General features: G+C 65.3%; 54 protein-coding genes and 1 pseudogene. 41 read left to right on the top strand and 14 right to left on the bottom strand.

Going from position 1 to position 49,823, the window contains the following annotated elements:
• Positions 1-79 precede the first annotated feature (79 nt).
• From C2847_RS03385 to C2847_RS03300, 18 genes are all read left to right on the top strand, one after another.
• The gene (locus C2847_RS03385; protein WP_105317074.1) at positions 80-727 is read left to right on the top strand and encodes a Rad52/Rad22 family DNA repair protein; all 648 of its coding nucleotides are present in this window, start codon (positions 80-82) and stop codon (positions 725-727) included.
• Positions 724-1,473 (top strand): metallophosphoesterase, encoded by a 750-nt coding sequence (locus C2847_RS03380; protein WP_105317073.1) that lies wholly within the window; start codon positions 724-726, stop codon positions 1,471-1,473. The genes C2847_RS03385 and C2847_RS03380 overlap by 4 nt, the downstream gene beginning before the upstream one ends.
• On the top strand, positions 1,463-2,281 hold the full coding sequence (rsmA, locus tag C2847_RS03375) for a 16S rRNA (adenine(1518)-N(6)/adenine(1519)-N(6))-dimethyltransferase RsmA (RefSeq protein ID WP_105317072.1): 819 nt from the start codon (positions 1,463-1,465) through the stop codon (positions 2,279-2,281). The genes C2847_RS03380 and rsmA overlap by 11 nt, the downstream gene beginning before the upstream one ends.
• Before the next feature lie 166 nt (positions 2,282-2,447).
• The gene (locus C2847_RS03370) at positions 2,448-2,807 is read left to right on the top strand and encodes an NADH-quinone oxidoreductase subunit A (protein WP_028494350.1); all 360 of its coding nucleotides are present in this window, start codon (positions 2,448-2,450) and stop codon (positions 2,805-2,807) included.
• A complete protein-coding gene (locus C2847_RS03365; protein ID WP_105317071.1) occupies positions 2,798-3,343 on the top strand; it encodes a NuoB/complex I 20 kDa subunit family protein in 546 nt (181 codons plus the stop codon). Before C2847_RS03370 ends, C2847_RS03365 begins: the two co-directional genes overlap by 10 nt.
• Positions 3,344-3,346: 3 nt before the next feature.
• Positions 3,347-3,982 (top strand): NADH-quinone oxidoreductase subunit C, encoded by a 636-nt coding sequence (locus tag C2847_RS03360; protein WP_105317070.1) that lies wholly within the window; start codon positions 3,347-3,349, stop codon positions 3,980-3,982.
• 18 nt (positions 3,983-4,000) lie between these two features.
• Positions 4,001-5,221 carry an NADH dehydrogenase (quinone) subunit D gene (gene nuoD / locus C2847_RS03355; RefSeq protein ID WP_105317069.1) on the top strand — a complete coding sequence of 407 codons (1,221 nt, stop codon included), beginning with the start codon at positions 4,001-4,003 and terminating at the stop codon, positions 5,219-5,221.
• A 13-nt stretch (positions 5,222-5,234) separates the two neighbouring features.
• The gene (gene nuoE / locus C2847_RS03350; RefSeq protein ID WP_105317068.1) at positions 5,235-5,780 is read left to right on the top strand and encodes an NADH-quinone oxidoreductase subunit NuoE; all 546 of its coding nucleotides are present in this window, start codon (positions 5,235-5,237) and stop codon (positions 5,778-5,780) included.
• Positions 5,777-7,090, top strand: coding sequence for an NADH-quinone oxidoreductase subunit NuoF (nuoF, locus tag C2847_RS03345; protein ID WP_105317067.1), 1,314 nt, complete (start codon positions 5,777-5,779; stop codon positions 7,088-7,090). The genes nuoE and nuoF overlap by 4 nt, the downstream gene beginning before the upstream one ends.
• A gap of 2 nt (positions 7,091-7,092) precedes the next feature.
• Positions 7,093-9,441 carry an NADH-quinone oxidoreductase subunit NuoG gene (nuoG, locus tag C2847_RS03340; RefSeq protein WP_105317078.1) on the top strand — a complete coding sequence of 783 codons (2,349 nt, stop codon included), beginning with the start codon at positions 7,093-7,095 and terminating at the stop codon, positions 9,439-9,441.
• On the top strand, positions 9,438-10,532 hold the full coding sequence (gene nuoH / locus C2847_RS03335) for an NADH-quinone oxidoreductase subunit NuoH (protein ID WP_105317066.1): 1,095 nt from the start codon (positions 9,438-9,440) through the stop codon (positions 10,530-10,532). Before nuoG ends, nuoH begins: the two co-directional genes overlap by 4 nt.
• Entirely contained in the window at positions 10,529-11,077 is a 549-nt protein-coding gene (nuoI, locus tag C2847_RS03330; RefSeq protein ID WP_105317065.1) for an NADH-quinone oxidoreductase subunit NuoI, read from the top strand. The genes nuoH and nuoI overlap by 4 nt, the downstream gene beginning before the upstream one ends.
• Complete coding sequence (locus C2847_RS03325; RefSeq protein ID WP_105317064.1) at positions 11,074-11,613, top strand: NADH-quinone oxidoreductase subunit J family protein; 540 nt, start codon at positions 11,074-11,076, stop codon at positions 11,611-11,613. Before nuoI ends, C2847_RS03325 begins: the two co-directional genes overlap by 4 nt.
• Positions 11,610-11,897 (top strand): NADH-quinone oxidoreductase subunit NuoK, encoded by a 288-nt coding sequence (nuoK, locus tag C2847_RS03320; RefSeq protein ID WP_105317063.1) that lies wholly within the window; start codon positions 11,610-11,612, stop codon positions 11,895-11,897. Before C2847_RS03325 ends, nuoK begins: the two co-directional genes overlap by 4 nt.
• Positions 11,898-11,899: 2 nt before the next feature.
• The gene (gene nuoL / locus C2847_RS03315; protein WP_105317062.1) at positions 11,900-13,720 is read left to right on the top strand and encodes an NADH-quinone oxidoreductase subunit L; all 1,821 of its coding nucleotides are present in this window, start codon (positions 11,900-11,902) and stop codon (positions 13,718-13,720) included.
• Positions 13,714-15,123 (top strand): complex I subunit 4 family protein, encoded by a 1,410-nt coding sequence (locus C2847_RS03310; protein WP_105317061.1) that lies wholly within the window; start codon positions 13,714-13,716, stop codon positions 15,121-15,123. The genes nuoL and C2847_RS03310 overlap by 7 nt, the downstream gene beginning before the upstream one ends.
• Positions 15,120-16,403 (top strand): NADH-quinone oxidoreductase subunit N, encoded by a 1,284-nt coding sequence (locus C2847_RS03305; protein ID WP_105317060.1) that lies wholly within the window; start codon positions 15,120-15,122, stop codon positions 16,401-16,403. The genes C2847_RS03310 and C2847_RS03305 overlap by 4 nt, the downstream gene beginning before the upstream one ends.
• Before the next feature lie 78 nt (positions 16,404-16,481).
• Positions 16,482-16,862: a hypothetical protein gene (locus tag C2847_RS03300; RefSeq protein ID WP_105317059.1), complete on the top strand. Its 381-nt coding sequence runs from the start codon at positions 16,482-16,484 to the stop codon at positions 16,860-16,862.
• 3 nt (positions 16,863-16,865) lie between these two features.
• Here C2847_RS03300 and C2847_RS03295 read toward each other — a convergent pair whose 3' ends face one another.
• The gene (locus tag C2847_RS03295; protein WP_279627865.1) at positions 16,866-17,306 is read right to left on the bottom strand and encodes a DUF2939 domain-containing protein; all 441 of its coding nucleotides are present in this window, start codon (positions 17,304-17,306) and stop codon (positions 16,866-16,868) included.
• A 119-nt stretch (positions 17,307-17,425) separates the two neighbouring features.
• Entirely contained in the window at positions 17,426-18,316 is an 891-nt protein-coding gene (rocF, locus tag C2847_RS03290; RefSeq protein WP_208619927.1) for an arginase, read from the bottom strand.
• A gap of 84 nt (positions 18,317-18,400) precedes the next feature.
• Between rocF and C2847_RS03285 the strand changes: the two genes are divergently transcribed.
• The 9 genes from C2847_RS03285 (at position 18,401) to lysN (ending at position 25,843) form a co-directional block, all read left to right on the top strand.
• Complete coding sequence (locus C2847_RS03285; protein WP_105317057.1) at positions 18,401-18,937, top strand: DUF177 domain-containing protein; 537 nt, start codon at positions 18,401-18,403, stop codon at positions 18,935-18,937.
• A gap of 58 nt (positions 18,938-18,995) precedes the next feature.
• On the top strand, positions 18,996-19,178 hold the full coding sequence (gene rpmF, locus C2847_RS03280) for a 50S ribosomal protein L32 (RefSeq protein ID WP_105317056.1): 183 nt from the start codon (positions 18,996-18,998) through the stop codon (positions 19,176-19,178).
• Between the two features lie 90 nt (positions 19,179-19,268).
• A complete protein-coding gene (locus tag C2847_RS03275) occupies positions 19,269-20,237 on the top strand; it encodes a beta-ketoacyl-ACP synthase III (RefSeq protein ID WP_105317055.1) in 969 nt (322 codons plus the stop codon).
• A complete protein-coding gene (fabD, locus tag C2847_RS03270; RefSeq protein ID WP_105317054.1) occupies positions 20,237-21,154 on the top strand; it encodes an ACP S-malonyltransferase in 918 nt (305 codons plus the stop codon). The genes C2847_RS03275 and fabD overlap by 1 nt, the downstream gene beginning before the upstream one ends.
• A complete protein-coding gene (gene fabG / locus C2847_RS03265; protein WP_105317053.1) occupies positions 21,147-21,884 on the top strand; it encodes a 3-oxoacyl-[acyl-carrier-protein] reductase in 738 nt (245 codons plus the stop codon). The genes fabD and fabG overlap by 8 nt, the downstream gene beginning before the upstream one ends.
• A 53-nt stretch (positions 21,885-21,937) precedes the next feature.
• Positions 21,938-22,180 carry an acyl carrier protein gene (gene acpP / locus C2847_RS03260; RefSeq protein ID WP_105317052.1) on the top strand — a complete coding sequence of 81 codons (243 nt, stop codon included), beginning with the start codon at positions 21,938-21,940 and terminating at the stop codon, positions 22,178-22,180.
• An 83-nt stretch (positions 22,181-22,263) separates the two neighbouring features.
• Positions 22,264-23,490, top strand: coding sequence for a beta-ketoacyl-ACP synthase II (fabF, locus tag C2847_RS03255; RefSeq protein WP_105317051.1), 1,227 nt, complete (start codon positions 22,264-22,266; stop codon positions 23,488-23,490).
• Positions 23,491-23,493: 3 nt separating this feature from the next.
• Complete coding sequence (locus C2847_RS03250) at positions 23,494-24,624, top strand: deoxyguanosinetriphosphate triphosphohydrolase (protein WP_105317050.1); 1,131 nt, start codon at positions 23,494-23,496, stop codon at positions 24,622-24,624.
• 25 nt (positions 24,625-24,649) lie between these two features.
• Positions 24,650-25,843 carry a 2-aminoadipate transaminase gene (gene lysN, locus C2847_RS03245; protein WP_105317049.1) on the top strand — a complete coding sequence of 398 codons (1,194 nt, stop codon included), beginning with the start codon at positions 24,650-24,652 and terminating at the stop codon, positions 25,841-25,843.
• A gap of 30 nt (positions 25,844-25,873) precedes the next feature.
• Here the strand turns inward: lysN and C2847_RS03240 are convergent, their stop codons facing one another.
• From C2847_RS03240 to C2847_RS03210, 7 genes are read right to left on the bottom strand one after another with little or no spacing between them, the layout of a single operon-like run.
• Complete coding sequence (locus C2847_RS03240) at positions 25,874-26,815, bottom strand: RluA family pseudouridine synthase (protein WP_164835624.1); 942 nt, start codon at positions 26,813-26,815, stop codon at positions 25,874-25,876.
• 48 nt (positions 26,816-26,863) lie between these two features.
• Positions 26,864-27,694 (bottom strand): ABC transporter ATP-binding protein, encoded by an 831-nt coding sequence (locus tag C2847_RS03235; protein WP_105317048.1) that lies wholly within the window; start codon positions 27,692-27,694, stop codon positions 26,864-26,866.
• 42 nt (positions 27,695-27,736) lie between these two features.
• Positions 27,737-28,939, bottom strand: coding sequence for an ABC transporter substrate-binding protein (locus C2847_RS03230; protein ID WP_105317047.1), 1,203 nt, complete (start codon positions 28,937-28,939; stop codon positions 27,737-27,739).
• A gap of 40 nt (positions 28,940-28,979) precedes the next feature.
• A complete protein-coding gene (locus tag C2847_RS03225; RefSeq protein ID WP_105317046.1) occupies positions 28,980-30,047 on the bottom strand; it encodes a branched-chain amino acid ABC transporter permease in 1,068 nt (355 codons plus the stop codon).
• The gene (locus C2847_RS03220) at positions 30,044-30,937 is read right to left on the bottom strand and encodes a branched-chain amino acid ABC transporter permease (RefSeq protein ID WP_105317045.1); all 894 of its coding nucleotides are present in this window, start codon (positions 30,935-30,937) and stop codon (positions 30,044-30,046) included. Before C2847_RS03220 ends, C2847_RS03225 begins: the two co-directional genes overlap by 4 nt.
• Positions 30,934-32,868 carry a long-chain fatty acid--CoA ligase gene (locus C2847_RS03215; protein ID WP_105317044.1) on the bottom strand — a complete coding sequence of 645 codons (1,935 nt, stop codon included), beginning with the start codon at positions 32,866-32,868 and terminating at the stop codon, positions 30,934-30,936. Before C2847_RS03215 ends, C2847_RS03220 begins: the two co-directional genes overlap by 4 nt.
• Complete coding sequence (locus tag C2847_RS03210; protein WP_105317043.1) at positions 32,865-33,626, bottom strand: ABC transporter ATP-binding protein; 762 nt, start codon at positions 33,624-33,626, stop codon at positions 32,865-32,867. The genes C2847_RS03215 and C2847_RS03210 overlap by 4 nt, the downstream gene beginning before the upstream one ends.
• A 163-nt stretch (positions 33,627-33,789) precedes the next feature.
• Here C2847_RS03210 and rpmH point away from each other — a divergent pair, with 163 nt between their 5' ends.
• The 6 genes from rpmH to prmC all read left to right on the top strand — a co-directional run bounded on the left by rpmH (position 33,790) and on the right by prmC (position 37,249).
• Positions 33,790-33,936: a 50S ribosomal protein L34 gene (gene rpmH / locus C2847_RS03205; protein WP_015716485.1), complete on the top strand. Its 147-nt coding sequence runs from the start codon at positions 33,790-33,792 to the stop codon at positions 33,934-33,936.
• Positions 33,937-34,016: 80 nt separating this feature from the next.
• Positions 34,017-34,274 (top strand): ribonuclease P protein component, encoded by a 258-nt coding sequence (gene rnpA, locus C2847_RS03200; protein ID WP_239726212.1) that lies wholly within the window; start codon positions 34,017-34,019, stop codon positions 34,272-34,274.
• Between the two features lie 5 nt (positions 34,275-34,279).
• The gene (yidD, locus tag C2847_RS03195) at positions 34,280-34,537 is read left to right on the top strand and encodes a membrane protein insertion efficiency factor YidD (RefSeq protein WP_105317042.1); all 258 of its coding nucleotides are present in this window, start codon (positions 34,280-34,282) and stop codon (positions 34,535-34,537) included.
• Positions 34,534-35,829, top strand: a complete 1,296-nt coding sequence (locus tag C2847_RS03190) for a YidC/Oxa1 family membrane protein insertase (RefSeq protein ID WP_105317041.1) — start codon at positions 34,534-34,536, stop codon at positions 35,827-35,829. Before yidD ends, C2847_RS03190 begins: the two co-directional genes overlap by 4 nt.
• Positions 35,830-35,838: 9 nt before the next feature.
• Positions 35,839-36,429: a Jag family protein gene (locus tag C2847_RS03185; protein WP_105317040.1), complete on the top strand. Its 591-nt coding sequence runs from the start codon at positions 35,839-35,841 to the stop codon at positions 36,427-36,429.
• Positions 36,392-37,249 (top strand): peptide chain release factor N(5)-glutamine methyltransferase, encoded by an 858-nt coding sequence (gene prmC / locus C2847_RS03180; RefSeq protein ID WP_105317039.1) that lies wholly within the window; start codon positions 36,392-36,394, stop codon positions 37,247-37,249. Before C2847_RS03185 ends, prmC begins: the two co-directional genes overlap by 38 nt.
• On the opposite strand, the gene C2847_RS03175 is transcribed toward prmC, so the two are convergent.
• Both C2847_RS03175 and lptB read right to left on the bottom strand, forming a co-directional pair.
• Entirely contained in the window at positions 37,157-38,563 is a 1,407-nt protein-coding gene (locus tag C2847_RS03175) for a DUF3084 domain-containing protein (protein ID WP_105317038.1), read from the bottom strand. The two genes, prmC and C2847_RS03175, sit on opposite strands and share 93 nt — an antisense overlap.
• Before the next feature lie 3 nt (positions 38,564-38,566).
• A complete protein-coding gene (gene lptB, locus C2847_RS03170; protein ID WP_015716479.1) occupies positions 38,567-39,295 on the bottom strand; it encodes an LPS export ABC transporter ATP-binding protein in 729 nt (242 codons plus the stop codon).
• 54 nt (positions 39,296-39,349) lie between these two features.
• Here lptB and gltX point away from each other — a divergent pair, with 54 nt between their 5' ends.
• From gltX to ftsY, 3 genes are read left to right on the top strand one after another with little or no spacing between them, the layout of a single operon-like run.
• Entirely contained in the window at positions 39,350-40,768 is a 1,419-nt protein-coding gene (gltX, locus tag C2847_RS03165; protein WP_105317037.1) for a glutamate--tRNA ligase, read from the top strand.
• Positions 40,769-40,799: 31 nt separating this feature from the next.
• A complete protein-coding gene (locus C2847_RS03160; RefSeq protein ID WP_105317036.1) occupies positions 40,800-41,240 on the top strand; it encodes a hypothetical protein in 441 nt (146 codons plus the stop codon).
• 30 nt (positions 41,241-41,270) lie between these two features.
• A complete protein-coding gene (ftsY, locus tag C2847_RS03155) occupies positions 41,271-42,185 on the top strand; it encodes a signal recognition particle-docking protein FtsY (RefSeq protein ID WP_105317035.1) in 915 nt (304 codons plus the stop codon).
• Here ftsY and C2847_RS12250 read toward each other — a convergent pair.
• A complete protein-coding gene (locus C2847_RS12250) occupies positions 42,182-42,331 on the bottom strand; it encodes a C1orf53 family protein (protein WP_164835623.1) in 150 nt (49 codons plus the stop codon). The genes ftsY and C2847_RS12250 overlap by 4 nt on opposite strands.
• Positions 42,332-42,361: 30 nt before the next feature.
• On the opposite strand from C2847_RS12250, the gene C2847_RS03150 reads away from it, so the two are divergent.
• Positions 42,362-42,772, top strand: a complete 411-nt coding sequence (locus C2847_RS03150) for a disulfide bond formation protein B (RefSeq protein ID WP_105317034.1) — start codon at positions 42,362-42,364, stop codon at positions 42,770-42,772.
• On the opposite strand, the gene C2847_RS03145 is transcribed toward C2847_RS03150, so the two are convergent.
• Complete coding sequence (locus tag C2847_RS03145) at positions 42,760-43,494, bottom strand: hypothetical protein (protein WP_105317033.1); 735 nt, start codon at positions 43,492-43,494, stop codon at positions 42,760-42,762. The genes C2847_RS03150 and C2847_RS03145 overlap by 13 nt on opposite strands.
• A gap of 4 nt (positions 43,495-43,498) precedes the next feature.
• Positions 43,499-45,631 carry an ATP-dependent helicase gene (locus C2847_RS03140; RefSeq protein WP_105317032.1) on the bottom strand — a complete coding sequence of 711 codons (2,133 nt, stop codon included), beginning with the start codon at positions 45,629-45,631 and terminating at the stop codon, positions 43,499-43,501.
• A 67-nt stretch (positions 45,632-45,698) separates the two neighbouring features.
• Between C2847_RS03140 and C2847_RS03135 the strand changes: the two are divergent.
• The 4 genes and pseudogenes from C2847_RS03135 to C2847_RS03120 all read left to right on the top strand — a co-directional run.
• Positions 45,699-46,243: pseudogene (locus C2847_RS03135) on the top strand (phosphohexomutase domain-containing protein); the annotation flags it as partial.
• A gap of 284 nt (positions 46,244-46,527) precedes the next feature.
• A complete protein-coding gene (locus tag C2847_RS03130; protein WP_105317031.1) occupies positions 46,528-47,481 on the top strand; it encodes an MBL fold metallo-hydrolase in 954 nt (317 codons plus the stop codon).
• 57 nt (positions 47,482-47,538) lie between these two features.
• A complete protein-coding gene (locus tag C2847_RS03125; RefSeq protein ID WP_105317030.1) occupies positions 47,539-49,185 on the top strand; it encodes a long-chain-fatty-acid--CoA ligase in 1,647 nt (548 codons plus the stop codon).
• Between the two features lie 119 nt (positions 49,186-49,304).
• Positions 49,305-49,742: a DUF2267 domain-containing protein gene (locus tag C2847_RS03120; protein ID WP_105317029.1), complete on the top strand. Its 438-nt coding sequence runs from the start codon at positions 49,305-49,307 to the stop codon at positions 49,740-49,742.
• Positions 49,743-49,823 lie beyond the last annotated feature (81 nt).

Below are 49,823 nucleotides of genomic sequence, written 5' to 3'. Positions count from 1 at the left end.
CCGGTCCAAACGGCAAGCTCCTCATACAGCCCCATTTTGTCTGAACTCAAAGGGGGAGCTCAGAAAGTAGACTTGAGGTATGGAGGAAGTTTGGCAAAAGCTCGCCGAACCCTTCCCCCCCGGCGAGGTGCAGTGGCGCATAGAGGCCCTTAGCCGGGACAAACGGAAGGCCCTGGTGGTGCCCTACGTGGACGCCCGCACCGTCTTGGACCGCCTGGACCGCGCGGTGGGCCCCAAGGGCTGGCAGGATACCTACGAGGTGCTGGCCGATGCCGAACGTACCGTGAAGGACGAGCGGGGCGAGCGGCGGGAGCGGCTGGTGGAGGTGAAGTGCCGCCTCACGGTCCTGGGGGTCAGCAAAGAGGACGTGGGGGAAGGGGATTCCCTGAAAGCGGCCTTTTCCGACGCCCTGAAAAGGGCCGCCGTAAAGTTCGGGGTGGGCCGGTACCTCTACCGCTTGGAGAAACAGTGGGTGGACTACGACCCGGAAAAGGGCCGCTTCACCCCGCCCAAGCTCCCCGAGGGGGAGGGCCTTGGGGAAGCTGCCCCTCCGGAAGAGGAAAAGCCCGAGGCCTACCGCCTCATCGACCAGCTGCTGGAGCGCCTTAGGGAAAAGGGCCTGGGCAAGGAAGCCGCCAAGATCGTCACCAAGTACGGGGGGTACGGCAAAACCCCGGAGGAGACCAAGCGCCTTTACGGGGAGCTCAGGGCCCTGCTTAAGGGATGAGAATCGTCGCCGTCGGGGACCTTCACGCCAACTTCCCCGCCCTTTGGCGGATCCTGAAGGCAGAGGGCCTGGCGGACGCCGGGCTTAAGCCCACCGAGGAGCTCCTTTCGGGGAAGACCTATCTGGTCCTCCTGGGAGACTTGGTTCACCCCAAGACCCCCAGGGACTACGAACGCCTGACGGGGCTTAGCCCCTTCGACCCCTTGGACCCAAACCACCTGCGCCTGGCGGCAGGGGCCCAGATCCGGGAACTCTACCGGATCAAGGCCTTCCAGGAAGCCGCCCAGGGACGGGTGACCATCCTCCTGGGCAACCACGACGAGGCGGTGCTCAAAGGAGAGCCCATCCTGGGAAACCAGCACCTTAAGCACCTGGAGTTCCACCCCGAGCACGGAGGGCGCCCCCTTCCCGAGGCCCTCAGGGCCTGGATAGCGGGCTTCCCCCGGGAGGTGGTCTTCCATGGGGTGCACTTCGCCCACGTGGGACCTGTGCCCTGGCTCCAGGAGTACGACGAGCTCTTCTATGCCCAAAGCGAACCCAAAACCTGGTGGTTCCGCACCCCCGACTACGTGGAGCGGATGGGCTACCGCTACGGCGTGTACGGCCATGTGCCCATGAAGGAGGGCATCCTGCTAAAGGAGCACTTCGCCCTCATCGACGCCCTGGACCTAGGGGAGTACCTGGAACTTTTCCCGGAGGAAGAGCCCTTGCACCCCGTGGTCAAGCGCCTGAGCCATGCTCAATAACCTCACCTCCCCCAAAGGAATACGGGAACTCCTGAAGCGCCACGGGCTTTTTGCCGACAAGCGCCTGGGGCAAAACTTTCTGGTTTCAGAGGCTCACCTAAGGCGCATCGTGGAGGCGGCCAAGCCCTTCACCGGGCCCGTCTACGAGGTGGGGCCTGGCCTTGGGGTCCTCACCCGGGCCCTGGCGGAGGCGGGGGCCCAGGTTACGGCCATCGAAAAGGACCTGCGGCTCAAGCCCGTGCTGGAGGAAACCCTGAGGGGCCTTCCCGTCCGTTTGGTCTTCGCCGATGCCCTCACCTACCCCTGGGAGGAGGTGCCGGAAAATAGCCTTCTGGTGGCCAATCTCCCCTACAACATCGCCACCCCCTTGGTCACCCGCCTCCTCAGGACCGGGCGGTTTGCCCGCCTGGTCTTTCTGGTGCAGAAGGAGGTGGCCGAACGCATGGTGGCCCGGCCCAATACCCCTTCCTACGGCCTCCTCTCCCTACGGGTGGCCTACCACGCTCAGGCGGAGAAGCTCTTCGACCTGCCCCCCGGAGCCTTCTTTCCCCCTCCCAAGGTGGTGAGCAGCCTAGTGCGCCTCACACCCCAAAAGGTACCCGACGACCCCGGGCTTTTCCGGCTTCTGGAGGCCGCCTTCGCTAAGCGGCGCAAGACCCTGAAAAACGCCCTCACCGCCGCTAGCTACCCCAAGAAGGAGGTGGAGGAGGCCCTTAGGAGCCTGGGTCTTCCCCCGGATGTTCGGGCGGAGGCCTTGGACCTATCCCACTTCCAGAGGCTCAAGGACCTCCTCTACACCAGGGTGTAATGTCTTAGCTGCCGATAATCAAATGGCTTACACCGATTAGCCTCCCCTTCGGTGTAACCCACCCCTATTGTCCCGCACCTGGGGTGATAAGATGGGCGGGAAATGAGGAGGGGCTTGGGGATTTTGGGCTTCCTCCTCGTGACAAGAGGCACGAAAGGAGGGGACCTTGGCGCCGATTGCAGAGTACGTGAGCATCCTGATCTATCTGGGGGTGGCCCTTTTCATCGGGGTGGCGGCCCTGGTGGTGGGGGCCCTCCTGGGTCCCAAGAAACCGGGGAAGGCCAAGCTGATGCCCTACGAGTCGGGGAATGACCCCGCGGGAGAGGTCAAGCGCTTTCCCGTGCACTTCTACGTGGTGGCCATGCTCTTCATCCTCTTTGACGTGGAGGTGGCCTTCCTCTGGCCCTATGCGGTGAGCGCAGGCACGCTCGGCCTGTACGGTTTCCTGGGCGTGGCGGGCTTCACCCTGCTCCTCTTCGTGGGCTTCCTCTACGAGTGGTGGAAGGGGGTGATGCGGTGGCACTGAAGGACCTCTTTGAGCGGGACGTGCAGGAGCTGGAGCGGGAAGGCATCCTCTTTACCACCCTGGAGAAGCTGGTGGCCTGGGGAAGGTCCAACTCCCTATGGCCCGCCACCTTTGGTCTGGCCTGCTGCGCCATCGAGATGATGGCCTCCACCGATGCCCGAAACGACCTAGCCCGCTTCGGGAGCGAGGTCTTCCGGGCAAGCCCCCGCCAGGCGGACGTGATGATCGTGGCGGGCCGGCTTTCCAAGAAGATGGCCCCGGTGATGCGGCGGGTCTGGGAGCAGATGCCCGACCCCAAGTGGGTGATCTCCATGGGGGCCTGCGCCAGCTCGGGGGGGATGTTCAACAACTATGCCATCGTACAGAACGTGGACTCGGTGGTGCCGGTGGACGTGTACGTGCCCGGTTGCCCTCCGCGCCCCGAGGCCCTCATCTATGCGGTAATGCAGCTACAGAAAAAGGTGCGGGGCCAGGCGGTGAACGAAAGGGGCGAGAAACTGCCCCCTGTGGCCGCCTGGAAGCGCGCCAGGGGGTGAGGTATGCGGCTCAATAGGGTGCTGGAAGAAGCCCGGGCCAAGGGCTATACCCTAGAGGACAACGGCCTCGGCAACCTCTGGGTGGTGATGCCCCGGGAAGCCTTCAAGGAGGAGATGGTCCGCTACAAGGCCCTGGGCTTTAACTACCTGGCGGACATCGTGGGCCTGGACTACCTGGAATACCCCGACCCTCGCCCGGAGCGCTTCGCCGTGGTCTACGAGCTGGTCTCCCTTCCCGGGTGGCAGGACGGGGACGGGAGCCGGTTCTTCGTCCGGGTCTACGTGCCGGAAAAGGACCCCAGGCTTCCCACCGTCACCGACCTCTGGGGAAGCGCAAACTTTTTGGAGAGGGAGGTTTACGACCTCTTTGGGATCGTCTTTGAAGGCCACCCGGATTTGCGCAAGATCCTGACCCCGGAGGACCTCGAGGGCCACCCCCTGCGCAAGGACTTCCCCCTGGGGGAAACCCCCACCCTCTTCCGCGAGGGGCGCTTCATCGTGCCCAGCGAGTTCCGGGCCGCCCTGACCGGGAAGAACCCCGGCCTCACCCTATACCGGGGCGGTAGCCGCAAGGGGTACCGGGCCCTTTGGGCCGATCTCACCAAGGCCAAGGGAGAAAAGGGCCCCAGTAGGGGCTAGGTTGGCTAGGGAGGTCAAATGAAGGACTACCTGGATCTAGACCCGCAGGTGGCGGAGGAGCCCAAGGAGCTCCGCACCGAGGTGATGACCCTCAACGTGGGCCCGCAGCACCCTTCCACCCACGGGGTTTTGCGGGTGGTGGTCACCCTCTCGGGCGAGGAGGTCTTGGACCTCGTGCCCCACATCGGCTACCTCCACACCGGCTTTGAGAAGAACATGGAAAACCGGACGTATACGCAGGTCATCACGTATACGCCCCGGATGGATTACCTCCACTCCTTCGCCCACGACCTGGCCTACGCCCTGGCGGTGGAGAAGCTGGTGGGGGCTGTGGTGCCGCCTCGAGCCCAGACCATTCGTATCATCCTGAACGAGCTCTCCCGCCTGGCCAGCCACCTGGTCTTCCTGGGGACCGGGCTTTTGGACCTAGGAGCCCTTACCCCCTTCTTCTACGCCTTCCGGGAGCGGGAGGCCATCCTGGACCTCTTTGAGTGGGTTACGGGCCAGCGTTTCCACCACAACTACATCCGCATCGGCGGGGTCAAGGAGGACCTCCCCGAGGAGTTCGTGCCCGAGCTTAAAAAGCTTTTGCAGGTCCTGCCCCACCGCATCGACGAGTACGAGGCCCTCTTTGCGGAAAGCCCCATCTTCTACGAGCGGGCCCGGGGCGTGGGGGTCATCCCCCCCGAGGTGGCCATCAACCTGGGCCTCACGGGCGGCTCCCTAAGGGCCAGCGGGGTAAACTACGACGTGCGCAAGGCCTACCCCTATGCGGGCTACGACACCTACCAGTTTGACGTGCCCTTGGGGGAGCATGGGGACGTGTTCGACCGCATGATCATCCGCATCCGGGAGATGCGGGAGTCGGTGAAGATCATCCAGCAGGCCCTGGAGAGGCTGGAGCCAGGGCCGGTGCGGGACCCGAACCCCCAGATCACCCCGCCTCCCAGGCACCTTTTGGAAACCTCCATGGAGGCGGTCATCTACCACTTCAAGCACTACACCGAGGGTTTCCATCCCCCCAAGGGGGAGGTGTACGTGCCCACGGAGTCCGCCAGGGGGGAACTGGGGTACTACATCGTTTCTGACGGGGGCAGCATGCCTTACCGGGTCAAGGTCCGAGCCCCCAGCTTCGTGAACCTGCAAAGCCTCCCCTACGCCTGCAAGGGGGAGCAGGTGCCCGACATGGTGGCCATCATCGCCAGCCTGGATCCCGTCATGGGCGACGTGGACCGATAGGAGGGAAGGGAAGATGGGGTTTTTTGACGACAAGCGAGACTTCCTGGAGGAAACCTTCGCCAAGTATCCACCGGAGGGGCGACGCTCCGCCATCATGCCCCTCTTAAGGCGGGTGCAGCAGGAGGAGGGCTGGATCCGCCCGGAGCGGATAGAGGAGATCGCCCAGCTGGTGGGCACCACGGCCACGGAGGTAATGGGGGTAGCGAGCTTCTACTCCTACTACCAGTTCGTGCCCACGGGCAAGTACCACCTCCAGGTCTGCTCCACCCTCTCCTGCAAGCTGGCTGGGGCCGACGAGCTTTGGGACTACCTCACGGAAACCCTGGGCATCGGCCCGGGGGAGGTGACCCCGGATGGCCTTTTCAGCGTGCAGAAGGTGGAGTGCCTGGGAAGCTGCCACACGGCCCCCGTGGTGCAGATGAACGACGAACCCTATGTGGAATGCGTGACCCGGGCGAGGCTTGAGGCGCTCCTGGAGGGCCTTAGGGCTGGAAAGCGGCTGGAGGAGATCGAGCTTCCCGGCAACTGCGGGCACCACGTGCATGAGGTGGAGGTATGACCGGGCCCATCGTTTCCGGACGCGACCCCCGCTTTGAAAAAACCCTCTACGCCCACGTGGGCCAGGAAGGAAGCTGGACCCTGGACTACTACCTGAAACACGGGGGATACGAGACCGCCAAGCGGGTTCTAAAGGAGAAAACCCCGGAGGAGGTCATCGAGGAGGTGAAGCGCTCGGGGCTCAGGGGCCGGGGCGGGGCGGGCTTCCCCACAGGGGTGAAGTGGAGCTTTATGCCCAAGGATGGGAAGCAGCACTACCTGATCTGCAACGCCGACGAGTCCGAGCCGGGTAGCTTCAAGGACCGGTACATCATGGAGGACGTCCCCCACCTGCTCCTCGAGGGCATGATCCTGGCGGGGTACGCCATAAGGGCCACGGTGGGGTACATCTACGTGCGGGGGGAGTACCGCAAGGCGGCGGACCGGCTGGAAGCGGCCATCCGGGAAGCCCGCGCCCGAGGTTACCTGGGGGAGAACCTCTTCGGTAGCGGCTTCTCCTTCAACGTGCACGTGCACCGGGGGGCTGGGGCCTACATCTGCGGGGAGGAAACCGCCCTCATGAACTCTCTGGAGGGCTTAAGGGCCAACCCCCGCCTGAAGCCTCCCTTCCCCGCCCAGTCCGGCCTCTGGGGCAAGCCCACCACCATCAACAACGTGGAAACCCTGGCCTCGGTGGTGCCCATCCTGGAACGGGGGGCCGACTGGTTTGCCAGCATGGGCACCGAGCAGTCCAAGGGGATGAAGCTTTACCAGGTCTCCGGCCCGGTTAGGCGGCCCGGGGTTTATGAGCTTCCCATGGGCACCACCTTCCGGGAACTCATCTACGACTGGGCGGGAGGGCCCCTGGAGCCCATCCAGGCCCTCATCCCAGGTGGCTCCTCCACCCCGCCCTTGCCCTTTACCGATGAGGTCCTGGACACCCCCATGAGCTATGAGCACCTGCAGGCTAAGGACTCCATGCTGGGCACCGGGGGCGTGATCCTCATCCCGGAGAGGGTCAGCATGGTGGACGCCATGTGGAACGTGACCCGCTTCTACGCCCACGAGTCCTGCGGCAAGTGCACCCCCTGCCGGGAAGGGGTGGCGGGCTTCATGGTGAACCTCTTCGCCAAGATCGGCTCCGGGGAGGGGGAGGAGAAGGACGTGGAGAACCTGGAGGCCCTTCTGCCCCTCATCGAGGGGCGGAGCTTCTGCCCCTTGGCAGACGCCGCCGTCTGGCCGGTGAAAGGCTCGCTGAAGCACTTCAAGGACCAGTACCTGGCCCTGGTGCGGGAGAAGAAGCCCGTGCCCAGGGTGAGCCTTTGGAGGTGAAGGTGGTCAGGGTCAAGGTGAACGACCGGATCGTGGAAGTACCCCCGGGGACCAGCGTCATGGACGCGGTCTTCCATGCGGGGTATGACGTGCCCCTTTTCTGCTCGGAAAAGCACCTCTCCCCCATCGGGGCCTGCCGCATGTGCCTGGTGCGCATTGGCCTCCCCAAGCGGGGCCCGGATGGGAAGCCCGTGCTGAACGAACAGGGTGAGCCCGAGATCGCCTGGCAGCCCAAGCTGGCGGCCAGTTGCGTCACCGCCGTAGCGGACGGCATGGTGGTGGACACCCTCTCGGAAGTGGTGCGGGAGGCCCAGGCGGGGATGGTGGAGTTCACCCTCCTCAACCACCCCCTGGACTGCCCCACCTGCGACAAGGGCGGGGCCTGTGAGCTTCAAGACCGCACGGTGGAGTACGGGCTTTACGAAAAGTACTACCAAAAGGAGCCCTTGGCCCCCCCCGTCTACACCCGCTTTGAGTTCACCCGCCGCCACGTGGACAAGCACCATCCCCTTTCCCCCTTCGTGGTCTTGGACCGGGAGCGGTGCATCCACTGCAAGCGCTGCGTGCGCTACTTTGAGGAGGTCCCCGGGGACGAGGTCCTGGACTTCATCGAGCGGGGAGGGCACACCTTCATCGGCACCATGGACTTCGGGCTTCCCTCGGGGTTTTCCGGGAACATCACCGACATCTGCCCGGTGGGAGCCCTTCTGGACCTCACCGCCCGCTTCCGGGCCCGCAACTGGGAGATGGAGGAAACCCCCACCACCTGCGCCCTCTGTCCGGTGGGGTGCGGCATCACCGCGGACACCCGTAGCGGCAAACTTTTGAGGATCCGGGGCCGGGAAGTCCCCGAGGTGAACGAGATCTGGCTTTGCGACGCGGGCCGCTTCGGGCATGAGTGGGCGGACCAGGAACGCCTCACCACCCCCCTGGTGCGCAAGAACGGGAAGCTCCAGCAGGCCACCTGGGAGGAGGCTTTCGCCGCCATCCGTGAGGGCCTTGCCAGCGCCCGGAAGGAGGAGGTGGGGATTTACCTGGCTCACGACGCCACCCTCGAGGAGGGCCTCATGGCGGCAGAGCTGGCCCGGGTGCTAGGCACCCCCCACCTGGACTTCCAGGGCCGCACCGCCGCCCCAGCGAGCCTCTACACACCCGCCACCCTTGAGGACCTCCTTAGGGCCGACTTCGCCCTGGTCCTGGGGGATCCCACGGAGGAGGTCCCCATCCTGCACCTTCGCCTCAGCGAGTTCGTGCGGGACCTCAAGCCCGCCCCCAGGTTCGCCCACGGCACCCCCTTCGCCGACCTCTCCATCAAGGAACGGATGCCGCGGCGCGCCGACAAGATGGCCCTCTTCGCCCCCTACCGCGCCCCCTTGATGAGGTGGGCCAGCCTCGCAGAAGTCCACGCCCCCGGGGAGGAGCGGGAGATCCTCCTGGCCCTTCTTGGGGAGAAGGAGGGAGGGGAAGTGGTGGCAAAGGCCAAGGAAGCCTGGGAGAAAGCCCAAAACCCCATCCTCATCCTGGGGGCCGGGGTCCTGCAGGACGCGGTGGCGGCGGAAAGGGCAAGGCTCCTGGCCGAGCGGAAGGGAGCCAAGGTCTTGGCCATGACCCCGGCGGCGAATGCCCGGGGCCTCGAGGCCATGGGGGTCTGGCCCGGGGAGAAAGGGGCAGCCTGGGACGAACCCGGAAGCCCCTACGCCTACTACGGCTACGTGCCCCCGGAAGGGGCCCTAAAGGGCAAGCGCTTCCTGGTCATGCACCTAAGCCACCTCCACCCCCTGGCGGAGCGGTATGCGGATGTGGTCCTCCCCGCCCCCACCTTCTACGAGAAGCGGGGACAGGTGGTGAACCTGGAGGGGCGGGTCCTTCCCCTAAACCCCGCCCCCATAGAAAACGGCGAGGCGGAAGGAGCCTTGCAGGCCCTGGCCCTTCTGGCCGAGGCCCTGGGGGTGCGGCCGCCCTTTAGGCTTAGCCTCGAGGCGGAAAAAGCCCTCAAGGGCAAGGTACCCCCTCCTTTGGGCCTCCTTTCCCATCGCACCAAGGAACTCCGGCCCAAGGCCCAGGAGGGAAGGCTCTACCTTAGGCCCACCATGTGGAGGGCCTGGCAGCTTACGGGCAAGGTGGCCCAGACCGTCCGCCCCGAGCTTTGGGTCCACCCGGAAACCGCCAAGGCCGAGGCTCTCTTGGAGGGAGCCCGGGTGGAGGTGGAAGGCCCCTTGGGCCCGGTCCTGGCCCAGGTGGTCCACCGGGAAGACCTGCCCAAGGGCTTCCTCTACCTCTCCGCCCTCGGTCCCTTTGCGGGCAGAAGGATGGAGGCCAAGGTGTTGGTTCCCACGGGAGGTGAGGCATGAACCCCTATCCCTTGGATCCCTACTGGATGGTGGCCTTGAAGGCCCTTCTGGTGGTGGTAGGCCTCCTCACCGCCTTCGCCTTCATGACCCTGATTGAGCGCCGCCTCCTCGCCCGCTTCCAGATCCGCCTGGGGCCGAATAGGGTAGGCCCTTTGGGCCTCTTCCAGCCCATTGCCGACGCCATCAAGAGCATCTTCAAGGAGGACCTGGTGGTGGAGCGGGCGGACAAGGTGCTCTTTGTCCTGGCTCCCTTGATCGGCGTGGTCTTCGCCCTCCTGGCCTTCGGGGCCATCCCCTTCGGCCCCCCGGGGAGCTTCTTCGGCTACCAGCCCTGGGTCTTGAACCTGGACCTGGGCCTCCTCTACCTCTTCGCCGTGAGCGAGATGGCCATCTACGGCATCTTCCTGGCGGGCTGGGCCTCCGGGAGCAAGTACAGCCTCCTGGGCTCCCTGCGCTCCTCGGCAAGCCTCATCTCCTACGAGCTGGGGCTGGGTATGGCCCTCCTCTCCCCCGTCCTTCTGGTGGGGAGCTTGAACCTGAACGACCTCGTGAACTGGCAGAAGGAACACGGCTGGCTCATCCTTTACGCCTTCCCCGCCTTCCTCCTTTACGCCATCGCCGCCCTGGCGGAGGCCGCCCGCACCCCCTTTGACCTGCCCGAGGCGGAGCAGGAGCTGGTCGGGGGGTACCACACCGAGTACAGCTCCATCAAGTGGGCCCTATTCCAGATGACCGAGTACATCCACTTCATCACCGCCAGCGCCCTCATCCCCACCCTTTTCCTGGGGGGCTGGACCATGCCCTTCCTGGAGGTTCCCTACCTCTGGATGTTCCTCAAGATCGCCTTCTTCCTCTTCCTCTTCATCTGGATCCGGGCCACCTGGTTCCGGTTGCGCTACGACCAGCTTTTGCGCTTCGGCTGGGGCTTCCTCTTCCCGGTGGCCCTGGTCTGGTTCCTGGTGACCGCCCTGGTGGTGGCCTTAGACCTTCCCCGCTCCTACCTCCTCTACCTCTCCTTGGCCGCCTTCTTGGCCCTCCTGGGAGCGATGATGTATAGCCCCAAACCCGCCCGAAAAGGAGGTGGCGCATGACCCTAAAGGCCCTGGCCCAAAGCCTCGGCATCACCCTCAAGTACCTCTTCTCCAAGCCGGTGACCATCCCCTACCCCGATGCCCCCGTGGCCCTCAAGCCCCGCTTCCACGGCCGGCACGTGCTCACCCGCCACCCCAACGGCCTGGAAAAGTGCATCGGCTGCTCCTTGTGCGCAGCCGCCTGCCCCGCCTACGCCATCTACGTGGAGCCCGCGGAAAACGACCCGGAGAACCCGGTTTCAGCGGGAGAGCGCTACGCCAAGGTCTACGAGATCAACATGCTCCGGTGCATCTTCTGCGGGCTTTGCGAGGAGGCCTGCCCTACCGGGGCTATCGTCCTGGGTTACGACTTCGAGATGGCCGACTACGAGTACTCCGACCTCATCTACGGCAAGGAGGACATGCTGGTGGACGTGGTGGGCACGAAGCCCCAGCGCCGCGAGGCCAAGATCACCGGCAAGCCCGTGAAACCCGGCTACGTGGTGCCCTACGTCCGCCCGGAGCTGGAGGGGTTTAAAGCCCCCACAAAAGGAGGCAAAAAATGACCCCCTGGGAAGCCTTGGCCCTCCTGCTCCTCCTTTTCACCGGGGTCCTGGTGGTCACCCTGAAAAACGCCATCCACGCCGCCTTGGCCCTCATCGGGAACTTCCTGATCCTGGCTGGGATCTACGTGGCCCTCGAGGCCCGCTTCCTGGGCTTCATCCAGATCATCGTGTACGCCGGGGCCATCGTGGTCCTCTTCCTCTTCGTGATCATGCTCCTCTACGCCGCCCAGGGCGAGGTGGGCTTTGACCCCCTGGTGCGAAGCCGCCCCCTGGCCGCCCTCCTGGCCCTGGGGGCAGCTTTGGTCCTCCTCTCGGGGCTTTGGGGAGTGAACCTCGCCTTTGCCAAGGACCTTAAGGGTGGCCTGCCCCAGGCCCTGGGACCTCTTCTTTACGGGGACTGGCTCTTTGTGCTGTTGGCGGTGGGCTTCCTCCTCATGGCGGCCACGGTGGTGGCGGTGGCTCTGGTGCAACCCACCCGCCCCCTGGACGCCCTAAGCCCTGAGGAGCGCAAGGAGGAAAAGGAGGTGGTGCGGTGAGCTACCTGTACGCCTCCGCCCTCCTCTTCGCCCTGGGGGTCTACGGGGTTTTGACCCGCAGGACCGCCATCCTGGTCTTTCTCTCCATCGAGCTTATGCTGAACGCCGCCAACCTCTCCCTGGTGGGCTTTGCCCGGGCCTTTGGCCTGGAAGGCCAGGTGGCCGCCCTCATGGTCATCGCCATCGCCGCCGCCGAGGTGGCGGTGGGCCTCGGCCTCATCGTGGCCATCTTCCGCCACCGGGAGAGCACCGCGGTGGACGATCTCTCGGAGCTTAGGGGGTAAGCATGTGGCTTCTTCTGACCATTCTCCTGCCCCTTTTGGGCTTCGCCCTTCTAGGGCTTTTCGGAAAGCGGATGCGAGAACCCCTACCCGGGGTCATCGCCTCCCTGTTGGTCTTGGCTTCCTTCCTACTGGGGACAGGCCTTCTCCTTGCAGGGGGAGCCCGGTTTGAGGCGGAGTGGCTACCGGGAATCCCCTTCAGTCTCCTATTGGACAACCTCTCTGGCTTCATGCTCCTCATCGTCACCGGGGTGGGCTTCCTCATCCACGTCTACGCCATCGGCTACATGGCCGGGGATGCGGGCTATAGCCGCTTTTTCGCCTATTTCAACTTCTTTATCGCCATGATGCTCACCCTGGTCCTGGCCGACAGTTATCCGGTGATGTTCATCGGCTGGGAGGGGGTGGGCCTGGCCAGCTTCCTCCTCATCGGCTTCTGGTACAAGAACGCCCAGTACGCCGACTCCGCCCGCAAGGCCTTCATCGTGAACCGGATCGGCGACCTGGGCTTCATGCTGGGCATGGCCATCCTCTGGGCCCTTTACGGGACCCTTTCCATCAGCGAGCTGAAGGAGGCCCTGGAAGGCCCCTTGAAGAACCCGAGCCTCCTGGCCCTGGCGGGCCTTCTCCTCTTCCTGGGGGCCGTGGGCAAAAGCGCCCAGGTGCCCCTCATGGTCTGGCTCCCCGACGCCATGGCCGGCCCCACCCCGGTTTCCGCCTTGATCCACGCGGCCACCATGGTGACCGCCGGGGTTTACCTCATCGCCCGTAGCTCCTTCCTCTACGCTAACCTGCCCGATGTTTCCTACACCATCGCCGTCATCGGCCTCATCACCGCCCTTTATGGGGCCCTTTCCGCCTTCGGCCAAAACGACATCAAGAAAATCGTGGCCTACTCCACCATCAGCCAGCTGGGCTACATGTTCCTGGCGGCAGGGGTGGGGGCCTACTGGGTGGCGCTTTTCCACGTCTTCACCCACGCCTTCTTCAAGGCCCTCCTCTTCCTGGCCTCGGGAAGCGTGATCCACGCCCTGGGCGGGGAGCAGGATGTGCGGAAGATGGGCGGCCTCTGGAAGCACCTGCCCCTAACCCGCTGGCACGGGCTCATCGGGGCCCTGGCCCTGGGGGGCCTTCCCCTTCTTTCCGGCTTCTGGTCCAAGGACGCCATCCTCACCGCCACCCTCACCTACCCCTTCGGCGGTACGGGCTTCTACCTGGGGGCGCTTTTCGTGGCGGTTCTCACCGCCATGTACGCCATGCGCTGGTTTGTCCTGGTCTTTCTAGGGGAGGAACGGGGCCACCACCATCCCCACGAGGCCCCTCCCGTGATGCTTTGGCCCAACCACCTCCTGGCCCTGGGCTCGGTGCTGGCCGGGTACCTGGCCCTGCCCCATCCCCTGCCCAATCCCCTCGAGCCCTTCCTCAAGCCCACCCTGGCGGAGTTGGAAGCCCACCACCTCTCCCTGGGAGCGGAATGGGGCCTCATCGCCCTCTCGGGTGCGGTGGCCCTCCTTGGGCTCTGGCTGGGCTACACCTTCTTCCAGAGAAAGGCCTTCCCCCCCTGGTACCTCACCTTTGAGGCCTGGAGCCGGGAAAGCTTCTTCGCCGACCGGGTGTACAACGCCCTCATCGTCAACCCCTTGAAGGCCTTAGCGGAAGCCCTCTTCTATGGGGACGGCAGCCTCCTTCGCGGCTACTTTGGCCTGGGCGGGACGGTGCGGACCCTGGGACAGGGTATCGCCCGCCTGCAGACCGGCTATCTAAGGGTCTACGCCCTGCTTTTCGTGCTGGGCGTTCTGGTGTTGCTGGGGGTGATGCGGTGGTAGTCTTGGCGATCCTCCTACCCATCCTCTTCGGCCTTCTCCTCCTCCTGGGCCTTCCCCGCGCCCTGGGGGTCTTGGGAGCGGGCCTGAGTTTGCTCTTGAACCTCTACCTCTTTCTCACCCACCCGGGCGGGGTGGCCCACGGGGTCCAGGCTCCCCTCCTTCCCGGGGCCGGGGTCTACTGGGCCTTCGGTTTGGATGGCCTTTCCGCCCTCTTCTTCCTCACCATCGGTCTCAGCGTCCTCCTGGGGGCCTTGGTGGCCAAGGTGGAGGGGCGGTTCTTGGGGCTTGCCCTTCTCATGTCCGGCCTCCTCCTGGGGCTTTTCGCCGCCCGGGACCTTCTGGTCTTCTACCTCTTCTTCGAAGCGGCCTTAATCCCAGCCCTCCTCATGCTCTTCTTCTACGGGGGCGAGGGAAGGATCCGGGCCATCTACACCCTCCTCCTCTTCACCCTGGCGGGCTCCTTGCCCATGCTGGCCGCCATTCTGGCGGTGAAGGCGTTAGGGGGTAGCCCCACCTTCCTCCTCGAGGACCTCCTGGCCCACCCGGTGGGGGGAAATGCCGCCTTCTGGGTGTTTCTGGGCTTCGCCCTGGCCTTCGCCGTCAAGACCCCTCTTTTCCCCGTGCACGCCTGGCTTCCCCTCTTCCACCAGGAAAACCATCCCTCGGGGCTCGCCGACGCCCTGGGCACCCTGTACAAGGTGGGGGTCTTTGCCTTCTTCCGCTTCGCCATCCCCCTCGCCCCTGAGGGGTTTGCGGAGCTTCAGGGGCTTCTCCTCTTCCTGGCGGCCATAAGCGCCCTCTACGGGGCCTGGGTAGCCTTCTCCGCCAAGGACTTCAAAACCCTCCTGGCCTACGCCGGGGTTTCCCACATGGGGGTGGCCGCCTTGGGCGTTTTCTCCGGTACCCCGGAAGGCGCCCTAGGAGGGCTCTACCTCCTAGCGGCCAGCGGGGTGTACACGGGTGGGCTCTTCCTTCTGGCGGGGCGGCTTTACGAGCGGCTTCACACCCTGGAGATCGGCCGTTTCCGGGGCTTGGCCGAAAGCGCCCCCGGCCTGAGCGCCCTGGCCCTCTTCCTCTTCCTGGCCATGGTGGGACTTCCCGGGCTTTCCGGCTTCCCCGGGGAGCTTATGACCCTCCTTGGGGCCTACAAGGCCAGCCCCTGGCTCACCGCCCTCGCCTTCCTCTCGGTGATCGCCGGGGCCGCCTATGCCCTCACCGCCTTCCAGAAGGTCTTCTGGGAGGGGGGTCAAAGGGGAACGGAGGACCTTAAGGGGGCGGAATGGCCTTTCGCCTTCCTGGCGGTGGCCGCTTTGGTCCTCATGGGGGTCTTCCCCGGGTTCTTCGTAAAGGGCCTTGAGCCCCTGGCGGAGGCCTTTGCCAAGATCCTCGGAGGTGGCGCATGATCCTTCTGGTGCTGAGCTCCTTTGCCGTAGCCCTCACCCTTTTGGGCTTCTTCGTTTCCGTGCCCCTCTTCAAGCGCCTCACCATCCTGGGGCTCTCCCTGGCCCTGCTCTCCCTCCTTTTCACCTGGGGGAAACCCTTTGCCTTTGGCCCGTACCAGGTGGACGGCATCTCCCAGGTCTTCACCCTGCTCGCCCTTCTGGGAGCCCTTTGGACCGTGGGGCTGGTGCGCACCCGGCGGTTTGAGTTCTACCTCCTGGTCCTCTACGCCGCCTTGGGCATGCACCTCCTCGCCTCCACCAAAAACCTCATCCTGATGCTGGTGGCCCTCGAGGCCCTCTCCCTGCCCCTCTATGCCCTGGCTACCTGGCGACGGGGAGAAGGCCTGGAAGCCGCCTTGAAGTACTTCCTTCTGGGGGCCCTGGCGGCCGCTTTCTTCCTCTACGGCACCGCCCTCCACTACGGGGCCACGGGAAGCCTCCTGGCGGGCACCCCTGGCGAAGGTCCCCTTTACGCCTTGGCCCTGGGCCTCCTCATGGTGGGGCTTGGCTTCAAGGTAGCCCTGGCCCCCTTCCACTTTTGGACCCCGGACGTCTACCAAGGTAGCCCCACCCCGGTGGTGCTCTTCATGGCCACGGGGGTGAAGGCAGCCGCCTTCGCCGCCCTCCTGCGGGTGGTATCCCCTGGGGCGCCTGAGGCCCTCTCCCTGCTCATCGCCCTCTCGGTCCTGATCGGAAACCTCGCCGCCCTCGCACAAAAGGAGGCCAAAAGGCTTCTCGCCTACTCCTCCATCGCCCACGCGGGGTACATGGCCTTGGCCCTTTACACGGGGAACCTGCAGGCCCTGGGCTTCTACCTCCTCACCTACGTGCTGGCCACGGGCCTGGCCTTTGCGGTGCTTTCGGAAGTTTCCCCAGACCGGGTGCCCCTGGACCACCTCAAGGGCCTCTTCCACCGCGACCCCCTCCTGGGCCTCGCCCTCTTCGTGGCCGCCCTCTCCCTCCTGGGCCTTCCCCCCTTGGGGGGCTTCTGGGGCAAGTACTTGGTCTTCACCGAGGCCGCCCGGGTAGGCCAGTGGGGGCTCCTTGTCCTGGCCCTCCTCACCAGCGTGGTGAGCGCCTACTACTACCTGGCCTTGGGGCTTTCCGTGTTCCAGAAGGGCGAAGCGGTGGCCGCTCCCCGGCCCCTGGCCCGGGGCATCGCCCTGCTGGCGGCCCTGGCTCTCCTTTTCCTGGGCTTCCTCCCCGGCATCGTCCTCCCCGCCCTAGCCCAGGGCGGTTAGGCCCGGCGGAACCCCCAAGGGGGGCCTCGAGGCCCCCCTTGTCTTCACGCTTCCCTGGGCCTAAAGTGAAAGCAAACCATGGAGGATCCTCTGGCCCACCTGCCCCAGGAGCTCCTGCGGAAAGACCCCCTGGCCTACGTGGCCCAGGGGGCCCAGGCCCTTTCCAAGGAGCTCAAGGGGGCCTGGCTCCTGGGGGTGGTGAGCGGCTTTCTCTGGCCCGAAGCTCCGCCCCCCAAAGACTTTGCCGCCTTTTTTCGCCGCCTGGATGGCGCTTGGCGTGAAGCCGAAGCCTATTTCCTGGAAACGGGTTGGGACTTTCCCGTGCTGGTGAGCGAGTGGGCCAGGAACGCTCTGGAACCCCTCAGCCACCGCAAGGCAGCCCCTTCCCACCCCCAGCTCCTCCCTGCCTACCTGAGGGGCCATCTCCTGGGAAGCACCCTGCGGCGACGTCTGGGCTAACCCTCACTCCAGGGGCACCTGGAACCGCACCACCCGCCAACGCCAGCCCTGCCGCTCCAGGACCAGGCCCGAACGGGGGTCGGCCTCATGGTAAACAAAGGCGCGGGATAGGCCCAGGAAGCGAAGCTTCCAGTGGCGCACCTCCTCCAGCGGGGCCTGGCCGGGCTCCTTTCCGGTGCCGAGGCTGGCTAGGCCCTCCGGGGTGAGCAGAGCATCCACCAAAGCGTTCACCATACCCCCGGCCAACAGCAGGCCAAGAGCCGCGAAAGCGTCCTTCTGCTTTTGCATCTCTCGCATCAAGCTGGCCTGGAGGTCCACCTTCAGCGCCTCCCGCACCCGGGGGAAGTCCACATACTGCTCCAGGGCCTGAACATCCTGGCGCTCCACGGCGTCCACCAAACCTCTTAACGCAAAAAAGGGGGAAAGCAGGAGATAACCCCCCACCCCCAAAACCACAACCCCCCCCGAGGAACCAGCGCCTCATGGGCGTAGCATAAAGGAGGCCCTACTGCCCAGCCACCGCCTCGCGCAGGCCCCGGAGGCCCATCCATCCTGTTAGGGCTTCAGAGGATCCTTTTACCCAGGAGGCTTAAGGCCAACCCCACCATCATCTCTGCCGTGCGGTTGCGCTCGTCCAAAATGGGATTCACCTCCACCAGGTCCAGGCTTTGCACCCGGCCCGAATGGGCCAGGATTTCCATGAGGAGGTGCGCCTCCCGGTAGGAAAGGCCCCCGGGCACGGGGGTCCCCACCCCGGGAGCCAGGGCGGGGTCCAGGACGTCGGCGTCCAAGGAAACGTGGAGGGGCAGGCCGGCAAGCCTTTCCAGAACCTCCTCGGCGATGCGGGCTACCCCCAGGCGGTCCACCTCGTGCATGGTGTAAACGGTAACCCCCATTTCCCGAAGGAGCCGCTTCTCCCCTGGGTCCAGGCTCCGCACCCCCACCAGGACCACCCTCTTGGGGTCCACCGCCTGGAAGACCTCGGTGAGGCGGGGATGCCCAAGCCCGCAGAGCACCGCCAGGGGCATACCGTGGATGTTTCCACTGGGGCTGGTCTCGGGGGTGTTGAAATCCGCATGGGCATCCACCCAGACCACCCCCAAGGGCTCCTTGGCCACCCCGCTCACCGAACCCATGCTCAGGGAATGGTCCCCGCCCAGCACGATGGGAAATACTCCCTCCGGCAAGGAGCGGAGCCGCTCCTTGAGCTCGAGGGCCGCCTGGCGGATCTCCTCCAAGTAGTTTTCCCTGCCCAAGCGCAAGCCCTTTCGCCTGAGGGTTTCCGCCACGGGTACCCGCACGTCCCCCAGGTCCTCCACCGCCAAGCCCAGGGCCTCGAGCTCCTCCGCCAGCCGGGCATAGCGCAGGGCGGAAGGCCCCATGTCCACCCCACGCCGGCCTGCACCTAAGTCCATGGGCACACCCAGGATGGCCACCCGCTCCATGGGGGGCATGCTAGCAGAAAACCCCATGCACCGCTTGGGAACTTTATGCCGACCCCCTAGGAGGAAGAGGCCTTTGGCGCTATACTTAAAAGGATGGAACACCGCGAGGTGGCAAGCATCAACCTGGCCCGCCTCTTGCGGGAAGGAGGTACGGCCCGCGCCGCAGGCGTGGTGCGGGAAGCATTTTGGGTGGGCGAGGAACGCTTCCCCCTGGCGGGGGAGGCTTCCTGGAAGGTGGCCGTTTCCTCGGTGGGCGGCAACGAGTACTGGCTTTCGGGCGAGGTGGAGGGCGTGGTCCTCATGGAGTGCCGCCGCTGCCTCAAGCCCACCCCCACCCCCATCCACGCCCACTTCCAGCACCTCCTCCGCTACCAGCAAGGCCTAGAAGAGGTGGTCTTCCACGAGGAGAAAGAGGAGGAGTACTACGCCTTTGGCGAGCCCGACCTGGACCTTCTTCCCTTCCTCACCGAGGCCTTCGTGACGGAGATGCCCTACACCGTCCTCTGCGAGGAAGGGTGCAAGGGCCTCTGCCCGGTCTGCGGGGCGGACCGCAACCTGGTGGACTGCGGCCACGAGCCGGAGGTCCACCACCCCCTCCTGGGCCTTAAGGACCTCCTTCCCGAACTTTAGCGGGTCTGCTATACTACCAGGGGTTTAGCGGGGGCCAAGCCCCCCTGGAGGACTGGAGATGGCCAAGCACCCTGTACCCAAGAAGAAGACCTCTAAGGCGCGGCGCGATGCCCGCAGGAGCCACCATGCCCTGACCTCCCCGACCCTGGTTCCCTGCCCCGAGTGCAAGGCGATGAAGCCTCCGCACACCGTCTGTCCGGAGTGCGGCTACTACGACGGGCGCAAGGTTCTAGAAGTCTAGACCGGGTCAACATAAGGGGCCCCGGAACCTGGGGCCTCAACTTTTTTCGCTGCCAGTGGGTATAGTGGTGCCCATGACGGGAGGTCAGGTATGAGCGGCATCCTGGCCCTGGGGGCTTACGCCCCCGAGAGGGTCATGAAGAACGAGGAATTCGAGGCCTATCTGGACACCTCCGACGAGTGGATCGTGACCCGTACGGGCATCCGGGAACGACGCATCGCCGCCGAGGACGAGTACACCTCGGACCTGGCTTTCAAGGCGGTGGAGGACCTCCTCAGGCGGCACCCGGGGGCCTTAGAAGGGGTAGACGGGGTCATCGTGGCCACCAACACCCCAGATGCCCTCTTCCCCGCCACCGCCGCCCTGGTCCAGGCCCGCTTCGGCCTCCAGGGCTTTGCCTACGACCTGTTGGCGGGTTGCCCGGGCTGGCTTTACGCCCTGGCCCAGGCCCACGCCATGGTGGAGGCGGGCCTGGCCCGAAAGGTCGTGGTGGTGGGAGCCGAGGCCCTTTCCAAGATCGTGGACTGGAACGACCGGGCCACCGCGGTCCTCTTCGGGGACGCCGGGGGAGCGGCGGTGGTGGGAAGGGTGCGGGAAGGCTTCGGCTTCCGCTCCTTCGTGCTGGGGGCAGACGGCAACGGGGCCAAGGAGCTCTACCACGCCTGCGTGGCCCCCAGGCTTCCCGACGGAACCCCCATGCGCAACCGCCTCTACATGAACGGGCGGGAGGTCTTCAAGTTCGCCGTGCGGGTGATGAACACCGCCACCCTCGAGGCCATAGAAAAGGCCGGCCTCACCCCTGAGGAGATCAAGGTCTTTGTGCCCCACCAGGCGAACCTCCGGATCATCGACGCCGCCCGGGAGCGCCTGGGCCTTCCCTGGGAGCGGGTGGTGGTGAACGTGGACCGCTACGGCAACACCTCCACCGCCTCCATCCCTCTGGCCCTCAAGGAAGCCGTGGACGAGGGCCGCATCCGGGAAGGGGACCACATGCTTCTGGTGTCCTTCGGGGCTGGGCTCACCTGGGCAGCTGCCGTAATCACCTGGGGGGGAGCTTGATGTACGCCGCCCTTTTCCCGGGACAGGGCTCCCAGCGAGTGGGGATGGGAAAGGCCCTCTACGAGGCCTTTTCCGCCGCCAAAGAGGCGCTGGACCGGGCCGAGGCTACCCTGCCCGGCCTCCTTAAGCTCATGTGGGAAGGACCCGAGGAAACCCTCACCCTCACGGAAAACCAGCAACCCGCTCTCCTGGCGGTGGGCTATGCCGCCTACCGGGCCTTTCGGGCGGAAGGGGGAGCCGAACCCTCCCTGGCCGCCGGACACTCCCTGGGGGAATGGACGGCCCACGTGGCCGCAGGCACCCTAGAGCTGGAAGACGCCCTCCGCTTGGTGCGCCTGAGGGGCCGGTACATGCAGGAGGCCGTGCCCCCCGGGGAAGGGGCCATGGCCGCGGTCCTCAAGCTTACCCTGGAAGCTATCCAAGAAGCCTTGGAGGGGTTAGAGGGGGTGGAGATCGCCAACCTGAATAGCCCCGAGCAGACGGTGATCTCCGGCAAGAAGGAGGCGGTGGAGCAGGCGGCGGAAAGGCTGAAGGCAAGGCGAGCCCGCATCGTCTTCCTACCCGTTTCCGCCCCTTTCCACTCCTCCCTCATGGCCCCGGCCCGGGAGCGCTTGGCCCAGGACCTGGCCCGGGTGGCGCTCAGAAGGCCCCGCTTCCCCGTTTACGCCAACGTGACCGCTAGGCCCGAGGAGGACCCTGAGAGGATCCGCGAGCTCCTTCTCCTGCAGATCACCGCCCCCGTGCGCTGGGTGGAGATCCTCTTGGACATGGAAAGGCGGGGCCTAAGGCGCTTCCTGGAGTTCGGAAGCGGGGAGGTGCTCAAAGGCCTCGTGGCCCGCACCTTAAAGGAAGCCCAGGCCCTTTCCGTGGGGGACCCGGAAGGGGTAAGGAAGGCGTTGGAGGTGGAGGATGCGTAAGGCACTGGTGACGGGGGCCAGCCGGGGCATCGGCCGGGCCATCGCCCTGAGGCTGGCCAAAGAAGGCTACGCCCTGGTGATCCACTACGGCCAGAACCGGGAGAAGGCGGAAGAGGTGGCGGAGGAGGCCAGGAGGCTCGGAAGCCCCCTGGTGGGGGTTTTGGGGGCCAACCTCCTGGAGGCGGAAGCCGCCACGGGTCTGGTCCACGGGGCAGCGGAGATCCTGGGGGGCCTGGACACCCTGGTGAACAACGCCGGCATCACCCGGGACACCCTCCTCATCCGCATGAAGGACGAGGACTGGGAAGCCGTGCTGGAAGCCAACCTCTCCGCGGTCTTCCGCACCACCCGCGAGGCCATCAAGCTCATGATGAAGGCCCGCTTCGGGCGCATCGTGAACATCACCAGCGTGGTGGGCATTCTGGGCAACCCTGGCCAGGCCAACTACGTGGCCTCCAAGGCGGGGCTTATCGGCTTCACCCGGGCGGTGGCCAAGGAGTACGCCGCCCGAGGGATCACGGTGAACGCCGTGGCCCCCGGGTTTATCGAAACGGAGATGACGGAAAAGCTTCCGCCCGAGGTGCGGGAGGCCTACCTGAAAAGCATCCCCGCAGGCCGCTTCGGCCGGCCGGAGGACGTGGCCGAGGCGGTGGCCTTTTTGGTCTCCGAGGCCGCGGGCTACATCACCGGCCAGACCCTGTGCGTGGACGGGGGGCTTACCCCCCATTGAAGGAGCCGGGCCCTGGGCTATACCCCGTGGTAAAATCCCCAAGGGAGGTTTTCATGACGGAGCAGGAAATCTTTGAAAAGGTCAAAGCGGTTATTGCGGACAAGCTCTCGGTGGAACCCGAGAAGATCACCCTCGAGGCCCGGTTCATCGAGGACCTGGGGGCGGACAGCCTGGACACCGTGGAGCTCATCATGGGTCTCGAGGACGAGTTCGGCCTGGAGATCTCCGACGAGGAGGCCGAAAAGATCCGCACCGTGAAGGATGCGGTGGCCTACATCCAGGCCAAGCGGGGCTAAGCCCAAGGCCATGCTTGGAAAAACGGGGCGCCTTTGGCGCTTCGTTTCCCGTTTTTCAGAGGTGAGCAGGGTATACTACCCCCATGCGACGCGTGGTGGTTACCGGCCTAGGACCCTTAACCCCCATCGGCGTGGGGGCGGAAGCTTACCATAAGGCCCAGCTGGCTGGAAAAAGCGGGGTACGCCCCATCACCCGCTTTGAGGCCTCGGCCCTGCCGGTGCGCATCGCCGCCGAGGTGGACGTCAATCCCGAGGAGTTCATGGACAAAAAGGAGCTTAGGCGCCTGGACCGCTTTGTCCAGTACGCCCTGATCGCCGCCGAGCTGGCCCTGAAGGATGCGGGGCTGGAGCCCAGCGCCCTGGATCCCGAGCGGGTGGGCACCCTGGTGGGCACGGGCATCGGGGGCATGGAAACCTGGGAGGCCCAAAGCAAGGTCTTCCTGGAGCGGGGCCCGAACCGGATAAGCCCCTTCTTCATCCCCATGATGATCGCCAACATGGCCTCGGCCCACATCGCCATGCGCTACGGCTTCATGGGACCCAGTTCCACCGCGGTCACCGCCTGCGCCACGGGGTCGGATGCCATCGGAAACGCCCTCCGCATGATCCAGCTGGGGGAAGCCGACGTCGTCCTCGCCGGGGGCACGGAGGCCGCCATCACCCCCATGGCCATCGGGGCCTTCGCGGTGATGCGGGCCCTTTCCACCCGGAACGAGGAGCCCACCAAGGCCAGCCGCCCCTTCACCCTAAGCCGGGATGGCTTCGTGATGGGGGAAGGAGCTGGGGTCTTGGTGCTGGAGGAGTACGAGCACGCCAGGAGGCGGGGCGCCAGGATCTACGCCGAGCTGGTGGGCTTTGGCCGGAGCGCCGACGCCCACCACATCACCGAGCCCCACCCCGAGGGCAAAGGTGCCGCCTTAGCCATGCGCCGCGCCCTTTTGGACGCCAGAGTGAACCCCGAGGAAGTGGGCTACATCAACGCCCACGGCACCTCCACCCCCGCGGGGGACCGGGCGGAGGTCCTGGCCATCAAGGAGGTCTTCGGGGAGCACGCCAAGAGGCTTATGGTCTCCAGCACCAAGAGCATGACCGGCCACCTCCTGGGGGCCGCGGGCGGCATTGAGGCCATCGCCACGGTCCAAGCCCTCTACCACGGGGTCATCCCCCCCACCATCAACCTGGAGGACCCCGACCCCGAGCTGGACCTGGACTTCGTGCCCGAGCCCCGGGAGGCCAGGGTGGCCTACGCCCTCTCCAACTCCTTCGCCTTCGGCGGCCAGAACGCCGTGCTCCTCTTCAAACGGATCTAGGGGATGCTCTACTCCAGGGAAAGGCTTCTAGATCTGGAGGCGGAAAGACTGGCGCCCTATGCCCAGAAGGCCCGGGACACCCGGGGGCGGAAATACCCGGAACCCGAGTCCCCCTACCGCACCCCCTTCCAAAAGGACCGGGACCGCATCCTGCACACCACCGCCTTCCGCCGCCTGGAGTACAAGACCCAGGTCTTCCCCAACTGGGCTGGGGATTACTACCGCACCCGCCTTACCCATACCCTCGAGGTGGTCCAGGTGGCCCGGTCCATCGCCCGCGTCTTGGGCCTCAACGAGGACCTCACCGAGGCCATCGCCCTCTCCCACGACTTGGGCCACCCTCCCTTCGGCCACACGGGGGAGAAGGTCCTGAACGAGCTGATGCAAGGCCACGGGGGGTTTGAGCACAACGCCCAGGCCCTTAGGATCCTCACCCAGCTGGAGGTACGCTACCCCGGTTTTAAGGGTTTGAACCTCACCCACGAGGTCCTGGAGGGAATCGCCACCCACGAGGCCGCCTACGCCCCCGGCTTCAAGCCGGCGTACGAGGGCAGGGGCACCCTCGAGGCCCAGGTGGTGGACCTTTCCGACGCCATCGCCTATGCGGCCCACGACCTGGACGACGGGCTCCGCAGCGGCCTCCTTCGCCCCCAAGAGCTCACCGGGGTGCCCTTCCTGGCGGAGCTAGCCCGGGAAGAAGGCCTGGACCTCATGGAGCTAACCGAGCTTTCCCGCCGGATCCTGGTGCGCCAGCTTCTGGGCTTTTTCATCACCGCCTCCATAGAGGCCACCCACCAAAGGGTGGAAGGGGCCGGGGTGAGGAGCCCGGAGGAGGTGCGCCGGCATCCTGAACGCCTGGCCGCCCTCACCCCTGAGGCCGAGCGGGCTCACCGGGAACTCAAGGCCTTTCTCATGGAGCGCTTTTACCGCCACCCCGAGGTCCTGAGGGAGAGGCGCAAGGCGGAAATCGTTCTGGAGAATCTTTTCTACACCTACACTCGGTACCCTGAGATCCTGCCCCAGGAGGTCCAGGCCCGCATCCCCGAGGAGGGGCTGGAGCGGGCCGTGTGCGACTACATCGCCGGGATGACGGACCGGTACGCCCTCGAGGCCTACCGGAAGCTCTTTCCCTAAAGGCCCCAGGGGCTAAAATGGGTAGGTGAAAACCCTGAACTGGAATACCCTTTTTGGCGAACGGGCCAGGCGCATCCAGGCCTCCACCATCCGCGAGCTCTTAAAGCTCACCCAGCGGCCTGGCATCCTGAGCTTCGCGGGAGGGCTTCCCGCCCCCGAGCTCTTCCCCAAGGAGGAGGCGGCGGCCAAGGCGGCCGAGATCCTAAGGCAAAAGGGCGAGGTGGCCCTGCAGTACGGGCCCACGGAGGGCTACTTCCCCTTAAGAGCCTGGGTGGCAGAGTGGCTTGGGGTGAGCCCGGAGGAGGTCCTCATCACCACGGGAAGCCAGCAGGCCCTGGACCTTCTGGGGAAGGTCTTTTTGGACGAGGGAAGCCCGGTGCTCCTGGAAGCCCCCAGCTACATGGGGGCCATCCAGGCCTTCCGGGCCTATGGCCCCCGTTTCCTCACGGTGCCGGCCGGGGAAGAGGGGCCAGACCTCAAGGCCCTGGAGGAAGCCCTAGACCAGGAGCACCCCCGCTTCCTCTACCTCATCCCCTCCTTCCAGAATCCCTCCGGGGGGCTCATGCCCCTGGAAGCCCGCAGGCGCCTTCTGGAAATGGCCATGGAACGGGGGTTGGTGGTGGTGGAGGACGACGCCTATCGGGAGCTCTACTTTGGGGAAAGCCGCCTGCCAAGCCTCTTTGAACTGGCCCGGGAGGCGGGCTATCCCGGGGTCATTTACCTGAGCAGCTTCTCCAAGGTGCTGGCCCCGGGTCTCCGGGTGGCCTTCGTGATGGCCCAGCCCGAGGTGATCCTCAAGCTCACCCAGGCCAAGCAAGGAGTGGACCTGCACACCCCGGTCCTCAACCAGATCCTGGTGCACGAGCTGGTGAAGGAGGGCTTCCCGGAACGCCTGGAAAGGATCCGTACCACCTACAAGGCCAAGGCCCAGGCCATGCTGGAGGCCCTGGACCGGGAGATGCCCAAGGAGGTGGCCTATACCCGGCCCAAGGGAGGGATGTTCGTCTGGATGACCCTTCCCGAGGGGCTTTCCGCCGAGGCCCTTTTCCGGCAGGCCCTCGAGGAGAACGTGGCCTTCGTGCCCGGAGGCCCCTTCTTCGCGGGCGGGGGCGGGGAGAACACCTTGAGGCTCTCCTACGCCACCATGGACCGGGAAAGGATCCAAGAAGGAATCAGGCGGCTTGGAAAGGCGGTGAAGGGACTGCTGGCCACCGTCTGAGGGGAAAGGACCCAGCAGGGGCCATGCCCCTTAGGTACCTGCCGCCCCCCTGGCCTCCTCCCGCTCGAGGCCTTCGGGCCACCTTCCCCCCAAAGCCTCCCAGGCCTGGACCATATCCCCAGGCACCGGGGCCAGAAACTCCAGGATGCGCCCGGTGCGAGGATGGGGAAGGCGAAGCTCATAGGCATGGAGGGCCTGCCGCGGGATGTGGGGGCTTTCCCGGCCGTAAACCCCATCCCCCAGGATGGGTGCCTTCAAATGCTTCAGGTGGACGCGAATCTGGTGGGTGCGCCCCGTATGGGGCCGGGCCTCCACCAGGGCGTAGGGTCCGGCGGTGGCCAGGATCCGGAACTCGGTTTCCGCATAGCGGGGCGCAATCCCCCCGATGTGCATCCGGTGCCGCTCCACAGGATGCCGGCCGATGGGAGCGATCAGGGTACCCTCCTGAGGGTGGCCTTCGGTGATGGCCAGGTAGCGCTTCATCACCAGCCTGTCGCGGAAGGCCCTGGCCAGGGTCTCGAGGGCCCCTCCATGCTTGGCCACCACCAGGACCCCGCTGGTGTCCTTGTCCAGGCGGTGCACGATGCCGGGACGCACCTCCTCGGGCCGCTCGGCCTCCTGGAGAGGGAAGTACCGCCCCAACAGAGCGTTAACCACGGTGCCCGTGTATACCCCGGGAGCCGGATGGGTAAGAAGCCCCGCAGGCTTGTTGAGGACCAGGAGGTCCTCGTCCTCGTAGAGCACCGGGATGGCCAGGTCCTGAGGGGCGACGAAGGGCCTTTCTTCCAGGGGAACCACCAGCACCTCTTCCCCCTTAAGGCGATAGGAGGGCTTTTCCACCACCTTTTCCCCCACCTGGACCCGGCCCTGGGCGATCCACTCCTGGGCCCGGCTGCGGCTTACCCCGCAGGCCTCGGCCACCGCCTGGTCCAGGCGCACCCCCTCCGTGCGAAAGCGCACCACGCTCTCCATGATACGAGCCCCGGCGCGGCCCTCGCCACGCCGGGGTTCTGCGGCGGGCTACATGAACCGCTTCCGCCGTTTGTAGGCCTTTACCTCCTTGAAGCTCTTGCGCCCACCCCCTTTGGCCACCCCCAGGTAGAACTCCTGCACGTCGGGGTTTTCCAGAAGGTAGTCCCGGTCCCCCTCTAGGACGATCCGCCCGGTCTCCATGATGTAGCCGTAGTGGGCGATGGAAAGGGCCACCCTGGCGTTCTGCTCCACCACCAGAACCGTGACCCCCTCCTCGGCGTTCACCCGGGCCACGATGTCAAAGATCTCCCGCACCAAAAGGGGAGCCAGGCCCAAGGAGGGCTCGTCCAGGAGGAGGAGCCGGGGCTTGGCCAGGAGGGCCCGGCCGATGGCGATCATCTGCTGCTCTCCCCCCGAGCAGTACCCGGCCAGGCGGTGCCGGAGCTCGAACAGGCGGGGGAAGTAGTGGTAGATGCGCTCCAGATCCTCCTTAAGATGGCTGTCCTTACGGGTCAAGGTGCCCACCCGTAGGTTTTCCTCCACCGTGAGGTGCTTGAAAACCCGCCGGCCTTCCAGCACCTGGACGATGCCCATCCTCACGATCTCCTCGGGGGGGCGATTATGGATGGGCTTCCCCTGGTAGAGGATCTCCCCCCTCACCACCTCCCCGTCCTCGGGGATCAAGAGGCCGGAGATGGCCCTTAAGGTGGTGGTCTTCCCGGCCCCGTTCGGGCCCAAGAGGGCGGTGATGCGCCCCTCGGGGACCTTCAGGGAAACCCCGCGCAGGACCTGGATGATGTCGTGGTAGACCACCTCGATGTTGTTGACCAAAAGGAGGATGGGGCCTAAGTCTTCGGGGCGCGTGGGGTTCAGGCTCATGGCGTAGAAGAAGGCCCGGGGGCAAGCCCCGGGCCAGAAGGCTTACTTCCCGTAGTGCACCTTGCGGAAGAGGGCCGAGGTGAAGGGCTCGGTCACGGGGATGAAGCGGCCCCCCTTGGCCTCGAGGATCCGCAAGCCCTCCGCCCCCGTGTGCTCGCTCTTGGTGAAGTCGATCTCAATGCCCTGCTTGGTAGAAACGGCAAAGCCGGGCTTAAAGGCGTTGGGACCGTTCATGCCGATGAGGGCCTGGTACACGGTCTCCCCCGTGATCCGCTTGAACCGCTCCTGGGCCCGGCGCATGGCCTCCACCGCAATGGCGGTGGCCAGCATGCCGTTGGTGTAGTTCACGCTCTCCACGATGGCCTGCGGCCGCCCGTACTTCTGCCCAAGCTCCTTCTGCAAGCGGATACCCGGGGCGTCCTCGTGGAACATGTAGAAGCTGGTGGCCCACAAGAAGCCCTCCGCCGCGTCCCCTGCCAGGTTGATGAGGTCTGGCCCCCCGGTGTAGTGGGCCCCCAGTTGCTTCATCTTCTTGTCCAGCCCCAGGCGCTTGGCGTCCTTCAGGATGTTGGCCACGGGGCCAGCCACGTTCTGGTGAACAATGTACTCCACCCCCGCCGCCTCAAAGCGCTTCAGGAGGGCGGTGTTGTCCAGGTTGCCCGCCCCCACCTCTTGAACATCCACAATCTGGAGCCCCAGCTGGGCTGCCGCCTTCCGAGCATCGGCCACCGGGGCCCGGCCGAAGGGAGAGGGATGCACCACCAAGGCCACCTTAGCCCCCTTCTTCTGCTTGGCGATGTACTCCAAAAGGGCCACCACCTGCTCGGAGTAGGTGGAGGTGGGAATGAAGAAGTAGTCGTTGTTGGGGGGGTCGATGAGTTCCACGTGCATGGAAGCGGGGATCGTGGGTACCTTCACCTCCTGGATCAGGGACTTGAGTTGCAGGTTGGCCCCGGTGGCGTAGGAAAGGAACACGGGGATCTTGAAGCGGTCCAAAGCCTCCTCAAAGAAGCGCTGGGTGTTGGCGTTGTTGTACTGGTCGTCCCGCACCAGACAGTTCAGGACCACCCCGGGGATCAGCTTCTTCTCGTTGGCGTACTTGCAGTAATCCTCCACCGCGGCCCCGTAAGGAGCCCCCGCATCCGAGGTGGGGCCGGTGATGGCCCCCGACCACAGGATGGTCACCTGCTGCTGGCCCAAGGCCAGCCCCGCTGTCGCCAGTAGACTGAACCAGAGTTTTCGCATCTGCCTCACCTCCCATTGCCAACCCCATAAGGGGGGTTGCCTAGTACTTGAAGGGCCAGGTGCGGAAGTAGCTTCGCACGATCCGCCACCAGTTGTAAAGCCCCCTGGGCTCAAACATCAGGAAGAGCACGATGATGAGACCGAAGGCCAAGGGCCTTAAGGCGCTGGCCACATCCACCCCGGCCACGCTGAAGCCCAGGGCCTTGATGAGGTTGGAAAGCGCCTCCATGTTCACATCCAAGAGCTCCAGGAAAACCGGACCCAGAAAACTCCCCACCAGGGTACCCAACCCTCCCACGATGGCCATGGCCAAAAGCTTGATGGAAACCGCAAAGGTGTAGTCCTCTATGACCACGGCCCGGGAAAGGTAGGCGTAAAGCACCCCCGCCACCCCGGCGTAAAAGGCCCCCAGGGCAAAGGCGAAGAGCTTGGTGCGCCCTGGGTCCATGCCCATGGCGTCCGCAGCCCGGTCGTTGTCCCTCACCGCCACCAAAGCCCTCCCGTAGCGGGTGCGCAGGAGGTTGCGGAAGAAGACCGCAAGAAGGACCAAAACCACCAGGGAAACGTAGTACCAGAAGTGGAAGTGGTTGCGAAAGCCTGCCTCGTATCCCAAAAAGCTGGCCCGGGGCATGTCCATGGCCCCGCCCTGCTTCAGGAGGGGCAGGTGCCCCACGATCCACTCAAAGACCACCTGGAAGGCTAAGGTAGCCAGGGCCAGGTAAAGGTGCTTGACCCGCAGGCTGGGGATGCCCACCAGGTAGCCAAAAAGAGCCGCTACCAAACCCCCAAGCGGGATGACCAGCCAGAAGGGGAGCCCCTGAGGGGCCAAAAGGGCCGCGGTATACGCCCCCACCCCCATGAAGGCCGCCTGGCCGATGTTGATGAGGCCGGCGTAGCCGGTGGTGATGTTCAGCCCCAAAACCGCGATGCTGTACACCAGGATCAGGTCCAGGATGAAGACCTGCGTGCGGGAGAGGAAGAGGGGTAGAACCAGAAGAAAGCCCAGGAAGAGAAGAAGGGAAACCAGCTCCCGATGGGTGGCAAAGATGCTGGTGTCCTGTTGGTACGAGGTGCGGTAGTTTCCAGTCTGGGCCCAGGGGTTTCTCATACGCGCTCAATCTCCTCCGTACCAAAAAGACCATGGGGCTTGAACCAAAGGACCAAGAGCAAAACCAGGAAGGGGAAGACATCCCGAGTACCCCCGCCGGGTATAAAGGGGTCCAGGAAGCCTGCGGCCAGGTTTTCCAAGACCCCGATGAGGATCCCCGCCACCACCGCCCCCGGGATGGAATCCAGTCCCCCCAAGATCACCACGGGAAAAACCCGAAGGCCGATGTGCACCAGGCCATCCAGGTTAAGGCCAGAGATGGTCCCCACCACTATCCCTGCGGCCGCCGCCGTAAGCCCCGCCGCCGCCCAGGCCAGGGCGAACACCTTCTCCACGGATACGCCTAGGCTCATGGCCGCCATCTGGTCGTCGGCCACGCTGCGCATGGCCACGCCCAAGGTGGAACGCTGGAAGAACCAGGTGAAGGCCAGGAGAAAGAGCAGGGTGAAGCCCATGGCCAAAAGCTGGGCATAGGAGATCTGCACCCCAAGAAGCGTCACCCCTCCTGCGGGAAGGAAGCTGGGATAGCTAAAGTTCCCCGCCCCATAGGGGGTGAGGTGGATGAGGCCGTCCAGCAGGGAGGCCAAGCCAATGGTGGCCATGATGACCGAGATGATGGGCTGGCCCACCAGGCGCTTGAGGAAAACCCGCTCCACCCCAAAGCCCAAAAGGGCAGTCAGGGCCAGGGCTAAGGCGGCCGCCAGGAGGAAGGGTGCCCCCAGGGACACCATGGCCCAGTAGGCCAAAAAGGCCCCTATGGCGATGAACTGCCCTTGGGCGAAGTTCACCACCCGGCTGGCCTTGTAGATGAGGACGAAGCCCAGGGCCGCCAGGGCGTAGACCAAGCCCAGGACAATGCCAGAAAAGAGGAGCTGCAAGAGGAAGCTCACGCCACCACCTCCTCCCTTAGGTCCAAGACCGGCACCTGGGCCCGCACCCGCTGGACGGTCCCATCCTGGTAGCGGTATTCCGCCTCCACCTCCACCGCCTCGGCCCGGGAGTACAAGGCCTCCACCAAGGGAGCGTACTTCTTGGCGATGAGGCCCCGGCGCACCTTGCCGGTGCGGGTGAGCTCCTCATCGTCGGCATCCAGAAGTTTGTAGAGCAGGACAAAGCGCCGGATCTTGAGGTCCTCGGGAAGCTCCTGGTTCACCTTCTCCACCTCTTTGCGGACGAGTTCGGCCACCTCGGGCTTCAAGGAGAGGTCCAGGTAGGTGGTGTAGGCCAGCCCCCGGTCCTCCGCCCACTTGCCCACCGTCTGGGGATCTATGTTGATGAAGGCCCCCAAATAGGGCTTGCGGTCCCCGAAGACCACCGCTTCCTTGATGTAAGGGGAGAACTTCAGCTTGTTCTCCACGAACTGGGGGCTGAAGACCGTGCCCTTCTCCGTGCGCATCACGTCGGAAAGCCGGTCGATGACCACCAGGTGTCCCTCCTCCGTGAGGTAGCCGGCGTCCCCCGTGTGAAGCCAGCCATCCCGGAAGGTTTCCGCCGTGGCCTCGGGGCGCTCCCAGTACCCGGCGCAGACCGCATCGGAGCGGCAGAGGATCTCCCCCTCCTCGCTGATGCGGACCTCGGTGCCGGGGATGGGCAGGCCCACGGTATCGTGACGCACATCCCCATCCCGGTGGACGAAGGCGATGCCGATGATCTCGGTCTGGCCGTAGATCTGCTTCAGGTTTACCCCGATGGCGTGGAAGAAGCGGAAGACATCGGGGCCCAGGGCAGCACCCCCCGTATAAGCCCGCCTCAGGCGCAAAAAGCCCAGCTGGTCCCGCAAGGGTCTGAAGAGCACCTGGTCCGCCAGCCAGTAGGCCAGGCGTAGCCCAAGAGGCATGGGCTTCCCCCGCATGCGGTAGTCCGCCGCACGGTAGCCTATCCTCAAAAGCCTCTCGTACACGAAGCGGTTGAAGGCATAGGACTCCGACATGCGCACCCAGATGTTGCTTTGGATGCTCTCCCAGACCCTGGGAGGGCTGAACATCACATGGGGGCCGATCTCCTTTAGGTCCTGCAGGGCGGTTTCCACCGCCTCGGGGAAGTTCACGGCGAAGCCTCCGGTGAGGGCCATGGCCACCGACATCATCTGCTCCCCGATCCAGGCCAGGGGAAGGAAGGAGAGGTAATCGTCCGTGGGCAAGAGGGGGTCCACCTCCTGCAGGGCCACCCCCATGTGGATGAGGTTGCGGTGGCGGAGCATGGCCGCCTTGGGCCTTCCCGTGGTGCCGGAGGTGGAGGAAAGGTGGCAAACCTCCTCGGGGCTCGCCTCGAGGAGGAGTTTTTCCACGGCCTCGGGGTGTTTCCTCCGGTGCTCCCGGCCCCACTCCAGCACCTCCTCAAAGGAAAGGAGCCAGGGGTCCCGGTAGCCCCGCATGCCCTTGGGATCCTCGTAGATCACGTGGCGGACCTTTGGGATCTCGCTTCGGATCTCGTAGAGCTTGTCCACCTGCTCCTGGTCCTCGGCGAGCACGAAGCTGGCCCCCGTGTACTGAAGCATGTAGGCGATCTCGGCGGGAAGGCTGCTTTGATAAACCCCCACGCTGATCCCCCGGACCGCCTGGGCGCCGAGTTCCGCATAGAGCCACTCCGGGATGTTGTCGGCGATGATGGCCAGCCTCTCCCCCGGTTCGAATCCCAAGGAGAGGAGGCCGTGAGCGAAGAGGAGGACCCTCTCGTAGTACTCCGCATAGGTGATCTCGTTCCAGATCCCGTAGTCCTTTTCCCTCAAGGCCACCCTGTCCCCCTCCTGCTCCGCCCTGAGGCGCAGAAGCTGGGGCAGGGTGTAGCGCTTCATCTCGTAGGAGGGCCTTAGGACCTTCATGCCTCCACCCCTAGGTAGGCCTCCTGGACCCGGGGATTCCTGGCCACTTCCTCCGGCACTCCCTCGGCGATCACCTGGCCGAAGTCCAGCACATACACCCGGTCAGAGATGTCCATAACTACTCCCAGGTCGTGCTCGATGAGGATCACCGTGGTGCCCTGGGCCCGGATCTCCAGGATGAAGCGGACCATGTCCTCCTTCTCCTCGAGGGTCATCCCCGCCATGGGCTCATCCAGAAGAAGGAGCTTGGGGGAAAGGGAAAGGGCCCGGGCCACCTCCACCCGCTTCCTGACCCCGTAGGGGAGGTTCCCCACCAAGGCCTTGCGATAGGGTTCCAGCTCCATGAAGTCGATGACCTCCTCCACCACCCGGCGGTTTTCCACCTCCTTGGCAAAAGCCTTGCCGTAAAAGACCCCGGCCTGGACAAGGTTGTAGCCCAGGTGGGTGTGCCGGGCCAGCATGAGGTTTTCCAGCACCGTGAGACCAGAGAATAGCTCTATGTTCTGGAAGGCGCGGGCGATGCCCAGACGGGTCACCTCATGGGGGCTTGCGCGGGTGATCTCGTGCCCCTCAAAGAGGATGCGACCTCGCTGGGGGTGGTAGAAGCCCGATATGCAGTTTAAAAGGCTGGTCTTCCCCGCCCCGTTGGGACCGATGACGGAAACCAGCTCCCCCTCTTCCACCGCCAGGGAAACCGACGAAAGAGCAGCCACGCCGCCAAAGGTTAGGGTGATGTTCTCCACCAAAAGCTGGGCCACGGACCTCCTCCCTAACAGCCGTTTGGGGAGAAGTATAAGGGGAAGGCAAAACGGATGTCAACGCTCTCTTGCCAGGGTGTAAAAAACCGTTAGACCCTGTATAGCCCTTCTTATGCTACACTCTTTAAGGTATTGGGGGCCAAAGCCCCAGGGAGGGAAATGGATGAAAAGGACCTGGCAACCCAACCGGAGGAAGCGGGCCAAGACCCACGGCTTCCGGGCCCGCATGAGGACCCCAGGCGGCAGGAAGGTGTTGAAGCGGAGAAGGCAGAAGGGCCGCTGGCGCCTCACCCCCAGGGTGAACGCCTGAGCCAACCCCCCCCTGCGGCGGGGGGTAAACTCCTTTCCCTAAAGGGCGACCGGGCATTCCAAAGGCTCCGCCAAGGACGCATGGGGCGGGGCCGTTTTTTGAACGTTAAGTGGCTCCCCGCCCCCGAGCTCAGGGTGGGGATCGTGGTGTCCAAGAAGGTGGGCAAAGCGGTGGTGCGCAACCGCATCAAGCGCCGCCTAAGGGAGATCCTCCGCCGCCTCCACCTCCCCAAGGCCCACCTCCTGGTGATCGCAAGCCCCGAGGCCCGGGAGGCCACCTACGCCGAGCTCTTCCAAGACCTCATCCGCGCCCTCAAGAAGAGCGGGCTGATACAATAGGCAGCGTGCGCGGCTTACTGATCCTTCTGGTCAAGGCATACCGCAGGTTCATCTCCCCCCTAAAACCTAAGACCTGCCGCTTTCACCCCACCTGTTCCGCTTACGCCCTCGAGGCCCTGGAGCGCCACGGGGCCCTATGGGGTACCTACCTGGCGGCAAGGCGCATCCTGAAATGCCATCCCTTGCACCCCGGGGGGCTGGACCCGGTGCCCCTGGTCTTCCCACCCAGGAGAACCGTTAAGACCCACAAGGAGACACGATGAAGAGGCTTTTACCCCTCCTTTTCCTGCTGGGCCTGAGCGCCCTGGCCCTCGAGGCGGGCTTCAAGGACCAGGACGTAAACGGGGACAGGGTGCCGGAGAAGATCGCCGTCACCAACCTCATGGACCTGGCCTTTGACCAGAAGGGCCAGGTGGTGGGCTGGTACGTGAAGACCTACAAGGGCACGGCCTTCAACGACTACACCCGCGCTCCCAACCTGAGCGGCAACGGCCCCGTGGTGGCCCCGGTGGGCTTTACCCCAAAGAAAGCGGAGTACCGGGTGGAGGATGGCCGCCTTCTGGCCCGTTTCCAGGGCCAGGAGGGCACCCTCACCTACCGCATCGAAAAGGGGCGGTACACCGTCCAGATCAGCGCCGACTTCTCCCTCACCCTGAGGCTTTCCGCCCAAGGAAGCCCCAAGGTGCTCCTACAAGGGCAAAAGGAACCCACCCCGAGCGGGGAGGGCCAGCTGGTTTACCTGGCCTGGCAGACCAAGCCCAAGGCGGGCTACGCCCTGGTGGCCTTCGCCCAGGAGCCCTTACCGGGCAAGCTGGTGGGCAAGGAGGCCACCCTTACCCTGGCTCCCGGGGAAACCCTGAAGGTCTACGGGGGCCAGAACGAGCTGGTTCGCTTCCACGTGGAGGGCCTTCTCTCCCTTCCCGGCCTCTTCACCCCTAACGTCTGGGGCCAGCTCTCCTTGGGCCTCCTCTGGCTCATGGAGACCGCCTTCCGCTACACGGGTAGCTGGGGCCTGGCCATCCTCTTCTTGACCCTGGTGGTGCGCCTCCTCCTTTGGCCCCTCATGCACCAGCAGTTCAAGAGCATGGCGGAGATGCAACGCCTCCAGCCCCTCATCCAGAAGATCAACGAGAAGTACAAGGACGATCCCAACAAGCGGGCGGAGGCCACCATGAAGCTCTACCAGGAGCACAAGGTAAACCCCGCCGCCGGCTGTCTGCCCCTTTTCATCCAGATGCCCATCCTCTTCATCCTCTGGAAGGTGATCGCCAACTACGAATTCGGCCAGGGCCTCCTCTGGATCCCCGACCTGGCCCTCCCCGACCCCTTCTACATCCTCCCCGCCCTCTACGTGGCCTCCACCTTCCTCTCCACCTGGCTTTCCGCCCACGGGAACAAGGACCTCATCCGGCAAAGCCTCTTCATGAACCTGATCTTCGTCTTCCTGGTCCTGCAGTTCCCCTCGGGGGTGACCCTCTACTGGGTGCTCTCCAACCTCATCGGCCTGGTGCAGCAATGGCTGATCAACAAAAGCCTTAAGCCCCTGGCGGCGTAAACTGAGGGCATGGACGAGAAGAAAAAGAGCATCGACGACCTCCTCTCCGACCTGGGGATACTGGAGGAAGCCCCGCTGGGAGTGGAGTTAAAAGAAGCCGGGAGGGCCGGCCCCACGCAAAAGGGGCCCAAAGAGGTGCTGGAGAGCTTCCTGGTGGGCCTTTTGCTGCGCCTGGACCCCGCCCACTACGTGGAGATTCACCAGGAGGGAAACCTCCTCAAGGCGGAGGTCAAGGGCGGGGACCTGGGGCGCTTCATCGGCAAGGAGGGACGCACCCTAAAGGCCGTGGAGTACCTGGCCGGGGTGGTGCTAGCCAAGCACTTCGGCGGGGCCTACCGCGTGGTCTTGGACGCCGCTGGCTATCGCAAGCGCCAGGAGGAAAAGATCCGCAAGCTTGCTGAGGAGGCCGCCCTCACCGTGGCCATGACCAAGGAACCCCTCCACCTCCCCCCCATGCGTCCCTCGGAAAGGCGCATCATCCACATCCTCCTCAAAAACCACCCCCAGGTGACCACGGAAAGCCAGGGGGAGGGGGAGGAAAGGCACGTGGTGGTTTATCCCCGTGATCAGGCTCCTTCGGGAATTGGAAAGAAGGCTTAAGGCTAAAGGGCTCCCGGAAAAGGAGGCCTGGGACCTCCTGGCCTTGGCCTCGGGCCTTTCCCGTAAGGACCTTCTCCTCAGCCTATCCCGGACCCCGCCCCCAGGGACCGAAGCCAGGGCCTTGGCCCTCCTAGAAAAGCGCCTTGGGGGCTACCCCTTGCAGTACCTGCTGGGGGAGGTGGAGTTCTTCGGCCTCCCCCTAAAGGTGCAAGAGGGCATCCTCATCCCCAGGCCCGAGACGGAGGGCCTGGTGGAGCTGGCCCTAGGGCTTCCCCTGCCCGAGGTTCCCCGTATCCTGGACGTGGGCACGGGCACCGGGGCCATCACCCTGGCCCTCAAAAAACACCTCCCGGAGGCCCAGGTGTGGGCCACGGATACCGATCCCAAGGCCCTGGCCTTGGCCCGGGAGAACGCCTGCAGGCTGGGGCTAGAGGTAACCTTTCTCCAGGCTCCCCTCACCGGCGGGGTGAAGGATCTGGACCTAATCGTCTCCAACCCTCCCTACCTCCCCGAGGCCTACCGGTCCCCGGCTCCCAGGGAGCTGGCCTTTGAAAACCCCCAGGCCCTTTACGCGGGAAGGGAGGGGCTGGATGTGGCCCGGCCCCTGGCCCAGGAGGCCAGGAAGGCCCTCAAGCCGGGCGGGTTCCTCCTCCTGGAACTTGCCCCGGAAAACGTGGGGCTTCTGGCCCAGGAACTAAAGGCCATGGGCTGGGAAGGAGTAGAGGTGCTAAGGGATTTGGCGGGTCGGGACCGGTACCTCCTGGCCCGGAGGCCCTCCCAGGAGCTGGAAGGAGAGAAGGGGCTTCTCCGTGGTCCATAGCTCCTTGGCAGCCACCACCCCCACCCGCACCACTCCCCTTTTCCCCTGAAGAAGGGCGAGGCCGCGGGCCAGCTCCTCCGGCGAGGGAAAGGTGGCGTATTCCGGGGCATACCCTGCCTGCAAAAGCCGTTGCCGCACGGCCTCCCCCAGGCCCTCGAGGACCTCCTGGTTGCGGGCCTGGGTGGAAAGGCGGAAGGTGCGGGCCGCTAGAACCTCCCCGGCAGCGAAGGCCTTGCGCTCGGGGTAAAAGCGCACCCGTACCAAAAGCCTCCCCTCCCGGTACCCCGCCCCCTCCAGCACCGCAAGCCCCGGGCCCACGGGAGCGTCCAAAAGCTCCACCCCCCGGAAGCCCTGGAGAAGGGCCCGGCGCTCGGCCACCCGTTCCAGAACCTCCTTCCCTTCCTCCGCCCCCAGGCGCACCTCCCCCAGGTAGAGGCCCTGGCTCAAGCGCACCAGGCTTTGGGCCAGCTGGCCCCTCTCCCCCTGCAGCGCCTCCGCCTGCACCAGGAGGCTTCTCACCCGTTCCTCCGTCTGGCGGAGCTCCTCCCGGGCCTTGCCCAAGCTGGCCTTAAGGGCCTCCACCTCCTCCGCCAGGGCCTGGCGCTGCCTTCGGGCCTCCTCCAGGCGAGCAAAAGCCCCCAGCACCTCCTCCTGAAGGCGCTTCCTCTCCGCCAAAAGCCTGGCCTTTTCCCCTTCCGCCCGCTCCGCCGCCTGTTGCAGGGCGCGAAGGCGGCCCTCCAGGGCCTTGAGCTCCCTGGTCCTCTCGGAGAACGCCCGGTTCCTTTCCGCAAGAAGCTGGGAAAGAGCCTGGCGCTCCGCCTCGAGGTCCGCCCGCTCCTTAAGCAGCGCCCTCCTCTCCCCCTGTAAGGCCTTGACCTGAGAAGCTAGGGTTCGGACCTCCTCCTCCAGCCGCTTTCTCGCCGCCCCCGCCTGTTCCAAGGCCAGGACAAGGTCCTTCCTCTCCGCCCGCAAGGCATTCAGCTCCGCCAGGGTCCTGCTGGCCTCGGCCTCCATGGCCGCCTTGGCCTCCAGGAGGAGCTGCTGCTCCTGCCGAAGCCGATCCCGCTCGGCCCGGATGGCCTGGGCCTCGAGGATCACCTCCCGGGCCTCCCGGAACACCAGGAGAAATCCCAGGTAGCTGAAGAGGGCGATCCCCACCCCGGTGAGCACCGCCACCAGGGTGGCTGTCTGCCGGGGCCTGAGGCCCAAAAGGCGGTAGTGCCGCTTCCCCGCCCACTTGGCCACCCGGTCGCCCAGGTAGGCCACCAGGGCAGCGAGGGAAAGGATGAGGATGAGGAGGGCCCAGAAGGTCATGGGCTAAAGCTCGTAGTCCTCGCCCAAATAGTGCCGCCTCACCCCCTGGTCCCGGGCAAAGGTGTCGGGATCCCCGTGGAAGAGGATCTGACCGTCATACATCACGTAGACCCGGTCGGTGATGGCCAGGGTTTCCCGCACCGCATGGTCGGTGATGAAAACCCCCACCCCCCGCCTCTCCCGGAGCTCGGCGATGACCTTTTGGATCTCCTTCACGTTCTTGGGGTCCACCCCGGTAAAGGGCTCATCCAGAAGGATGAAATCGGGGTCGGTGCACAGGGCCCGCGCCATCTCAAGCCGCCTCCTTTCCCCACCGGAAAGGGCATAGGCCATCTGGTCCTTTAGATGGTAGATGGCCAGTTCCTCCAAAAGGGCCTTGGCCTTCTCCAGGCGCTCCGCCCGGGAAAGGGGCTGGAACTCCAAGACGGCCAGGAGGTTCTCCAGCACCGTCATCCGGCGGAAGGCGGAAGGCTCCTGGGGCAGGTAACCCAGGCCCAAGCGGGCCCGGCGGTACATGGGAAGCTGGCTTATTTCCCGTCCCTTAAGGAAGATCCGCCCCCCCGTGGGCCTTATGAAGCCCACCATCATGTAGAAGGTGGTGGTCTTCCCCGCCCCGTTGGGGCCGAAGAGGGCCACGATCTCCCCCCGCTTGAGGCTTAAGTCCACCCCCCGCACCACCTCCCTGGGGCCGTAGCGCTTGCGCAACCCTTCTGCCAGAAGCTCCCCGTCCATTACCCTAAAGCCTAAGCCCCAACCTTTAGTCCCGGGTGAGATAATGGGCGAGGTATGGTGGTGACCCGCATCGCCCCAAGCCCCACGGGGGACCCCCATGTGGGGACAGCGTATATCGCCCTTTTCAACTACGTCTGGGCCAGGAAGAAGGGGGGGCGCTTCCTGGTGCGCATCGAGGACACCGACCGCACCCGCTATGTGCCGGGGGCGGAGGAGCGCATCCTGGCCGCTTTGAAGTGGCTCGGCATCTCCTACGACGAGGGGCCGGATATTGGCGGGCCCCACGCCCCCTACCGGCAGTCGGAACGGCTACCCCTCTACCAAAAGCACGCCGAGGAACTCCTCAAGCGGGGGTGGGCCTACCGGGCCTTCGAGACCCCGGAGGAGCTGGAAAGAATCCGCAAGGAAAAGGGTGGCTACGACGGCCGCGCCCGCAGCATCCCCCCCGAGGAGGCGGAGGCGCGGGCTAAGAGGGGCGAGCCCCACGTGATCCGCTTGAAGGTGCCGAGGCCCGGGACCACCGAGGTGAGGGACGAGCTCAGGGGGGTGGTGGCCTACGACAACCAGGAGATCCCCGACGTGGTCCTCCTCAAGTCCGATGGGTACCCCACCTACCACCTGGCCAACGTGGTGGACGACCACCTCATGGGGGTAACGGATGTGATACGGGCCGAGGAATGGCTGGTTTCCACCCCTATCCACGTTCTCCTCTACCGGGCCTTCGGTTGGGAGGTGCCCAAGTTCTACCACATGCCCCTCCTTAGAAACCCCGACAAGACCAAGATCAGCAAGCGGAAGAGCCACACCTCCCTGGAGTGGTACCGGGCCGAGGGGTTCTTGCCCGAGGCCCTGCGCAACTACCTGGCCCTCATGGGCTTTTCCATGCCCGACGGGCGGGAGATCTTCACCCTCGAGGAGCTCATCGAGGCCTTCACCTGGGAGCGGGTTTCCCTGGGAGGCCCGGTCTTCGACCTGGAGAAGCTCCGCTGGCTCAATGGCAAGTACATCCGCGAGGTCCTCCCCCTGGAGGAGGTAGCGGAGCGGGCGAAGCCCTTTTTGCAGGCAGCCGGGCTTTCCTGGCCCAGCGAGGCCTACCTGAGGCGGGCGGTGGAGCTCATGCGCCCCCGGTTTGACACCCTCAAGGAGCTTCCGGAAAAGGCCCCCTACCTTTTCAGCGAGGACTACCCTTTCACGGAAAAGGCCCTGGAGAAGATGAGGGAAGGCCTTCCCGTGCTTCGCGAGGTGGAGCCCCTCCTACGGGCCCAGGAGGACTGGAGCGAGGCTGCCTTGGACGCCCTTCTCCGGAGCTTCGCCCGGGAACGGGGCCTGAAGCTCGGCCAGGTGGCCCAGCCCTTAAGGGCCGCCCTCACGGGAAGCCTGGAAACCCCGGGGCTTTTCGAGATCATGGCCCTTCTCGGCAAGAAGCGGGTCCTTGCCCGGCTGGCCCGGGCCCTGGAGGGAGGCGCTTCGTGAAACACCCCACAAGCCCGGGTATACTGGAGCCATGAGGCGGGTTCTCCTTGCTCTCCTTCTTGTTTTGGGAACGGCCAGCGCCCAGAGTGCCATTCAGATGCGGTTCGGCTATGGGGAAGGTTTGGGCCTTACCTTTGGAGCTGGGCTGGAACATCGTCTGAGGCAGAACCTCTCGGGCCGGCTTGCCGCCATGCTGGCCCCGGCAGCCCCGGGGGTGGCCTTGGAGGGCACCCTCCTCTTCAAACCCGACCTGGGCCAGTACGACCCCAGCCTGAAGGGCCTTCTCCCCTACTTCGGCGGGGGGCTCAGCGCCGTGGTGGGGCCAAGCCTCACCGCAGGGGTGAGCTTCAGCGGGGGGCTGGAGGGCCTTCTGGATCCCTATACGGGCCTTTTCGCCGAGGCCACGTATGTCTACGGCTTTGCCAGTTTCCCCAAGGTCTGGCATTTCACCCTTGGGGTCAGCTTCCGCTAAAAGCCCCTCTGGGCACGGGAATGGAAATCCATGGGCTTCTTTGACCGATTGAAAGCCGGCCTCGCCAAGACGCGGGAAACCCTCCTCAAGGCCATCCCCTGGGGCGGAAGCCCCGAGGAGGTCCTGGAGGAGCTGGAAATGGCCCTCCTTGCCGCCGATGTGGGCCTCGAGGCCACCGAGGAACTCCTGGCCGAGGTAAGGGCCTCGGGGCGGAAGGACCTGAAGGAGGCGGTTAAGGAGAAGCTCGTCCAGATGCTGGAGCCGGACGAGCGCCGGGCCACCCTGAGGAAGCTGGGCTTCCGCCTGCAAACCCCTAAGCCCGTGGAACCCCAGGGCCACGTGGTCCTGGTGGTGGGGGTGAACGGGGTGGGCAAGACCACCACCATCGCCAAGCTGGGCCGCTACTACCAGAGCCTGGGTAAGAAGGTGATGTTTTGCGCCGGGGACACCTTCCGCGCCGCGGGGGGAGCCCAGCTTTCCGAGTGGGGAAAACGCCTGGACATCCCCGTGATCCAAGGGCCAGAAGGGGCCGACCCCGCCGCTTTGGCCTTTGACGCCGCCAGCGCCCGCAAGGCCAGGGGGTACGACCTCCTCCTGGTGGACACCGCAGGCCGCCTCCACACCAAGCACAACCTCATGGAGGAGCTGAAGAAGGTGAAGCGGGCCATCGCCAAGGCCGACCCCGAGGAGCCCAAGGAGGTCTGGCTGGTGCTGGATGCCGTCACCGGGCAAAACGGCCTCGAGCAGGCCAAGAAGTTCCACGAGGCGGTGGGGCTCACCGGGGTCATCGTCACCAAGCTAGACGGCACCGCCAAGGGCGGGGTCCTCATCCCCATCGTGCGCACCCTTAAGGTGCCCATCCGCTTCATCGGGGTGGGGGAGGGCCCGGAAGACCTCCAGCCCTTTGACGCCGAGGCCTTCGTGGAGGCGTTGCTGGAGGGTTAGCCTTCCTTCTCCTCCCCTCGCCACGGGCAGTGGCGGCACCCGGAACCGCAGCAGTAGCCGCGCTTAAGGTGGTAGGCCTCGGTGAAGACCATCCGCCCCTCTTCCCAGTAAAAGTCCTTGCCCTCCTTCAGCTCTTGCTCCTCCACGAGAACCAGCTTAGGGGTATGCTTGAGCCGATGCGGCGCGGTCCCCTCCTCCTCACCTTCGCCTGGGTGGTGGCCCTGGTGGCCACCCTAGGAAGCCTCTACTACTCCGAGGTGCGGCTTTTCTTGCCCTGCGAGCTCTGCTGGTACCAGCGCATCTTCATGTACCCGCAGGCGGTCCTCTTGGGCCTGGCCCTTTGGCGGCAGGACCTTTTCGTCTGGCCTTACGCCCTCACCCTTTCCCTCATCGGAGGAAGCATCAGCACCCTGCACCTCCTGGAGCAGCGCTTCCCCGACCTCTTCACCCTGGCCTGCAAGCCTCCGGTACCCTGCTCCGTGGAGTACATCCCCCAGTTCCCCATCCCCTTGCAGGCCCTGATCGCCTTCCTCCTCATCGCCCTCAGCATGGGGCTTCTGGCCCGCGAGGCCCGTCAAAGGGGGTAGCCGAGGCCCTCGAGGACCGCCCGCACCTGGAAGGCCAAAAGGTCTTCCGGGGAGTAGGCCACGTGCGCCCGCTCGTACACCCCCCGGTCCACAGGGGCAAGGGCCAGGAGGACGTGGAAGGGCTGGAGGTGCTCGAGGGGAAACCGCCCCCCAGCATACAGGAGGAGGTCGGCCTGGAGGGCCAGAGCCGCCACCTCCTCCCGCCTCAAGGCCACATACCCCCGGGCCCGCTCCGGCAGGCGGGCCAAAAAGCTATCCCCTTCGGCGAAGCTTAAGGCCACCACGGAAACCTGGCCCAGGGGCCTGAGGAAAGGGGCCAGGGAGGGCCGTAAGGGCCCAAGCCATAGCCCCCTAGCCCCGGGGAAGTGGGCGGAGAGGAACCGCTCCAGGGCCACCCCTTCCGTGTACTGCCCCATCAGCCCCCCCACCCGAGGCACCACCAGGTCCAAAAGCCCCGCCTCCCGGGCCTCCGCCTCCAGGGAAAGGCCTGGGGCCAGGTCCTTGGGAGGCGGCAGGGCCTCCGCCAACACCGCCCCGGCCAGGCCCAAAGGGGCCAGGCAGGGAAAGAGGGCCAAGGGATCCTGGGCCACTTTTACCTCCACGGGATAGGGGAAAAGGGGAAGCCTGGACGTGGCGACCTCGGCCACCAGGCGGTCAAAGAGGGGGGAAGGCTTCCGGTGGAGGAAAACCAGGGGGCGGACTTTCTGATACTCCGGGCGCACGGCCTCACCCCACGGGCCTTAGGTCGGCGTACTTGAGGGAAAGCCGCTTCAGGCCCACCCCCTCAAAGTGCACCGTGACCTCGTCCCCCATGGCCGCCACCACCGTACCCTGGCCGAAGCGGGGGTGGATCACCTTCTCCCCACCCCTATAGGCCCCGGGCTTGGGCTTGGAGGCCCGGGCTTCACTGGGGGCAGGGGAGGGGGAAACCTTAGCCGAGGCCCGGTAGGGGTCGTACTCCTCGTAAAGCCTCCCCTCCACCTCCTCCAGGAAACGGCTTGGCCGGGTAGCCTCCGTGCGCCCGTAGACCTCCCGCTCCTCGGCATAGGAAAGGTAAAGCCTCTCCTGGGCCCGGGTCACCCCCACGTAGAAGAGGCGGCGCTCCTCCTCGAGGCCCTCCGGGGTGCTCACCGAGGAGCGGTGGGGCAACAAGCCCTCCTCCACCCCCACCACGAAGACCACGGGGAACTCCAGGCCCTTGGCGTTGTGCAGGGTCATGAGGGCCACCTTGCCCGCGGGCTCCCCCGGCTCCTCCGCCCGGGCGGTGAGGGCCACCTTGTCCAGAAACTCCATGAGCCCTTCCGCCTCCTTGGCCGCCCGGAGAAGCTCCTCCACGTTCTCCAGGCGGTCCTCGTGATCCTCAGGGTAAGCCTCCCGCAGGTAAGCGGGATAGTCCGTGGCCTCGAGGAGGTGGCGGAAAAAGCCCTCTGCCGGTCCAAAGGCCAGTTCCTGGAGCTCCTCCATCAGGGCTAGGAAGTGGCGCAAGGGGGCAGGGCGGGGCAGAACCTCCGCCGCCACCCCGAGGGCCTCAAAGAGGGGAAGCCCCTTTTCCCTGGCGAGGGCCTCCACCTTCTCCACCGTGGCAGGGCCGATCCCCCGGGGAGGGGTGTTCAGCACCCGCTTCAGGCTGACCCCATCCAGGGGGTTCAGGCTCAGGCGGGCGTAGGCCAAAAGGTCCTTCACCTCCGCCCATTCAAAGAACCCCACCCCCCCCACCACCCGGGCTGGAACCCCCCGGGAGGCCAGGGCCTGCTCCAGGAGGCGGCTTTGGGCGTTGGTGCGGTAGAGGACCGCCACCCGGTCGAAGGGAGGCCCCAAACGCAGGATCTCTTCGGCCACGAAGCGGGCCTCGTCCCGGGCATCTCGGGCCCGGTAGAGGCGAACGGGCTCCCCCCCGGGCTTCACGGGCCTCAAGGTCTTCTCCAAGCGCAGGGCATTGTTCACGATGAGGGCGTTGGCAAAGCGCAGGATGGCCTCGGTGGAGCGGTAGTTCTCCTCGAGGCGGTACACCTTGGCCCCAGGGAAGTCCCGGGTGAACTCCAGGATGTTCTTGATGTCCGCGGCGCGGAAGGAGTAGATGCCCTGGTCCGGATCCCCCACGGCCATGAGGTTGGCCTCCTCCCCCGCCAAAAGTTTGGTGAACCGGTACTGCACGGGGTTGGTGTCCTGGTACTCGTCCACGTGGATGAAGCGGGCCCGCCTCCTGACCCGCTTCAAGACCTCAGGGTCCCCCTCCAGGAGGCGCAGGGCATAGAGGAGGATGTCCCCGAAGTCCAAGGCCCCCTGGGCCTTGAGGGCCTCCTCGTAGCGCTTCAGCACGTCCAGAAGCCTCCCCCGGCTGAGCCCGGCGTAGTAGTCGGGGAGCTCCGAAAGCAGGGACTCGGGAGCCTCCCCCCGGTTCTTGGCGCGGTCCAGAAGGGCCTTGAGGGGCCCGGGTCTGGCGGCCAGGCCGAGTTCCTTCAACACCTCCTTGATGAGGGCGGTCTGGTCGTCCTCGTCGTAGACCACGAACCCCGGCTTCAACCCCACCCTTTCCCCATAGACCCTCAGGATGCGCAAGGCGGCGGAGTGAAAGGTGGAAACCCAAAGCTCTCCCGCTCCTTTCACCATGCGCCTGAGGCGCTCCTTCATCTCCTCAGCGGCCTTGTTGGTGAAGGTGACCGCCAGGATCTCCGAGGGGAAAACGCCCCTCTTGGCGATGAGGTAGGCCACCCGGTGGACCACGGTGCGGGTCTTGCCGCTTCCCGCTCCCGCCACCACCAGGGCCGGTCCCTCAAAGTGCAAGACCGCCTGGCGCTGGGCTTCGTTCAGGGAGCGAAGGAGCTCGTCTCCAGGATGGCTGCTTTGGGGCCCCTGCATCCCCGAAGAACCGCGCTGACCCTCTAGCTCCACGGGGGAGAGTGTACCACGGGGTAGACTTTAAGGCATGGAGCTCTACTCCACCCAAGACGGCTTCCTAGGAGAGATCGCCAAGGGGTTCACCTTTGCCCACCTGGCCCGGGTGGCGGCGGGGTTTGGAGCCAGGCTCGAGGCGGACGGGATCCGCCGGGTGGTGGTGGCCCACGACATCCGCTTCCTGGCCCAGGAGATGGCGGAGGAAGCAGCGGGGATCCTGGGGGGAATGGGCCTGGAAACCTTCCTCCTGAAAGGCCCTTCCCCTTTGCCCCTTTTCGGCCTTGCCCTAAAGGAACTGGAAGCAGCCGGGTTTTACCTCACCGCCAGCCGCAAGCCCGCCCGCCTCCAGGGGGTGAAGCTCCGCCTGGGCCCCGGGAAACCCCTTTCCCCGGAAGGGATGGCCCTTCCCCAGGAGGCCCCGCAGAAGCGGGGAAGCTTCCAGGTCCTGGACCGGAAGAAGGCCTACCTGGAGCACCTGGCCCAAAGCGCCGGCCAGGGGGCCCAGGGAAAAAAGGGAGTGGTTTACCTGGACACCCTGGGGGGAGCAGGAGGAGGGGTGCTGCCCGGGGTCTTCAANTGGACCCCGACCCCAAGCCGGAAAACCTTCCCACCCTCCTCGTCCTCATGAAGGCGGTGGAACCCCCGGCGGTGGGCTTCGCCCTGGATGGGGATGCGGACCGCCTTGCCGTGGTCCTGCCCGGCGGGGAGCTGGTTTCCCAGGAGGAAGTCCTGGAAAAACTTAGACATGCCCTAGGAGGAAAGGAGGTCCGGGCGGACGGCGAGGGAGGCTACCTCTTCCCCTGGCACCTCCCGGAAAAGGATCCTTTCCTGGCCGCTCTTCTCCTCCTGCAGGTCCTCCTATGAAGGAGCTTCTTCCCGGTCTTTACCTCCTTCCCGTGCCCATCCCCTACCCCTTGAAGACGGTAAACCTCTACCTTTTTAGGGGCAACGGGGAGGTGGCCCTCCTGGACACCGCCCTGGGCACCAAGACGGCCCGGGGCACCCTGGAGCTCAGCCTGGCGGAGCTCGGCCTTTGCTTTACCGACGTCAAGACCGTCCTCCTCACCCACCACCACCCGGACCACTACGGCCTGGCGGGCTTTTTTGAAGGGCTTGGGGCCCGGGTATGGTTGCACGAGGAGGAGGTGGAACGGGGCCACCGCTTCTGGCTTCGGCCAGAAGCCTTTGAGGAGGCCAGCTGGCGGCTTTTCCTGGACCACGGCACCCCGGAGGAAGCCCTTTTAGGCATTCGGGAAACCATGGCCAAAACCCGGGAGCGGGTCCATCCTCCCCAAAACCCCACGCCCCTGAAGGACGGGGAGGTGCTGGAGGTGGCCGGCAAGAAGCTCCGGGTCATCTGGACCCCTGGCCATGCGGACGGGCACGTGGCCTTCTATCTGGAGGAGGAAGGAATCCTCCTGGTAGGGGACGCCCTCTTGGAACGGGTATCCCCCAACGTGGGCCTTTGGGCCTACACCCGGGAGAACCCCCTAAAGGACTTTCTGGCGTCCTTAGAGCGCCTTATGGAGCTTCCAGCCAAGGTGGCGTATGCGGGGCACTTCGGCCCCATCCTCGAGGTGAGGAAGCGGGCCCAAGAGCTCGTCGCCCATCACCAGGAGCGCCTGGAAATCCTGCTCGCCCACCTTCAAGCCCCCATGACCGCCTGGGAACTCTCCTTGAGGCTTTTCCCCCAGGAGCTGGACGCCCCCGGCAGGCGCTTCGCCTTTGCGGAAACCCTGGCCCACCTGGAGTACCTGCGCCTCGAGGGGCACGTAAAGCGGGAAGGCCCCCCCTACCGGTACTTCCGGGCCTAAAGCCCTTGCCCTAAGCCGCAGGTGGGGGTAAACTTTGACCCGGTTCAAGGAGGTGCCATGCATCCCTGGTACGCCCACTACGATCCCGGGGTCCCCAAAGAGGCCCCCAGGCCCTGGCTGCTCACCGATCTCCTGAGGGAAAACACCCGCCGCTACCCCCATAAGGTGGCCCTGGAGTTCCTGGGGCGAAGTCTTAGCTACCGAGGCCTTTGGCAAGAGGTGGAGGCCTTCGCCAGAGGCCTCCAGGAGGCCGGCCTGAAACCCGGGGACCGGGTGGCCATCATGCTCCCCAACTCCCCCCAGTTCGTCATCGCCTTCTACGGCACCCTTCTGGCGGGGGGCGTGGCGGTGAACACCAACCCCATGTACACCCCCCGAGAACTGCGGCACCAGCTCAGGGACTCGGGGGCCAGGGTCCTGGTCATCCTGGACCTTCTTCTTCCCCGCTACCAGGAGGTGAAGGCGGAGGCCCCGGTGGGGGTCCTGGTGCGCACAGGTATTCAGGACTACCTGCCCTTCCCCAAGAATCTCCTCTACCCCTTGATGCTCAAGCGGAAAGGCCAAACCCCGAGGAGCCTCGAGGGCACCCCCTGGCGTGTCTTCCTCAAGCCGGGTAAGCCCCAGCCTGTCCCTTTAGACCTAGACGATCTCGCCCTTCTGCAGTACACGGGAGGAACCACGGGTGTGGCCAAGGGGGCCATGCTCACCCACCGGAACCTCTCCAGCAACGCCCTCCAGGTCCGCTCCTGGATCCCCGATTTCCGGGAGGGGGAGGAGGTGGTGCTGGGGGCCATTCCCTTCTTCCACGTCTACGGCATGACCGTGGCCATGAACCTGGCCCTTTTGGGAGCGGCCAAGCTGGTCCTTCTGCCCCGGCCGGAGATCAAACCCATCGTGGAGGCCATTGAACAACACCGGGTGACCCTCTTCCCCGGGGTGCCCACCCTCTACGTGGCCTTTAACCACTTCCCGGGAATCGAGAAACGGAACCTAAGGAGCATACGGGCTTGCATCTCGGGCTCCGCTCCCTTGCCCCTGGAGGTGGCCGACCGCTTTGAACAGCTCACGGGGGCCAAGCTGGTGGAGGGCTACGGCCTCACCGAGGCAAGCCCCGTGACCCACTGCAACCCCCTCCATGGCGTCCGCAAGCTGGGGAGCGTGGGCCTACCCTTCCCCGGGGTGGAGGCCAAGGTGGTGGACGAGGGGGGCCAGGAGGTCCCCCTGGGAGAGGTGGGCGAACTCGTCGTCAAAGGCCCCAACATCATGAAGGGCTACTGGAACCGCCCCGAGGAAACCCAAAAGGCCCTCAAGGACGGCTGGCTCTATACCGGCGACATAGCCCGAATGGACCAGGACGGCTACTTCTACATCGTGGACCGCAAAAAGGACATGATCATCGCCGGCGGCTACAACATCTACCCCCGCGAGGTGGAAGAGGTCCTCTACCAGCACGAAGCCGTCCAGGAAGCCGCCGTGGTGGGCGTACCCGACCCCTACCGCGGGGAAACCGTGGCCGCCTTCATCGTCCTCAAGGAAGCCTACAGGGGCAGGGTCACGGAAAAGGACATCGAAGCCTTCTGCCGGCAAAACCTCGCCGCCTACAAGGTTCCCCGCATCATCCAGTTCCGGGACAGCCTGCCCAAAACCAGCGTGGGGAAGATCCTCAAGCGCGAGCTGACCAAGGAGATAGCGGCCAAGCGCTAGCCCCAGGGAAGCAGGCCAAGGAAAGCCCTCCGCGTCCAACCCGGACCGGGGACATCCTGCCCCTTCACAAGGGCATGCTCAAGATATAGGGTGGTAAGTGAAGGAAAGGAGGGGTAGGTATGAGCGCCACGGGCCTCGAGGTCTTTGACACCACCATCCACAAGAGCCACAGCTGGTTGAAGGAGATCATGGAAACCTTGGGCATAGAGGACCGCCACCGGGCGTACATGGCCCTGCGGGCCGTGCTCCATGCCTTAAGGGATCGCCTCACCGTGGAGGAAACCGCCCAGCTGGCCGCCGAGCTTCCCATGCTGATCCGGGGCCTCTTCTACGAGGGCTGGGACCCCACGGGCAAGCCCCTCAAGGAGCGGCACAAGGAAGCCTTCCTGGCCCATGTGGCCCGGGAGCTCAAAACGCCTTCGGGACCTGCCCTGGACCCCGAGGCTGCCACCCGGGCGGTCTTCAAGGTGCTTTCCCAAAAGGTTTCCCAAGGGGAGATCCGGGATGTGCTGAACCTGCTTCCCAAGGAGATCCGCGAGCTCTGGCCCCAAGGCTGACCGGGTGGGGAGCCTCAGCTCAAAACTTGCACTTATCCACCCCCCGCATACCCATGCGCCAGGGGACCACTGGAAAAGGGC

Origin of the sequence: Thermus tenuipuniceus, assembly GCF_002964845.1 — a bacterium.
GTDB classification, from domain to species: Bacteria; Deinococcota; Deinococci; order Deinococcales; family Thermaceae; genus Thermus; species Thermus tenuipuniceus.
Note: the sequence above shows the minus strand (reverse complement) of the source record. Positions and strands in the feature narration are given on the sequence as shown.

Bases quoted from the DNA above. Each gene is read 5' to 3' on its own strand.
- C2847_RS03325 (WP_105317064.1), top strand. From the start codon at position 11,074: ATGACCCCCTGGGAAGCCTTGGCCCTCCTGCTCCTCCTTTTCACCGGG.
- C2847_RS03250 (WP_105317050.1), top strand. From the start codon at position 23,494: ATGCTCTACTCCAGGGAAAGGCTTCTAGATCTGGAGGCGGAAAGACTG.
- lptB (WP_015716479.1), bottom strand. From the start codon at position 39,295: ATGGACGGGGAGCTTCTGGCAGAAGGGTTGCGCAAGCGCTACGGCCCC.
- C2847_RS03150 (WP_105317034.1), top strand. From the start codon at position 42,362: ATGCGGCGCGGTCCCCTCCTCCTCACCTTCGCCTGGGTGGTGGCCCTG.
- fabF (WP_105317051.1), top strand. From the start codon at position 22,264: ATGCGACGCGTGGTGGTTACCGGCCTAGGACCCTTAACCCCCATCGGC.
- nuoF (WP_105317067.1), top strand. From the start codon at position 5,777: ATGACCGGGCCCATCGTTTCCGGACGCGACCCCCGCTTTGAAAAAACC.
- C2847_RS03225 (WP_105317046.1), bottom strand. From the start codon at position 30,047: ATGAGAAACCCCTGGGCCCAGACTGGAAACTACCGCACCTCGTACCAA.
- rpmH (WP_015716485.1), top strand. From the start codon at position 33,790: ATGAAAAGGACCTGGCAACCCAACCGGAGGAAGCGGGCCAAGACCCAC.
- C2847_RS03380 (WP_105317073.1), top strand. From the start codon at position 724: ATGAGAATCGTCGCCGTCGGGGACCTTCACGCCAACTTCCCCGCCCTT.
- C2847_RS03140 (WP_105317032.1), bottom strand. From the start codon at position 45,631: ATGCAGGGGCCCCAAAGCAGCCATCCTGGAGACGAGCTCCTTCGCTCC.
- nuoL (WP_105317062.1), top strand. From the start codon at position 11,900: ATGTGGCTTCTTCTGACCATTCTCCTGCCCCTTTTGGGCTTCGCCCTT.
- ftsY (WP_105317035.1), top strand. From the start codon at position 41,271: ATGGGCTTCTTTGACCGATTGAAAGCCGGCCTCGCCAAGACGCGGGAA.
- C2847_RS03230 (WP_105317047.1), bottom strand. From the start codon at position 28,939: ATGCGAAAACTCTGGTTCAGTCTACTGGCGACAGCGGGGCTGGCCTTG.
- fabG (WP_105317053.1), top strand. From the start codon at position 21,147: ATGCGTAAGGCACTGGTGACGGGGGCCAGCCGGGGCATCGGCCGGGCC.
- nuoE (WP_105317068.1), top strand. From the start codon at position 5,235: ATGGGGTTTTTTGACGACAAGCGAGACTTCCTGGAGGAAACCTTCGCC.
- acpP (WP_105317052.1), top strand. From the start codon at position 21,938: ATGACGGAGCAGGAAATCTTTGAAAAGGTCAAAGCGGTTATTGCGGAC.
- fabD (WP_105317054.1), top strand. From the start codon at position 20,237: ATGTACGCCGCCCTTTTCCCGGGACAGGGCTCCCAGCGAGTGGGGATG.
- nuoI (WP_105317065.1), top strand. From the start codon at position 10,529: ATGACCCTAAAGGCCCTGGCCCAAAGCCTCGGCATCACCCTCAAGTAC.
- C2847_RS03185 (WP_105317040.1), top strand. From the start codon at position 35,839: ATGGACGAGAAGAAAAAGAGCATCGACGACCTCCTCTCCGACCTGGGG.
- C2847_RS03215 (WP_105317044.1), bottom strand. From the start codon at position 32,868: ATGAAGGTCCTAAGGCCCTCCTACGAGATGAAGCGCTACACCCTGCCC.
- gltX (WP_105317037.1), top strand. From the start codon at position 39,350: ATGGTGGTGACCCGCATCGCCCCAAGCCCCACGGGGGACCCCCATGTG.
- C2847_RS03190 (WP_105317041.1), top strand. From the start codon at position 34,534: ATGAAGAGGCTTTTACCCCTCCTTTTCCTGCTGGGCCTGAGCGCCCTG.
- C2847_RS03130 (WP_105317031.1), top strand. From the start codon at position 46,528: ATGAAGGAGCTTCTTCCCGGTCTTTACCTCCTTCCCGTGCCCATCCCC.
- C2847_RS03305 (WP_105317060.1), top strand. From the start codon at position 15,120: ATGATCCTTCTGGTGCTGAGCTCCTTTGCCGTAGCCCTCACCCTTTTG.
- rnpA (WP_239726212.1), top strand. From the start codon at position 34,017: ATGGGGCGGGGCCGTTTTTTGAACGTTAAGTGGCTCCCCGCCCCCGAG.
- C2847_RS03160 (WP_105317036.1), top strand. From the start codon at position 40,800: ATGAGGCGGGTTCTCCTTGCTCTCCTTCTTGTTTTGGGAACGGCCAGC.
- rsmA (WP_105317072.1), top strand. From the start codon at position 1,463: ATGCTCAATAACCTCACCTCCCCCAAAGGAATACGGGAACTCCTGAAG.
- nuoD (WP_105317069.1), top strand. From the start codon at position 4,001: ATGAAGGACTACCTGGATCTAGACCCGCAGGTGGCGGAGGAGCCCAAG.
- nuoH (WP_105317066.1), top strand. From the start codon at position 9,438: ATGAACCCCTATCCCTTGGATCCCTACTGGATGGTGGCCTTGAAGGCC.
- C2847_RS03240 (WP_164835624.1), bottom strand. From the start codon at position 26,815: ATGGAGAGCGTGGTGCGCTTTCGCACGGAGGGGGTGCGCCTGGACCAG.
- C2847_RS03235 (WP_105317048.1), bottom strand. From the start codon at position 27,694: ATGAGCCTGAACCCCACGCGCCCCGAAGACTTAGGCCCCATCCTCCTT.
- C2847_RS03120 (WP_105317029.1), top strand. From the start codon at position 49,305: ATGAGCGCCACGGGCCTCGAGGTCTTTGACACCACCATCCACAAGAGC.
- C2847_RS03360 (WP_105317070.1), top strand. From the start codon at position 3,347: ATGCGGCTCAATAGGGTGCTGGAAGAAGCCCGGGCCAAGGGCTATACC.
- C2847_RS03175 (WP_105317038.1), bottom strand. From the start codon at position 38,563: ATGACCTTCTGGGCCCTCCTCATCCTCATCCTTTCCCTCGCTGCCCTG.
- C2847_RS03275 (WP_105317055.1), top strand. From the start codon at position 19,269: ATGAGCGGCATCCTGGCCCTGGGGGCTTACGCCCCCGAGAGGGTCATG.
- C2847_RS03385 (WP_105317074.1), top strand. From the start codon at position 80: ATGGAGGAAGTTTGGCAAAAGCTCGCCGAACCCTTCCCCCCCGGCGAG.
- rpmF (WP_105317056.1), top strand. From the start codon at position 18,996: ATGGCCAAGCACCCTGTACCCAAGAAGAAGACCTCTAAGGCGCGGCGC.
- C2847_RS03285 (WP_105317057.1), top strand. From the start codon at position 18,401: ATGGAACACCGCGAGGTGGCAAGCATCAACCTGGCCCGCCTCTTGCGG.
- rocF (WP_208619927.1), bottom strand. From the start codon at position 18,316: ATGCCCCCCATGGAGCGGGTGGCCATCCTGGGTGTGCCCATGGACTTA.
- C2847_RS03300 (WP_105317059.1), top strand. From the start codon at position 16,482: ATGGAGGATCCTCTGGCCCACCTGCCCCAGGAGCTCCTGCGGAAAGAC.
- C2847_RS03125 (WP_105317030.1), top strand. From the start codon at position 47,539: ATGCATCCCTGGTACGCCCACTACGATCCCGGGGTCCCCAAAGAGGCC.